This is a genomic window from Mesorhizobium sp. M8A.F.Ca.ET.161.01.1.1, from assembly GCF_004792105.1.
Lineage (GTDB): Bacteria > Pseudomonadota > Alphaproteobacteria > Rhizobiales > Rhizobiaceae > Mesorhizobium.
In genome coordinates, this window is the sequence record NZ_SRTD01000002.1 from 277,367 (window position 1) to 335,037 (window position 57,671).

Annotated in this window: 49 protein-coding genes (2 of these 49 running past the window's edge); 19 read left to right on the forward strand and 30 right to left on the reverse strand. The window is 64.3% G+C overall.

Annotated elements, in window-relative coordinates; all coding sequences use genetic code 11:
• From EN804_RS06395 to EN804_RS06425, 7 genes are all read right to left on the reverse strand, one after another.
• A protein-coding gene (locus EN804_RS06395; RefSeq protein WP_246693396.1) for a YadA-like family protein crosses the window boundary here: on the reverse strand, nt 1–2,118 show its 5' portion. 2,094 nt of this gene lie to the left of the window's left edge; 2,118 of the gene's 4,212 nt are visible here — the first part of the coding sequence; its start codon is at nt 2,116–2,118; its stop codon lies off the left edge, out of view.
• A gap of 339 nt (nt 2,119–2,457) precedes the next feature.
• Nucleotides 2,458–2,871: an AraC family transcriptional regulator gene (locus tag EN804_RS06400; protein ID WP_245511693.1), complete on the reverse strand. Its 414-nt coding sequence runs from the start codon at nt 2,869–2,871 to the stop codon at nt 2,458–2,460.
• A 447-nt stretch (nt 2,872–3,318) separates the two neighbouring features.
• The gene (locus EN804_RS37905; protein WP_246693375.1) at nt 3,319–3,594 is read right to left on the reverse strand and encodes a hypothetical protein; all 276 of its coding nucleotides are present in this window, start codon (nt 3,592–3,594) and stop codon (nt 3,319–3,321) included.
• 565 nt (nt 3,595–4,159) lie between these two features.
• Nucleotides 4,160–4,354, reverse strand: a complete 195-nt coding sequence (locus tag EN804_RS06410; RefSeq protein ID WP_127869838.1) for a hypothetical protein — start codon at nt 4,352–4,354, stop codon at nt 4,160–4,162.
• 389 nt (nt 4,355–4,743) lie between these two features.
• Nucleotides 4,744–5,706, reverse strand: coding sequence for a 3-keto-5-aminohexanoate cleavage protein (locus EN804_RS06415; protein WP_127869839.1), 963 nt, complete (start codon nt 5,704–5,706; stop codon nt 4,744–4,746).
• Complete coding sequence (locus EN804_RS06420; protein WP_135918941.1) at nt 5,703–6,650, reverse strand: 3-hydroxyacyl-CoA dehydrogenase; 948 nt, start codon at nt 6,648–6,650, stop codon at nt 5,703–5,705. Before EN804_RS06420 ends, EN804_RS06415 begins: the two co-directional genes overlap by 4 nt.
• Nucleotides 6,651–6,661: 11 nt before the next feature.
• Nucleotides 6,662–7,468: an SDR family oxidoreductase gene (locus tag EN804_RS06425; RefSeq protein ID WP_135918942.1), complete on the reverse strand. Its 807-nt coding sequence runs from the start codon at nt 7,466–7,468 to the stop codon at nt 6,662–6,664.
• On the opposite strand from EN804_RS06425, the gene EN804_RS06430 reads away from it, so the two are divergent.
• The 13 genes from EN804_RS06430 to EN804_RS06490 all read left to right on the forward strand — a co-directional run bounded on the left by EN804_RS06430 (nt 7,459) and on the right by EN804_RS06490 (nt 22,784).
• Nucleotides 7,459–7,674, forward strand: a complete 216-nt coding sequence (locus EN804_RS06430; protein ID WP_245525020.1) for an FCD domain-containing protein — start codon at nt 7,459–7,461, stop codon at nt 7,672–7,674. The two genes, EN804_RS06425 and EN804_RS06430, sit on opposite strands and share 10 nt — an antisense overlap.
• A gap of 100 nt (nt 7,675–7,774) precedes the next feature.
• A complete protein-coding gene (locus EN804_RS06435; RefSeq protein ID WP_135881273.1) occupies nt 7,775–9,238 on the forward strand; it encodes a phosphatidylserine/phosphatidylglycerophosphate/cardiolipin synthase family protein in 1,464 nt (487 codons plus the stop codon).
• 121 nt (nt 9,239–9,359) lie between these two features.
• Complete coding sequence (locus tag EN804_RS06440; protein ID WP_127869842.1) at nt 9,360–10,160, forward strand: endonuclease/exonuclease/phosphatase family protein; 801 nt, start codon at nt 9,360–9,362, stop codon at nt 10,158–10,160.
• Nucleotides 10,161–10,268: 108 nt separating this feature from the next.
• Nucleotides 10,269–10,589, forward strand: a complete 321-nt coding sequence (locus EN804_RS06445; protein ID WP_127275590.1) for a hypothetical protein — start codon at nt 10,269–10,271, stop codon at nt 10,587–10,589.
• A 144-nt stretch (nt 10,590–10,733) separates the two neighbouring features.
• Nucleotides 10,734–11,333 carry an ANTAR domain-containing response regulator gene (locus EN804_RS06450; protein WP_127275591.1) on the forward strand — a complete coding sequence of 200 codons (600 nt, stop codon included), beginning with the start codon at nt 10,734–10,736 and terminating at the stop codon, nt 11,331–11,333.
• Nucleotides 11,334–11,335: 2 nt separating this feature from the next.
• Complete coding sequence (locus EN804_RS06455) at nt 11,336–12,574, forward strand: CmpA/NrtA family ABC transporter substrate-binding protein (RefSeq protein ID WP_167531304.1); 1,239 nt, start codon at nt 11,336–11,338, stop codon at nt 12,572–12,574.
• Nucleotides 12,575–12,925: 351 nt separating this feature from the next.
• A complete protein-coding gene (locus EN804_RS06460) occupies nt 12,926–14,242 on the forward strand; it encodes a CmpA/NrtA family ABC transporter substrate-binding protein (protein WP_135918943.1) in 1,317 nt (438 codons plus the stop codon).
• A 102-nt stretch (nt 14,243–14,344) separates the two neighbouring features.
• On the forward strand, nt 14,345–15,235 hold the full coding sequence (gene ntrB, locus EN804_RS06465) for a nitrate ABC transporter permease (protein ID WP_135918944.1): 891 nt from the start codon (nt 14,345–14,347) through the stop codon (nt 15,233–15,235).
• A gap of 10 nt (nt 15,236–15,245) precedes the next feature.
• Nucleotides 15,246–16,043: an ABC transporter ATP-binding protein gene (locus tag EN804_RS06470; RefSeq protein WP_135918945.1), complete on the forward strand. Its 798-nt coding sequence runs from the start codon at nt 15,246–15,248 to the stop codon at nt 16,041–16,043.
• Nucleotides 16,044–16,047: 4 nt separating this feature from the next.
• Nucleotides 16,048–18,498 carry a nitrite reductase large subunit NirB gene (gene nirB / locus EN804_RS06475; protein WP_135918946.1) on the forward strand — a complete coding sequence of 817 codons (2,451 nt, stop codon included), beginning with the start codon at nt 16,048–16,050 and terminating at the stop codon, nt 18,496–18,498.
• A 5-nt stretch (nt 18,499–18,503) separates the two neighbouring features.
• The gene (gene nirD / locus EN804_RS06480; RefSeq protein ID WP_127869848.1) at nt 18,504–18,833 is read left to right on the forward strand and encodes a nitrite reductase small subunit NirD; all 330 of its coding nucleotides are present in this window, start codon (nt 18,504–18,506) and stop codon (nt 18,831–18,833) included.
• Between the two features lies 1 nt (nt 18,834).
• Nucleotides 18,835–21,543: a nitrate reductase gene (locus tag EN804_RS06485; protein ID WP_135918947.1), complete on the forward strand. Its 2,709-nt coding sequence runs from the start codon at nt 18,835–18,837 to the stop codon at nt 21,541–21,543.
• Nucleotides 21,544–21,869: 326 nt separating this feature from the next.
• Entirely contained in the window at nt 21,870–22,784 is a 915-nt protein-coding gene (locus EN804_RS06490; RefSeq protein ID WP_135918948.1) for a hypothetical protein, read from the forward strand.
• A 272-nt stretch (nt 22,785–23,056) separates the two neighbouring features.
• Here the strand turns inward: EN804_RS06490 and EN804_RS06495 are convergent, their stop codons facing one another.
• The 9 genes from EN804_RS06495 to EN804_RS06535 all read right to left on the reverse strand — a co-directional run bounded on the left by EN804_RS06495 (nt 23,057) and on the right by EN804_RS06535 (nt 36,897).
• Entirely contained in the window at nt 23,057–24,571 is a 1,515-nt protein-coding gene (locus EN804_RS06495; protein WP_135918949.1) for an aldehyde dehydrogenase family protein, read from the reverse strand.
• 200 nt (nt 24,572–24,771) lie between these two features.
• Nucleotides 24,772–26,046, reverse strand: a complete 1,275-nt coding sequence (locus EN804_RS06500) for an RNA polymerase sigma factor (RefSeq protein WP_127275601.1) — start codon at nt 26,044–26,046, stop codon at nt 24,772–24,774.
• Entirely contained in the window at nt 26,043–26,417 is a 375-nt protein-coding gene (locus tag EN804_RS06505) for a YciI family protein (protein WP_127275602.1), read from the reverse strand. The genes EN804_RS06500 and EN804_RS06505 overlap by 4 nt, the downstream gene beginning before the upstream one ends.
• 107 nt (nt 26,418–26,524) lie before the next feature.
• Nucleotides 26,525–27,616 carry a DNA topoisomerase IB gene (locus tag EN804_RS06510; protein WP_135865523.1) on the reverse strand — a complete coding sequence of 364 codons (1,092 nt, stop codon included), beginning with the start codon at nt 27,614–27,616 and terminating at the stop codon, nt 26,525–26,527.
• Nucleotides 27,617–27,727: 111 nt separating this feature from the next.
• Nucleotides 27,728–28,666 (reverse strand): glycosyltransferase family A protein, encoded by a 939-nt coding sequence (locus EN804_RS06515; RefSeq protein ID WP_135918950.1) that lies wholly within the window; start codon nt 28,664–28,666, stop codon nt 27,728–27,730.
• 245 nt (nt 28,667–28,911) lie between these two features.
• On the reverse strand, nt 28,912–29,796 hold the full coding sequence (locus EN804_RS06520) for a transglutaminase family protein (protein WP_127275605.1): 885 nt from the start codon (nt 29,794–29,796) through the stop codon (nt 28,912–28,914).
• A gap of 12 nt (nt 29,797–29,808) precedes the next feature.
• Entirely contained in the window at nt 29,809–32,220 is a 2,412-nt protein-coding gene (locus tag EN804_RS06525) for a circularly permuted type 2 ATP-grasp protein (protein WP_135918951.1), read from the reverse strand.
• A gap of 6 nt (nt 32,221–32,226) precedes the next feature.
• Nucleotides 32,227–35,586, reverse strand: coding sequence for a transglutaminase family protein (locus EN804_RS06530; protein ID WP_127869856.1), 3,360 nt, complete (start codon nt 35,584–35,586; stop codon nt 32,227–32,229).
• Between the two features lie 114 nt (nt 35,587–35,700).
• A complete protein-coding gene (locus EN804_RS06535; protein ID WP_127279617.1) occupies nt 35,701–36,897 on the reverse strand; it encodes an acyl-CoA dehydrogenase in 1,197 nt (398 codons plus the stop codon).
• A gap of 102 nt (nt 36,898–36,999) precedes the next feature.
• Here EN804_RS06535 and EN804_RS06540 point away from each other — a divergent pair, with 102 nt between their 5' ends.
• On the forward strand, nt 37,000–37,911 hold the full coding sequence (locus EN804_RS06540) for a LysR family transcriptional regulator (protein ID WP_135865527.1): 912 nt from the start codon (nt 37,000–37,002) through the stop codon (nt 37,909–37,911).
• Here the strand turns inward: EN804_RS06540 and EN804_RS06545 are convergent, their stop codons facing one another.
• The 8 genes from EN804_RS06545 to EN804_RS06585 all read right to left on the reverse strand — a co-directional run bounded on the left by EN804_RS06545 (nt 37,912) and on the right by EN804_RS06585 (nt 48,729).
• Nucleotides 37,912–40,236, reverse strand: a complete 2,325-nt coding sequence (locus EN804_RS06545) for a Tex family protein (protein ID WP_127280465.1) — start codon at nt 40,234–40,236, stop codon at nt 37,912–37,914.
• 331 nt (nt 40,237–40,567) lie between these two features.
• The gene (locus EN804_RS06555) at nt 40,568–41,749 is read right to left on the reverse strand and encodes a serine hydrolase (protein WP_135918952.1); all 1,182 of its coding nucleotides are present in this window, start codon (nt 41,747–41,749) and stop codon (nt 40,568–40,570) included.
• 33 nt (nt 41,750–41,782) lie between these two features.
• The gene (locus EN804_RS06560; protein ID WP_135918953.1) at nt 41,783–42,979 is read right to left on the reverse strand and encodes a serine hydrolase; all 1,197 of its coding nucleotides are present in this window, start codon (nt 42,977–42,979) and stop codon (nt 41,783–41,785) included.
• Nucleotides 42,980–43,045: 66 nt separating this feature from the next.
• The gene (locus EN804_RS06565) at nt 43,046–44,080 is read right to left on the reverse strand and encodes an extracellular solute-binding protein (protein ID WP_127275697.1); all 1,035 of its coding nucleotides are present in this window, start codon (nt 44,078–44,080) and stop codon (nt 43,046–43,048) included.
• A gap of 22 nt (nt 44,081–44,102) precedes the next feature.
• On the reverse strand, nt 44,103–44,903 hold the full coding sequence (locus EN804_RS06570; protein ID WP_127275698.1) for an ABC transporter permease: 801 nt from the start codon (nt 44,901–44,903) through the stop codon (nt 44,103–44,105).
• Nucleotides 44,896–45,816 carry an ABC transporter permease gene (locus tag EN804_RS06575; protein ID WP_135918954.1) on the reverse strand — a complete coding sequence of 307 codons (921 nt, stop codon included), beginning with the start codon at nt 45,814–45,816 and terminating at the stop codon, nt 44,896–44,898. The genes EN804_RS06570 and EN804_RS06575 overlap by 8 nt, the downstream gene beginning before the upstream one ends.
• Nucleotides 45,816–46,910, reverse strand: coding sequence for an ABC transporter ATP-binding protein (locus EN804_RS06580; RefSeq protein WP_127869862.1), 1,095 nt, complete (start codon nt 46,908–46,910; stop codon nt 45,816–45,818). The genes EN804_RS06575 and EN804_RS06580 overlap by 1 nt, the downstream gene beginning before the upstream one ends.
• A gap of 139 nt (nt 46,911–47,049) precedes the next feature.
• Complete coding sequence (locus EN804_RS06585; protein WP_135918955.1) at nt 47,050–48,729, reverse strand: amidohydrolase; 1,680 nt, start codon at nt 48,727–48,729, stop codon at nt 47,050–47,052.
• A gap of 261 nt (nt 48,730–48,990) precedes the next feature.
• Here EN804_RS06585 and EN804_RS06590 point away from each other — a divergent pair, with 261 nt between their 5' ends.
• The 4 genes from EN804_RS06590 to EN804_RS06605 all read left to right on the forward strand — a co-directional run bounded on the left by EN804_RS06590 (nt 48,991) and on the right by EN804_RS06605 (nt 52,647).
• Nucleotides 48,991–49,644 carry a TetR/AcrR family transcriptional regulator gene (locus tag EN804_RS06590; RefSeq protein ID WP_127275702.1) on the forward strand — a complete coding sequence of 218 codons (654 nt, stop codon included), beginning with the start codon at nt 48,991–48,993 and terminating at the stop codon, nt 49,642–49,644.
• Between the two features lie 23 nt (nt 49,645–49,667).
• On the forward strand, nt 49,668–50,699 hold the full coding sequence (locus tag EN804_RS06595) for a histone deacetylase family protein (RefSeq protein ID WP_135918956.1): 1,032 nt from the start codon (nt 49,668–49,670) through the stop codon (nt 50,697–50,699).
• Between the two features lie 470 nt (nt 50,700–51,169).
• Entirely contained in the window at nt 51,170–51,880 is a 711-nt protein-coding gene (locus EN804_RS06600) for a helix-turn-helix transcriptional regulator (RefSeq protein ID WP_135865545.1), read from the forward strand.
• On the forward strand, nt 51,877–52,647 hold the full coding sequence (locus EN804_RS06605) for a helix-turn-helix transcriptional regulator (RefSeq protein WP_135918957.1): 771 nt from the start codon (nt 51,877–51,879) through the stop codon (nt 52,645–52,647). The genes EN804_RS06600 and EN804_RS06605 overlap by 4 nt, the downstream gene beginning before the upstream one ends.
• Here EN804_RS06605 and EN804_RS06610 read toward each other — a convergent pair.
• From EN804_RS06610 to motA, 6 genes are read right to left on the reverse strand one after another with little or no spacing between them, the layout of a single operon-like run.
• Nucleotides 52,637–53,071: a hypothetical protein gene (locus tag EN804_RS06610; RefSeq protein ID WP_127275706.1), complete on the reverse strand. Its 435-nt coding sequence runs from the start codon at nt 53,069–53,071 to the stop codon at nt 52,637–52,639. The genes EN804_RS06605 and EN804_RS06610 overlap by 11 nt on opposite strands.
• Nucleotides 53,068–54,150 carry a flagellar biosynthesis protein FlhB gene (gene flhB, locus EN804_RS06615; RefSeq protein ID WP_135918958.1) on the reverse strand — a complete coding sequence of 361 codons (1,083 nt, stop codon included), beginning with the start codon at nt 54,148–54,150 and terminating at the stop codon, nt 53,068–53,070. The genes EN804_RS06610 and flhB overlap by 4 nt, the downstream gene beginning before the upstream one ends.
• Before the next feature lie 3 nt (nt 54,151–54,153).
• Nucleotides 54,154–55,167, reverse strand: a complete 1,014-nt coding sequence (locus tag EN804_RS06620) for a flagellar motor switch protein FliG (RefSeq protein WP_127275708.1) — start codon at nt 55,165–55,167, stop codon at nt 54,154–54,156.
• Nucleotides 55,168–55,210: 43 nt separating this feature from the next.
• Nucleotides 55,211–55,597: a flagellar motor switch protein FliN gene (gene fliN / locus EN804_RS06625; protein ID WP_127275709.1), complete on the reverse strand. Its 387-nt coding sequence runs from the start codon at nt 55,595–55,597 to the stop codon at nt 55,211–55,213.
• Between the two features lie 17 nt (nt 55,598–55,614).
• Nucleotides 55,615–56,562 (reverse strand): FliM/FliN family flagellar motor switch protein, encoded by a 948-nt coding sequence (locus EN804_RS06630; protein ID WP_127275710.1) that lies wholly within the window; start codon nt 56,560–56,562, stop codon nt 55,615–55,617.
• Between the two features lie 32 nt (nt 56,563–56,594).
• Nucleotides 56,595–57,470 carry a flagellar motor stator protein MotA gene (gene motA, locus EN804_RS06635; protein ID WP_015315920.1) on the reverse strand — a complete coding sequence of 292 codons (876 nt, stop codon included), beginning with the start codon at nt 57,468–57,470 and terminating at the stop codon, nt 56,595–56,597.
• A gap of 157 nt (nt 57,471–57,627) precedes the next feature.
• Between motA and EN804_RS06640 the strand changes: the two genes are divergently transcribed.
• Nucleotides 57,628–57,671 carry the start of a DUF1217 domain-containing protein gene (locus EN804_RS06640; protein WP_135918959.1) on the forward strand. The gene runs 1,078 nt beyond the window's last position, so only the first 44 of its 1,122 coding nucleotides appear in the window; the start codon lies at nt 57,628–57,630; its stop codon lies beyond the right edge, outside the window.

Genomic DNA, 57,671 nt, shown 5'->3' on the forward strand with positions numbered 1-57,671 from the left:
GATGGTGCTGAGCGTGGTGCCGATGGCGTCGACGGCCTGGTTGGTGGCGGCGAGCTGCGAACCGTTGATGGCATCGGTCGACGTCGAGCTGATCCGCCCCGCGGCGACATTGGTGATAGTGCGTTCCGCGCCGGGCGCGCCGATGCTGACCGTCGAGGTCGGGTTGGTGCCCTGGAAGGCGTAGGTGGTGCCGTTGATCACCGCGTTGGGCGTGCCGACCGCTACGGCGGTCACCGAACCCGAGCCGAGCGCCACGTCGCCGGAGCTTGCCGCCGCCGCCGCACCGTTGCCGAGCGCGACATTGCCGGCGAGGCCGGCGGCACCCGCAGTGGAGCCGTTGCCCAGCGCGACGGAGCCTTGCCCGATCGCCTTGTTGCTGTTGCCGATGGCGACAGCACCGTTGGCCGTATTGGCCGCGGTGGCGGTTGCCGTGCCGTCGCTGTTGGCGATGTTGTTGGCGCCGCCGGTAAAGGCGCCGGTGCCGCTGGCGAAGCTAGGATCGCCGATGGCCACCGCGCCGTCGCCGTAAGCAACGTTGTCTGCGCCGATTGCGACAGCCTTCCCCCCGGTCGCGATCGCCCTGGTGCCGATGGCGACGGAGTCGGCGGTATCAGCGGAAGACTGGAGACCGACCGCGATGGCGTTGGTTGCAGTCGCCGCGCTTTCACGCCCCATCGCAAGGGCGTCGTCCCCGGATGACGTCACGTCCGTGCCGACGGCGATGGCGCTCTGTCCGCTGGCGCTCGTCGCAAAACTGGTCTGGCCGATATAGACGGAGTTTATCCCGGACGCGCTCGTCCCAGCGCCGACAGCGACGGCATTCACGGCGGTGGTTCGGGCACCACTGCCGAGAGCGGTACTGCCGGCTCCGCTGGCACCGGCGTTGACGCCGGCGGCGAGGGTATTATTTGCCGTCGCGCTGGCCAGGACGCCGAATGAGGAGGCGTTCGCGCCGCTGGCAACGGCCCCATTGCCGACTGCCGTGCTAAAGTCGGCAGTGGCCTGAGTGGCCTGGCCGAGCGCGACGCCGAAGCCGCCGGAAGCAAGCGAATTGGTGCCGATCGCGATGCTGTTGGGCAGGGCCGTGTTGGCCTGAACGCCTGCCTGCGCGTTCACGCCGAATGCGATGGACTGGTTGCCCCAGGCCTTGGCTGCATCACCCATCGCCGTGGCGCTTGTGCCGATCGCGGCGGCCTGACGTCCTACGGCAGTGGAATTGGCACCGCTGGCGACAGATCCCCAGCCTCCGGCGAACGAATTGGCGCCGCTGGCGGTGGAACTGGTGCCGACCGCCGTGGAGTTACCTCCCGAAGCGACTGAGAAGGTACCCAAAGCATTGGCGCCGGCCAAGGTGGCACTGGCCTGAACGCCGATCGCTACCGAATTGGTGCCACTCGAGATCGTGCCCTGGCCCAGCGCCATCGCGCCGCCGGCGCCGGTGGCTTTTGCGCTCAGGCCGAGAGCCACCGAATATTGAGCCGACGCAACGGATGAACGTCCGACCGCGATGGCGTCGACCTGGGATGCTGTAACATCCGTGCCGATACCGATGGCGCTCTGTGCCAGCGCTCCTGTTCCAGCAACGGTGCGCGAACCGAGATAGACCGAATTTAGCTGCGTGGCTTGTGCCTGGAAGCCGAGAGCCACTGCGTTCTGGGCGCCAGCGGCGGCGAAGCTGCCTTGGGCGAGAGAATCCAATCCGGACGCAACGGTGTTTGTGCCGAAAGCGCTCGCGCGCAGCCCGCTCGCAGCAGCGAAGTTGCCTACGGCAGTCGAATTCTGCGCGGTCGCCGCGGATCCTTGACCCATGGCGACAGCCCCGCCGCCTTGGGTTTGCGCATCGACTCCGATCGCAACTGAATTATTCCCGTTGGAAATCGCTCGGCAGCCGATGGCCATGCCTCCCGTCGGCGCTCCGACGGTGGCCGTATATCCTGTGCAACCGATCGCGATGCCGTTGGCACCACTCGCCGTTCCGGCGCCCGCTGTATAGTTACCGCCTGGAATAACTTGGCCAAATGCCTGAGGCGCAATAACCAGCCCCAAGGCGCCGAAAACAGCCCCAATCGCACCGATACCCCGATCTTTACGACGCATGCCTAGAACGCGGGACGCCATGCGCAGTACAGCCGTCAGGCGGCGCCGGGCCGAGCGGGAGCTAGGATCGGCATTCGCGATCCAGTGACTGGCGAAAAGCGCCGCGCGATGCTGGACAAACGAGTGACGTGAGATGCAATTGTCGGTCATGGTCCCTCTCAGCGCGCCAGTCGGCATGAAAATGTCAGACAATTCCCCCAAGCGGCAGAAAGACATGATTCTTGTGCGCGGTATTTCACGATCTTGCTGTGTCGTAAGAAAAAATCGCGGAACAACTCGGCAGAGGTTAACGGCTTATTACTTTAGCCGGAACTTTAATAGGTATCACCTATATTTCCGAGATATGCCGCAGCCTATCCGTCACCTGGTCTTCGAGATAAGCTTGTTCGAGCGCGACCGCAGTGGCGTTACATGCCGGTATTTCTTCATCATGGTGGTGAAATGGCTCTGGCTCGAGAAACCGCTGAGATGGGCAATGTCGGCGATCGCCAGGCTGCTCTCGGCAAGCAGTCTCTCCGCAAAATCCAGCCGCAGATCGAGAATATACTGATGCGGCGGCATCCCGAACGTCCGCGAGAAGGCCCGCACGAAGTGATAGGATGAAAGCCCGCAGACCGCGGCCATCTCGGAAATCGCCAGCTTGCGCGAGAAGTTCTCATCCAGGAAGTCCCGCACCTTGCCCGCACTGCTGGCGGAAAGCCCGCCTTTTACATTCGCCAGCGGCTGTCTCACCACATCCGCAATCCATCTTGGGGGGGCATCATCGCGCCGCACCGTTTCGGCCTCCTGAGGGGTCCCTGCGCAAGCCAAACCTTGGCGGCGTCCACGCGGTTCCCGGAAAAATAAATCGTGATGGACCAGTCTGGACCGCCATTACCGGGGGAATTGTCCGGGCCGGTGGAATTGTTCGAACAAGCCGGACGGACGGTGGTGAGGGCGAGCCGGCAAGAGATATCCCACTCCCCTCGACATCCATGCCGGTGGCAATGCTCGAAGCATCCGGGCGCATCGATCAATTTCTCGCCTCGACCATGGGCGCATTCGCGATGGACGTATTTTGCAGAACACCGATTTCCTTGCAGGAAATCCCGGTCTCCGAGCCCCGGGCACCTGATGGGGCGGCTTTGCCATACTGCGCGGCGCGGCTCTCCCGGCGAAGCCGTCCGGTTTTCTCTTGGACTCCTGGCCGTAATCGTTTCCGGTTGCAGGCGCAGAAGCGCCTCAGTTTCTGGCGGAAGCATAACCAGTTGGTGTCCTTCCCCTGTATTTCTTCATGGTGGAGGCCAAATGACTTTGATCCGAAACCCGGCGAGGATCGCCGATGTCGAACTCATGAGCAGCCAAAGCCGACAGCGCTTCGGGAGAGATGGAGACCAGGGCATTTTCCCTGGTCGCGGACCAGGCAAGATTGCTGTCCACGCCGGCGGGATTGATGACGAGACACCCGACCGGCGCATCGTATTGCTGGAGCTTGTCGCTGCCGAGCGAGGCCCTCAACTTGCGTATGGGCGCAAGCACGAATGCCTACGGAGTGTTCCTTGGCCGGGAATGCCTGCGAGCCTGGCCCGCGAACGGAATAGATCACGCTTCCTTGCGCGGTGGCCCTTCGCGGACCGGCACTTTCAGGAATGATGTCCAGGACGTATCGAGCTGTCCGCTCCCGATCGATGCCTCGGGAAACGCCGCTTTCCCGAGCCTCGTCCGCATTGTTCATTCGCGCTGCCTCAGCCGTATCGACGCTACTTCGAATACCCTTTTCCCGACCCGAACGCAGCGTAACGCACACACCTTGGCTTGGGAAGAACTCCCACGCGCAAAGAAAAATCTTTATTCGAGGAAAGAAAGAAAAAATGGCCAGCGAATAGGAGTTGACGAGCGTTCATTTTCGCCTGGCGCGACGCCTCGTCATCCGGAGTTTCGCCGATCGGTCCCGACACGATCGGTCATGCGATTCTGTATTCTCGTCAACGACTGATTGAGGCCGTTGGCGCAGCCTGCGCGGATCATAACCTGTCCGCGAGATCGACGCCTGCGGTGTGGATCCGGTTATCGGCGGCCGCTGCTACAGATCACCGCGCCGTTTCTCGTACAGATCCCAGGCGAGTTCCACGAAAGCCAGAAGAACGTCGTCCCGATTCCAGCCGGCGGCCACCGCCGCCTGGACGATCTCATTGATGAGAGGCAGCAACTGGTCCTGGCATTCGGCCGACATATCGCCGTCGCCCGCGGGTGGCCCCCGGAAGTTGAAAGTCATCATTCGGCGCCCCCCTCGCCTTCAATCGAAGTGTTACATCGGTAATTTCATTCCCTCTGATATACAATAGATGTGGTACCAAAGAACAGGAAGCCCCAGCGAACCAAGGCAGCACAGGACGATGCCGGATCACCCCGGATCTATGCTTTCCCACGGGTCAGGGTGGGCTTTCCAAAGGGAACTCTGTCGACGCTTGATCGACCAACTGCTGAACGCTCGAATGACCGCCCGCTGTAACGGGAGAGCAATGCTTCGCGGCGGAGACTCTCGCGATCAACGACGCGCTTGCTGCCGCGCGTCGCCTCGTGACGGTCGACGACGCCCAAGGCCGGTGATGGCGAATAGGCTGCCGCGCAGGACGCCGTCCCGGGAAAGCGCGGCAGCGGGCCGCGTCAGAAGGCGACCTGGTCGCCGCCCTTCAATGACAGGATTTCGCGCGCCTCGTCCGGTGTCGCCACTTCCATGCCAAGCCCTTCGATGATCTTGCGCGCCAGCACGACCTGCTCGGCATTCGATTTGGCGAGTTTGCCCTTGCCGGCCCACAGGCTGTCCTCCAGCCCGACGCGGATGTTGCCGCCAAGCGCCGCCGACTGCGCGGCGATGCGCAACTGGCTGGCGCCGGCGCCGAGCACCGACCAGCGAAACTGGTCGCCAAACAAGCGGTCGGCGGTGCGCTTCATATGGGCGACATCCTCCGGATGCGTGCCGATGCCCCCAAGCAGGCCGAACACCGACTGCACGAAGAAGGGCGGCTTCACCAGCCCGCGATCGGCGAAATGGGAAAGGTTGTAGAGATGCGCGATGTCGTAGCACTCGAACTCGAAGCGCGTGCCGTTGTCGTAGCAAGTCGCCAGAATGTATTCGATGTCCTTGAACGAATTGCGGAAGACGAGATCGCGCGTCGCTTCCAAATGCGGCTTTTCCCAGTCGAATTTGAAGGTCTCGTATTTGTCGGCGAGATGGTAGAGCCCGAAATTGATCGAACCCATGTTGAGCGAGGCCACTTCCGGTTTGAACTGAGCGGCCGGCTTCACCCGCTCCTCGACCTTCATGTAGGGACTGCCGCCGGTGGTGATGTTGATGGCGGCATTGGTGCCTTGCTTGACGCGCGGCAGGAAGCGGGCAAAAGCCTCCGGCGTCTGGTCGGGCCTGCCGGTCTCGGGATCGCGGGCATGCAGGTGCAGGATTGCCGCTCCCGCCTCGGCCGCCGCGATCGCTTCCGACGCGATCTGGTCCGGCGTGATAGGCAGATAAGGCGACATGGTCGGCGTGTGGATCGCTCCGGTCACCGCGCAGGTGATGATGACCTTGCCCCTGGCCACCGTGGCGCCGGGCTTGCGGCTGGTTTCTTTCATTGTCCGAACTCCTGATCCGATTTCTTCTTGTGCGCCGCCAGCGCCATCAGCCGGCGATCGCGCCACACTTGCCGCTCGCCTAGTTTTTCCCTCGGCAGGCGTTTGCCGCGCTCGGCCTCAACCGTCTCCATCACCTCGCCCGCCCAGTCGACCCGGCGCAACATCTGCGGGAAGATGTTGGAATAGATGCCCTGGTAACGCTCGACATAGTCGCGCACGCCGCCGGGCGCGTTGAGGTCGATGGTCTCGAACGGTCCCATGAAGGACCAGCGCAGCGCCAGCCCGTCGCGGATGCCGATATCGACGTCCTCGACGCTGGCATAGCCGTCGGCGACGAGCCGGAACGCTTCCTCCAGCAACGCGCCCTGCAGGCGGTTCATGATGAACCCGTCGAGTTCGCGCTTCATCACCAGCGGCGCATGGCCGGCCTCGATGAGGAAGGCGCGTGTTCTTTCGAGCGTCTCGGCCGATGTCCACGGCGCTGGTACGACCTCGGCGGCGGGAATGAGGTAGGGCGGATTGATCGGATGCACGACAAGGCAGCGATGCCGCCCTTGCAAATGGTCGGTGAATTTCGACGGCAACAGCGCCGAGCTGGAACTGGCGATCACCGCTCGCGGATCGGCAGCAGAGTCGATCAGCGAAAACACCTCACGCTTGACCTCGAGATTTTCCGGCGTGTTCTCCTGGACATGGATCGCGCCGGCCAGCGCCTCGCCGAGTTCGGCGGCAACAGTGATGCGATCGAGCATGGTGGCGGCGGACTGTCCCCGCACCAGGTCGTTGGCAGCGAGATCGCCGAGCACACCGGCTATGTAGTCGCGCGCGCCGCCGGTCGCGGCGCGGGACTGGTCCCACATGCGGACGTCATGACCGGCGCGCGCGAAACTGATCGCCCAGGCCCGCCCGATGAATCCGCTGCCGACGATCGCAACCTGTGCCATGGATCTTGCCCTCAAAGTGTTTCGACATTGCCGTCGACGCCGAGCGACTGGCCGGAAATGTTTATCCCCGCATCCGAAAGCAGGAAGGCGACCATCGAGGCGACATCATAAGGGCTGGTCATGCGGCGCAGCGAGATGTTCTGCAGATAGCGCCCGGTCATTTCTTCGTGGCTGATGCCGATCTGCCTGGCGCGCGCCGAGATGACGCCCTCGATGCGGGGACCCTCGATGATGCCGGGCAGGATGGCATTGACCCTGATGCCGTGCGGCCCGAGTTCCTTGGCAAGGCTCTGTGTGAAGCCGATCACGCCGAACTTGGCGGCCGAGTAGGGCGTGCGGAAAGCATAGCCGTGGCGGCCGGCTGCCGACGACATCGAGACGATCGAGCCGCCTCCCGCCGCCTTGATCATCGGCACGGCGCGCCGCGCGCACAGGAACTGGCCGGTCAGGCAGACATCGAGACAGCGCCGCCAGTCGTCCGGCTCGATCTCGTCGACGCCGCCGGTCGGGCCGGCAATGCCGGCATTGTTGATCAGGGCATCGAGCCCGCCGAGCTTTTCGGCGACCGTCTCGAACAGCCGGTCGACGTCGTCTTCGTGTGAGACGTCGGCCTTGACCGCGGCCACCAGATCGATCTTGCCGGGAGCGGCAGCCAGCGCCTCGTCGGACACGTCGCAGACGACGATGCGCGCCCCGAGCCGCGACAGCGTGTCGGCGATGGCGAGACCAATGCCGCCGGCGCCTGCTGTCACCAGCACGCGCTGTCCATTGAGGCCGGCCAGAAATTCCGCCGCCGTTTCAGGTGCCTTTGTGCTCATCGTCCGTCCTTCCCATCGAGAACCTGTGGCTGCAGATCAGCCCCTATTTCAACATGCTGCACGATTCGGGAAACTATTCGACCGCCAACGAACATCATCAGGAGATGTTCGCGGCCCTGTGTGATCGCGACGGCGACGCCGTCAAGGCCGCGGTGCGCGCCGATATCGACGCCGCTTTCAATGTCCTGGTTGGCTTGCTCAAATAACCGTGCGCCGGCCGTTCTCTCACCGGCGGAGCCCAATGGGTGAGTGTGGAAATCGCCGGCTGCATTGCCTTCCGCGGGCGCTCGCTGGATAGTCCTGGCAATGTTCGAGACCCTGGCGATTCACTGGCCCCAAATACTGGCGATCATCTCGGTGGTGATGGCGACCATCGGCATTGCCCATGCCGTCATGACCAAGGAGGACGTCCGCGCCGCCACCGGCTGGGTCGGCATCATGGTGCTCTCGCCGATTCTCGGCGTGCTGATCTATGCCGTGGCCGGCATCAACCGCATCCGCCGCGCCACGATCAGCGCGCAGCGCCCGCTTGCCGAGGGCCTGGTGTCGGCCAAGCATGAGCGCGACGTCGCCGCCGAAGAGGCGCTGATCATCGAGCGCTATGGACAGCGGTTCACCGGCCTCAGAACGCTGGGCGACAGGGTGGCGCGGCGCGCGCTCAACCCGGGAAATGCAATCGACGTGCTGGAAAGCGGCGACGAGGCCTACCCCGCCATGTGCGCGGCGATCGACGGGGCCGAGCGCAGCGTCCTGCTCGAGACCTATATTTTCGACAATGACGCGGTCGGCCTGCTTTTCGTCGAAGCGCTGGCCGGCGCTGTCCAGCGCGGCGTCACCGTGCGTGTGCTGATCGATGCCGTCGGCGCCCGCTACTCCGTCCCCAGCATCCTGGGGCATCTGCGCCGCGCCAACATCACGGCGGATGTTTTCAACGGCAACATCGTCATGGGCCTGCGCTTGCCCTATGCCAATCTGCGGACTCACCGCAAGATCCTGGTGGTCGACGGCACGGTTGCCTTTACCGGCGGCATGAACATCCGCAAGGGTTTTTCAGCGGAGTTCGCCGGGTCGAACAGCGCCAAGGACACGCATTTCCAGGTCACCGGACCCGTTGTCGCCGATCTCTTCTCGGTCGCCGCGGAAGACTGGCGCTTCGCCACCAAGGAGGCGCTGAAGGGCGATGCCTGGCGGATCACACCGGTTTCACCGCCCGCTGGCCAGCCGATGCTGGTGCGTGCGGTTGCATCCGGGCCGGACGCCAGCAACGAAACCAACCACAAACTGATGATCGGCGCCTTCTCGGTCGCGCGCAAGTCGATACGCCTGATGTCGCCCTATTTCCTGCCGGACCGGGAACTGATCAGCGCCCTGGTTACCGCGGCCAGGCGCGGCGTCGAGATCGATGTCGTGGTGCCGGCGGTGAACAACCTCTTCCTCGTCGACCGCGCCATGACCGCCCAATTCGACCAGATCCTGAAGAATTATTGCCGCATATGGCGCACGGAAGGCCCCTTCGATCATTCCAAGCTGCTTTCGATCGACGGCGTATGGGCTTATGTCGGGTCCTCCAACCTCGATGCACGTTCGCTGCGGCTCAACTTCGAGATCGATCTGGAGGTCCTCGACGCGGGTTTTGCCACCGAGATCGAGACCCGGATCGGATCGGCGATCGAAACGGCCGTTCCAGTGACGCTGGCCTCCTTGCGCGCGCGGCCCTTCATCATCCGCCTGTTTGACCGCATCCTCTGGCTGGGATCGCCCTATCTCTGAGAAATCCTGTCTTTAACAAAATGACGTGTTTGCCCGATAGCGTGTCGCCAACCATGGAACATCGGCCGAATGACTCTATTTCTAGGTGCATGATGAGAACGGCAGGGATGATGGGCACGCTATGCGAATGAATGGGCGCAGCCTGCCGGCCAGCATGCTCCTGTCCATTCGCGACAGGCGGATGCGCAAGGCCAACGCCTTTTCGCCGAAGAAGGACGGCGTCACCGGGACGCTGGTCGCCTCCTACAACGTCCACAAATGCATCGGCGTCGACCGCAAGTTCGATCCCGACCGCACCAGCCGCGTCATCCGCGAGATCGCCCCCGACGTCATCGCCCTGCAGGAGGCCGACAATCGCTTCGGCGACCGCGACGGGCTCCTCGACCTGCACCGTCTCGAACTGGAAACCGGCCTCGTGCCGGTGCCCATTTCCGCAACGGGCAAAGGCCATGGCTGGCATGGCAATGTCCTGCTGTTCAAAAGGGGCGTCGTTCGCGACGTGCATCAGATCAGGCTTCCAGGTCTCGAACCCCGCGGTGCCGTGGTGGCCGAGATCGATCTCGACGGGAACCAGTCCTTGCGCATCATCGCGGCCCATCTCGGGTTGCTGCGCCGCTCCCGCTCACAGCAGGCCCAGGTCGTGTTGGATATCATGAACAGCCCCGACGAGAAGCCGACGCTCCTGCTCGGCGACCTGAACGAATGGCGGCTCGGAAACCGCTCCGCGCTGAACACGCTGCACGCGACCTTCGGCCCGCAGCCGCCAGCAGTCCCCACCTTCCCGTCCAACCTGCCGCTGCTGGCACTCGACCGGATCATGGCCAACCGGCACGGCATGATCGCGACCGTCGAAGCGCATGACACGCCGCTGTCGCGCGTGGCCTCCGACCATCTGCCGCTGACCGCCTTCGTTCGCCTGTAGCATGTGGCCGATAACACCTTGATGTCGCCGGCGTCGCAAAGCGTGTGGATTCGGGCGGAACACCCGGTTCTTCAGCGAGTTTATGTGTTGAATATACAGGAGGATGGAATGAAAAAGTTGATTTTGGCCTCGGTGCTGGCATTCGCCGCGACAGCGGCAGCGATGGCGCCGACCCAAGCCGCCAGCCTGACTATCCAGTCCGACGACGGCGGCCAATATTCCTCGGATGACGATTCCGGAATCGTCGTTCGCCGTCATCATATGCGCCACTATGACAACGAGTATGACGGCGACCAGAACGCTCAGTACGATGACTACGACAATGGCGGCTACCGCTGGCGCCACCACCATCACCGCTGCCACACGGAAACGATTGTGCATTGGCGCCACCACCACAGAGTGTTCGAGGACGTTCGCGTCTGCGGCTGAGGTCGCTCCGTCTCCTGATCCAACCGTCTCCTGATCCAACCCTTGGCGGGTTGCCGCCAAGGATAGCCGTTGACAGCCGTCGCCTCCCGCCGACGCCGCCATTGCCGCATTGCACAAATTTCCGAGCATGCCCACAATGCGGGCATGATCCGAACTTCACTCGCCGTCCTGGTGATCGACGAAAACCGCATCCGTGCCTCGATAATCGAGGCTGGCTTGCGCGAGGCGGGCCATCAGCGGGTCACCGTCATCCATGACGTCAGTGGCATTGCGCGCCGCATCGCCGAGATCGAGCCCGACGTCATCGTCATCGATCTGGAAAACCCCAACCGCGACATGCTGGAAAACATGTTCCAGCTGTCACGTGCGGTAAAGCGGCCGATCGCCATGTTCGTCGACCGCTCCGACCAGGCCTCGATCGAGGCCGCGGTCGATGCCGGCGTTTCGGCCTATGTCGTCGACGGGTTGAGGCAGGAGCGCGTCAAGCCGATCCTCGACATGGCGGTGAGCCGCTTCAACGCTTTCTCGCGCATGGCGCGCGAACTGGACGAGGCGCGCAGCGAGCTCGAGAGCCGCAAGGTGATCGACCGCGCCAAGGGCATCCTGATGAAATCGCGCGGCCTGAGCGAAGAGGCCGCCTATATGCTGCTGCGCAAGACGGCGATGAACCAGAACCGCAAGATCAGCGATATCGCCCAGAGCCTGGTGACTGCCGCCGGGCTTCTCGGACCGGGGGACGAATAGACATGGGCGCCGAGCATCAGATCACCGCCGGCTTCATGCCGCTTTTCGATAGCGCCGTCCTGGTGGCAGCCGGCGAACTGGGCTTTGCCGCGCGCGAAGGCATCGATCTGGCGCTGCACCGCGAGACCTCCTGGGCCAACATCCGCGACCGCATCGCCATCGGCCATTTCGACCTTGCGCACATGCTGGGACCGATGCCGCTTGCCTGCAATCTTGGCCTCACCCCCCTCGCCTCCGAGACCATCGTGCCCTTTTCGCTGGGGCTCGGTGGCAACTGCGTCACCATCTCCAACGCCGTCTGGGCCGGCATGGCGGCGCACGGCGCCGTACCCGATCTCGATCCGGCTCGCGCCGGCGCGGCCCTCGGTGCGTTCATCCGCGAGCGGGCGGCCGCCGGCCGCGAGGCGCTGCGCTTTGCCGTCGTGCACCCGCATTCCGGGCACAATTACGAACTGCGCTACTGGCTTGCCGCCTGCGGCATCGATCCAGAGCGGCAGATCGAGATCGTGATTGTGCCGCCGCCCTTCATGGCCGACGCGCTGGCCACTGGGCGCATCGACGGCTATTGCGTCGGCGAACCCTGGAACAGCGCCGCGGTGGCGGCCGGCACCGGCCATATCGTCACCGTGAAGGCGCTGCTCTGGCGCAACAGCCCGGAAAAGGTCATCGGCGCGCGCAAGGCCTGGGCCGAGCAAAATCCCGAGGCCCTGGCTGCACTGCTGCGCGCATTGCATCACTCGGCGCGCTGGTGCCAGGACCCTGCAAATCGCGCCGAACTGGCGGCGCTGATGGCGCAGCCCGGCTTCCTTGGCCAGGAGGCGGCCGTTCAGATGCCGATCCTGACCGGGCATCTGCAGCTCGGCGGCGGCGCACAGCGGGCCGTCGAGGACTTCTTCGTGCCTTTCGACAAGGCCGCCAATTTCCCCTGGAAGAGCCATGCGCTGTGGTTCTACACCCAGATGGTGCGCTGGGGTCATGTCGCGCACACGCCGGAGAATCTCGCCATCGCCCGCGACTGCTACCGGCCCGACCTTTACCGGTCGGCGCTGAAGCCGCTCGGCGTCGCGCTGCCGGGCGCCAATGCCAAGGTCGAGGGTGCGCTGAAGGTGGCGACGCCGGTGGGCTCGGCGGGCGCCAGCCTAGTGCTCGGCCCGGACGGCTTCTTCAACGGCCAGATCTTCGATCCGGACGAGATCGACGCCTATGTCGACAGCCAAAAAACGACCCTCGGAGAAGCCTGATCATTTCTGCGCCATCCTTGTGCATTGCACAAAAATTATGCGCCCCTGTAGGCAAGGTGATCAATGTTTGACCCCAATCGCGGTGGATCGAGTTGCCGCGTGATGCTCCGATCCCACTGAATTCATTTGATGTTTTCTTCCAGAAGGAAACTGGCACGGTTCCTGCATTGAAATGAGCGAGCCCTTCTCGGGCAACGGAACAGGCGTCCAATGGCGGGCGCCACAGGCAAAGCTGCCGCTCAGGCCACTGCGCAATCCCCAGGGATGCGCGAAGGCCTGGACGGCGGCTTTTTTGTTTTTGGCCGAACACGCAATCGACGGCGCTTCCAAGGCGCTCAACCGGAGACGACGATGACGAAACGGATCGGAACTGGCACATCCCTCAAGGATTTCACCCGCCGTGATTTTCTGGCCAGCAGCGCGCTGACGGCGGGACTGTTTATTGCCGCAAGGACATTGTTTCCCGCGGGCGCCCATGCCGAAGGCAAAGGTCCCGAAGTGACCGGCGCCAAGCTCGGCTTCATCGCGCTGACCGATGCCGCGCCTCTGATCATCGCCAAGGAGAAGGGCCTGTTCGCGAAATTCGGCATGCCTGATGTCGAGGTGCTCAAGCAGGCCTCCTGGGGGGCGACGCGAGACAATCTGATGCTCGGCGGCGAAGCCAACGGCATCGACGGCGCCCACATCCTGACGCCCATGCCTTATCTCATGCACACCGGCAAGGTGACGCAGAACAACCAGCCGCTGCCGATGGCAGTCGTCGCTCGCCTCAACTACGATTGCCAGGGCATTTCAGTAGCCCAGGAGTATGCCGCCACCGGCGTCGGCCTCGATGCCTCCAAGCTGAAGGACGCCTTCGCCGCCAAGAAGGCGGCAGGCAAGGAGGTCAAGGCCGCCATGACCTTCCCGGGCGGCACACATGATCTGTGGCTGCGCTACTGGCTGGCCGCCGGCGGCATCAACCCCGACAAGGACGTCTCGACCATCGTCGTGCCGCCGCCGCAGATGGTGGCCAACATGAAGGTCGGCAACATGGACGTGTTCTGCGTCGGCGAACCGTGGAACGAACAGCTCGTCCACCAGGGCGTCGGCTTCACCGCCGCCACGACCGGCGAGATCTGGAAGGGTCATCCGGAAAAGGCGCTCGGCCTGCGCGCCGCCTTCATCGAGAAATACCCGAACGCCACCAAGGCGATCGTCATGGCGGTGATGGCGGCACAGCAATGGTGCGACGCCAAGGAGAACAAGGACGAGATGGCCGCCATCATCGGCAAGCGGCAATGGATGAACGTGCCTGTCGCCGACATCGTCGGCCGCCTCAAGGGCGACATCAACTACGGCAACGGCCGGGTCGCCACCGCCACCGACCTCTACATGAAATTCTGGAAGGGCGGCGTCTCCTACCCATTCAAGAGCCACGACAGCTGGTTCCTCGCCGAGAACATCCGCTGGGGCAAGTTCGCGCCGACCACCGACATCAAGGCGCTGGTCGACCAGGTCAACCGCGAGGATATTTGGCGCGAGGCGGCCAAGGAACTCGGTGTCGCGGCAAGCGACATTCCGGCCTCGTCTTCGCGCGGCGTCGAAACTTTCTTCGATGGCAAGATCTTCGACCCGGCCAACCCCTCGGCTTATCTCGACAGCCTGACGATCAAGGCATCGGCCTAGTCAGGCCAAACGGCATTTCGCCGTTTGTGCCCCCCCAGCGCAAACGGCATTTCACCGTTTCTCGTTCCGTTCGACCAGCACGCCACGGAGTATTTCCAGGACATGTCCATCCAAGCCATCGAGGACACCAAGGTAAAGGCATTCCCGGCCAAGCCGGGCGAGGTGGTCGCCTTCACCGCCAAGACGCAGCGCCGCATCGATCCGGTGGCGATCGCGGGCAAGGTCGCCAGCGCCCTCGTCCCGCCCGCCATCGTCATCGCCCTTCTGCTCGTCGTCTGGCAGATCGCCTGCTCGTCGCCGACGGCAAGCCTGCCTCCGCCGAGCCAGGTATGGAACGAAGCCTATGACCTGATCGCGCATCCGTTCTTCGACAACGGCCCCCAGGACATCGGTCTTGCCTGGCGGGTGCTGATCTCGCTGCAGCGCGTCGCCATCGGCTTCGGCATGGCGGCGGTGGTCGGCGTCGCGCTCGGCGCGCTGGTCGGTCAGTCGGTCTGGGCGATGCGCGGCCTCGATCCGGTGTTCCAGATCCTGCGCACCGTGCCGCCGCTCGCCTGGCTGCCACTGTCGCTCGCCGCCTTCCGCGACTCCAATCCATCGGCGCTGTTCGTGATCTTCATCACCTCGATCTGGCCGGTCATCATCAACACCGCCGTCGGCGTGCGCAACATCCCGCAGGACTACCGCAACGTCGCCCGCATCCTGCGGCTGAACCAGCTCGAATTCTTCGTCAAGATCATGGTGCCGGCCGCGGCGCCTTACATCTTCACCGGCTTGAGGATCGGCATCGGCCTATCCTGGCTTGCCATCGTCGCAGCCGAAATGCTGACCGGCGGCGTCGGCATCGGCTTCTTCATCTGGGACGCGTGGAACTCGTCACGGCTGCCCGACATCATCGTCGCGCTCGCCTATATCGGCGTCACCGGCTTCTGCCTCGACCGCCTGGTCGCGGCGGTCGGCGCCTTTGTCACCCGCGGCACGACGGCAAAGTGAGGACAGCGCCATGACCGCCTATCTCAAACTCGACCACATCGACAAATCCTTCGCGCGTGGCGGCCAGGTCAGCGAGGTGCTGAGGGACATCAGGCTGACCATCCACAAGGGCGAATTCGTCTCCATCATAGGCCATTCGGGTTGCGGCAAGTCGACCTTGCTCAACCTGATCGCCGGCTTGACCAAGGTTTCCGCCGGCGCCGTGCTTTTGGAAGACAAGGAAGTCGACAGCCCCGGCCCCGAACGTGCCGTGGTGTTCCAGAACCATTCGCTGTTGCCGTGGCTGACCGTCTACGAAAACATCAACCTGGCGGTGTCGAAAGTCTTCGGCCGTTCGAAGAGCAAGGCCGAGCGGCATGACTGGATCATGCGCAATCTCGACCTCGTGCAGATGGCGCATGCAACCGACAAGCGCCCGGCCGAAATCTCCGGCGGCATGAAGCAGCGCGTCGGCATCGCACGGGCGTTGGCCATGGAGCCCAAGATCCTGCTGCTCGACGAGCCGTTCGGAGCTCTCGACGCGCTGACGCGCGCCCATCTGCAGGACGCCGTGATGGATATCCATTCCAGACTCGGCTCGACGACGATCATGATCACCCATGACGTCGACGAGGCGGTGCTGCTGTCCGACCGCATCGTCATGATGACCAACGGTCCGGCCGCGACCATCGGCGAAGTGCTTCCCGTGCCGCTGGCGCGGCCACGCCGGCGCATCGAACTTGCTTCCGACCGCACCTTCCTGCGCTGCCGCGAGGCGGTGCTGAAATTCCTCTACGAACGCCACCGCTTCGTCGAAGCCGCGGAGTAACGCCATGACCGAAAAACTCGTCATCATCGGCAACGGCATGGCCCCCGGGCGCATGCTGGAGCATCTGCTGGAGCAGGCGCCGGGCCGCTACGCCGTCACCATCTTCAACGCCGAGCCGCGCGTGAACTACGACCGCATCATGCTGTCGCCGGTTCTCTCAGGCGAGAAGGTCTATGAGGAAATCATCATCCATGGCGACGGCTGGTACATCAAGCACGGCATCACCCTCTACAAAGGCCACAAGATCGTGGCCATCGACCGCACGGCGAAGACGATCACCTCCGACCATGGCGTCACCGAGCCCTACGACAAGCTCGTCATCGCCACCGGCTCGGTGCCGTTCATCATCCCGGTGCCGGGCCACAATCTGCCGGGCGTACTGACCTATCGCGACCTGGACGACGTCCAGGCCATGATGCTCGCCGCCCAGTCGCGGGCCAAGGCCGTGGTCATCGGCGGCGGCCTGCTCGGATTGGAGGCGGCGGCCGGCCTCAACGCGCAAGGCATGGACGTCACCGTGCTGCATGTCATGCCGACGCTGATGGAGCGCCAACTCGATCCGGCCGCCGGCTATCTCCTGCAGCGCGCGGTGGAGGAGCGCGGCATCAAGGTCATCACCAAGGCCAACACCCAGGCGATTACGGGCAATGGCAAGGTCGAGCAGGTGGAACTCGCCGACGGCACCATCATCCCGGCGACGCTGGTGGTGATGGCGGTCGGCATCAGGCCAAACGCCGCGCTGGCCAAGGATGCAGGCGTCGCCGTCAACAGAGGCATCGTCGTCGATGCCGGCATGCGCAGCAACGACCCCGACATCTTCGCGCTCGGCGAATGCGCCGAGGTGGGCGGTATGGTTTATGGGCTGGTGGCGCCGCTCTACGAGATGGCGCGTGTTGCCGCTCATCAGCTTGCCGGCGACGAGACCGCGGCCTTCGTCCACATGGACACGCCGACCAAGCTCAAGGTCACCGGCATCGACCTCTTTTCGCTCGGCGACTTCGCCGACGGCGACGACCGCCAGGAGATCGTGCTGCGCGATGCTTCCGCCGGCGTCTACAAACGCCTGGTGCTGAAGGACGACCGCATCATCGGCACCGTGCTTTATGGCGAGACATCAGACGGCGCCTGGTTCAACGACCTGAAGAAGAAGCAGACCGACATATCGCAAATGCGCGATACGTTGATCTTCGGCCAATCCTACCAGGGGGGTGCCCCGCTGGACCCTATGGCGGCCGTTGCAGCCTTGCCGGATGATGCGGAAATCTGCGGCTGCAACGGCGTTTGCAAGGGCAAGATCACGAGCGCGATCGCGGGCAAGGGCCTGACTTCGCTCGACGACGTGCGCGCCCACACCAAGGCGTCGGCCTCCTGCGGCTCCTGCACCGGGCTGGTCGAAAAGCTGATGGTGCTGACCCTCGGCGACACCTACAACCCGGCCGCCGTACAGCCCATGTGCTCCTGCACCACGTTCGGCCATGACGAGGTGCGCCGGCTGATCAAGGCCAAGGCGCTGAAGACCATTCCGGCGGTCATGCAGGAACTGGAGTGGAAGACCTCCTGCGGCTGCGCCAAATGCCGGCCGGCGCTCAACTACTACCTCGTCTGCGACTGGCCTGACGACTACGCCGACGACTACCAGTCGCGCTTCATCAACGAGCGCGTCCACGCCAACATCCAGAAGGACGGCACCTATTCGGTGGTGCCGCGCATGTGGGGCGGCGTGACCAACGCCGCCGAACTGCGCGCCATCGCCGACGTCGTCGACAAGTTCGAGATCCCGATGGTCAAGGTCACTGGCGGCCAGCGCATCGACATGCTCGGCATCCGCAAGGAGGATTTGCCGGCGGTGTGGGCCGATCTCGGCCAGGCCGGCTTCGTTTCCGGCCATGCTTACGCCAAGGGGCTGCGCACGGTGAAGACCTGCGTCGGCTCGGACTGGTGCCGCTTCGGCACGCAGGATTCGACCGGTCTCGGCATTCGCATCGAGAAATTCATGTGGGGCTCGTGGACCCCCGCCAAGGTCAAGATGGCGGTGTCGGGTTGTCCGCGCAACTGCGCCGAGGCGACGTGCAAGGATGTCGGCGTGATCTGCGTCGACAGCGGCTACGAGATCCACTTCGCCGGTGCCGCCGGTCTCGATATCAAGGGCACGGAAGTGCTCGGCCTGGTGAGGACCGAGGACGAGGCGCTGGAGCACATCGTGGCGCTGACGCAGATGTATCGCGAGCAAGGCCGATACCTCGAGCGCATCTACAAATGGGCCAAGCGCATCGGCATAGCCGAGGTCAAGCGCCAGATCATGGACGATGGCGAGAAGCGTCGAGCCTATTACGAGCGCTTCGTCTTTTCGCAGAAGTTTGCCCAGGTCGATCCGTGGTCCGAGCGCGTCTCCGGCAAGGACAAGCACGAGTTCCGGCCGATGGCTTCGGTCGGGTTTGCGCAGGCGGCGGAGTGACCCCCATGACCTGGACCGCCATCGGCACCCTCTCCGACATCCCGCGCCGTGGCGCGCGTTGCGTCGCCACACCACAAGGCAAGATCGCCGTCTTCCGCACAGCGGACGACGCGGTCTTCGCCATCGAGGACCACTGCCCTCACAAGGGCGGACCGCTGAGCCAGGGCATCATCCATGGCGCGGCCGTGACGTGCCCTCTGCACAATTGGGTCATCTCGCTGGAGACGGGCAAGGCGCTTGGCGCCGACGAAGGCGCCGTGCGCACCATTCCCGTGAAGCGGGAAGGCGAGCGCCTGTTCATCGCGCTGGAAGCGCTGGCCAGCCGCGCCGCCTGACATGGAGATCGTTGAAGCGCGAGAGGTGAGGACCACCTGCCCCTATTGCGGGGTGGGCTGCGGCGTGCTGGCAAAGGTCGCCACGGACGGGCAGGTGTCCGTCCGTGGCGACCCCGATCATCCGGCGAATTTCGGCCGGCTATGCTCGAAGGGCTCCGCGCTCGCCGAGACCATCGGCCTCGACGGCCGGTTGCTCGGTCCGCAAATCCACGGCCGGGGCTCCTCTTGGGACGAGGCGCTCGACCTCGTCGCCTCGACCTTCTCGCAAGTCGTTACCGACCATGGTCCCGACGCGGTCGCCTTCTACGTCTCCGGCCAGTTGCTGACCGAGGATTACTACCTCGCCAACAAGCTGATGAAGGGCTTTGTCGGCTCGGCCAACATCGACACCAATTCGCGGCTCTGCATGGCTTCGTCCGTCGCCGGCCACCGCCGCGCCTTCGGCTCCGACACGGTGCCGGGAAGCTACGAGGATCTGGAACTGGCTGATCTGGTCGTGCTGGTCGGATCCAACCTCGCCTGGTGCCATCCGGTGCTTTATCAGCGCATCGCGGCTGCCCGCGAAAAACGGCCCGAGATGAAGGTGGTGCTGGTCGACCCGCGCCGCACCATGACATCTGATATCGCCGACATGCACCTGGCGATCGCGCCGGATGGCGACGTCGCCCTGTTCACCGGCCTGCTGGCATGGCTCGGTCAGCACAATGCGCTCGACCGTGCCTATATCACGGCGCATACGTCCGGCTTTGGACAGGCACTGTTCGCCGCCTCGGCGCTCGACCTTGCCGGCGTCGCTGCCGCCACGGGGCTCAGCGAAGACGAGATCGGCCGTTTCTACAGCCTGTTTGCCAGGACCGAAAAGACCGTCACCGTCTACAGCCAGGGCGTCAACCAGTCGTCCCAGGGCACCGACAAGGTCAACGCCATCATCAACTGCCATCTTGCCACTGGCCGTATCGGAAAGCCCGGCGCCGGACCGTTCTCGGTCACCGGCCAGCCCAATGCCATGGGCGGCCGCGAGGTCGGCGGCATGGCCAACATGCTCGCCGCCCATATGGAGATCGAAAATCTCGAGCATCGCGAACGCGTGCGTCGCTTCTGGAAGACACCGGAGATTGCAGGCAAGCCCGGCCTCAAGGCGGTCGAGATGTTCAAGGCGGTTGCCGACGGGCGCGTGAAAGCACTGTGGATCATGGCCACCAACCCGGTCGATTCGATGCCGGATGCAGGCGCCGTCGAAGCGGCGATCAAGGCCTGCCCCTTCGTGGTGGTGTCGGACGTGCTGGCCGAGACCGACACGGTCCGCCATGCCCATGTCCGGCTGCCGGCGACGGCCTGGGGCGAGAAGGACGGCACCGTCACCAATTCCGAGCGCTGCATCTCGCGCCAGCGCGCGTTCTTGCCGGCCCCCGGCGAGGCGCGGCCCGACTGGTGGATCATTGCCGAGGTGGCGCGGCGCATGGGCTTTGACGACGCGTTCGCGCATGAGACGCCAGCGGAGATTTTTGCTGAGCACGCCGCGTTGTCAGGATTCGAGAATGACGGCGCGCGGGATTTTGACATCGGGGCCTATGCTGATGTTGACGCCGATGGGTATGAAGCGCTTGCGCCGTTTCAGTGGCCAGCACTTCAGCCAGGCGGAAGTACTCAAGCTGAACCTCCGCCCGACGCGGTCAACTCGACCGGGCACCAGCCCACTCGCTTCTTCGCCAACGGCAACTTCTACACGCCCGACCGCAAGGCGCGCTTCATCGCCATCCGCCCGACCGTCGAAACCCGCACCACCCCCGACTTCCCGCTCATCCTCAACACTGGCCGCATCCGCGACCACTGGCATACCATGACCCGCACCGGCAAAAGCCCGCGCCTGTCCCAGCACATCGCCGAGCCCTTCGTCGAAATCCACCCGGTGGATGCGCAACGCCACGGCGTTGGCGATGCTGACATCGCACGCGTCTCGACTCCGCGCGGCGAAGTGCTGGTCCGCGCGCTGGTGACCACGCGCCAGCGTCAGGGCAGCCTGTTCGCGCCGATGCACTGGACCGATCAATTCGCCGCCAGGGGTCGGCTCGACACGCTCACCACATCGCTTACCGATCCGGTGTCGGGCCAGCCGGCGCTGAAGCATGTCGCGGCCCGCATCGAGAAATTCACCGCTCGGGCATTCGGCTTTGCCGTGACACGCAAAAGGCCCGTGGCGATGGCCGACTATTGGGCGGTAGCCAGATGCCGGGGCGGCTGGCGGGTCGAGCTCGCCTTTGCCCGCGACGATGTCGACTGGACGGCCTTCGCCGGTTCGCTCTTCGATGCTGCGGATGGCGAAATGCTTGCCTATCACGACCGCGAGGCCGGCCAGCACCGCATCGCCGCCTTCGACGGCGAGCATCTGGCGGGTGCCTTGTTCATCGCGCCCGGTCCGGTCGCGGTGTCGCGCGGCTGGGCGGCCGAGCAACTCGATGAGGTCCACGCCAGCCAGCGGCAGCGTTTCAGGATCGTCGCCGGCCGCGCCGGTGCCGAGCGGCCAGATGCCGGCGCGACCGTCTGCTCCTGTTTCAACGTTGGGGTCAACCAGATCACGGCTGCGGTGGCGGCTGGCTGCACCAGCGTCGACGCCATCGGCGCCACGCTGAAGGCGGGCACCAATTGCGGCTCCTGCCGGTCCGAGATCCGGGCGATCATCGCGGCCAATCGGGTCGAGGCCGCCGAGTGAAGCGACTTGACCCCGCCGGGCCGGCCTGACCTCCAGCCGGAAGGTGGGATCGAACCTGTCCAACGGTTAATTCGACTTCGCCCGGGGGATGGGGGTGAAAGATGCCGCCATGGGCCAGCAACTGGAAATGCCCCTGCAGACAATCGTCGCACCACGCCGCTCGCTTGGCTGGATTCCACCGTTCGGCTGACCATAGTTGAGAGGCGTTTTCCAAGCCATAGCAAGCGGTTGGCGAAATGCGCATGTAACCGTGCCGTGATCTGTGGCTCGGCTGGCCCTGTCCTTCGCAATTGGTACGTCTGGACACGCGTGGTGAAGACTGGAAAATGGGGAACGCAACCTCGCCATCCGAGGTGATTCAAAGCATCGGGAGATCAGCGCTGAATCTGGAAGACATAGCCGGCCATCCGGCCTTGCACCGCTACGTTCAGGAACAGTCGCAGTCCCTGATCCGTATCTACGAGGAAAGCCCGCGGCTGGCTTCCATCTTTGCCACCCAGCAGCGTTGGCTGTTGGGTCATGTTGGCCTTGCCATGCACTTCAGGCGCGACCCGAATGACCGCCGCAAGGAACTGACCGTATCGCGTTTCATCGAGGTCGTGCACAAGAATGCGGTGGCCAGCCGCAATACCGCGGACGCCTTCATCAAGGAGATGCTGCACTACAACATCGCCGAGTATGTGGCGGGCGGGGACGGTCGCACGCATCCCCTGCAGCCGACAGCGGCGACCATCGAGCGATTCACCGGCTGGGTAACAGCCCATCTGCGCACGCTTGACCATATCGATGGCGGCGACCGGCTGGCCAGATATTTGGAGCGGCCCGAGATGCTTGCCACGCTGCAGCCCCTGGTGGCTGACGGACTGCTTGCGTCCAAGCCGGTGCGCGAACCCAACCAGACCTTTTCCCTGTTCATCTGGCTCAACAATGGCGGCATCGTCATGGACTGGCTGATGTCGGGCATCGACCCCACCCACGCCGGCCTGGAGCGGATTCCGACCAGCGTGGTTTCGATCGGTGACTTCGCCAAATGGCTCAAGCTGTCGCGGACCCATCTCGGCCGCAAACTGCGCACGGCAGAGGAGCTCGGCAGCATTGGCTGGCTTGGTCAGCGCGGCCATTCGGTGATGTGGGTGTCGCACCGATTTTACGAGGAATACATGACCGTCCAGGCGGCCAAGCTGGCCGTCGTCGACACGGCCTTCAAGGCCTGCTTCCCGCCATCGCAAGGCGACGGCTGAGCAGCGGCGCACGAGAGCCATTTCAGCGGTGAAACGTTTTCCGTCCGGAATTGTGCCAGAACAGGTGGATTGACCGGTTCCGCGTTTGCGTGGCTGCGCGACGCCGACGACCTCGGCAGCGTCGGCAGGCTCTGCCAGCGCCCAGTTACGAAAAAGCCGACGCTGGACAAGTGTCGGAAGCTGTCCAGCGCTACAGCCGCGTGTACACCCTCCACCTGTGTCGATTGATGCTCGCGCAGCTGATCGACCTGACGGGGGCACCCCTGGCATTCTCAATCGATGTCGAACGAGACGCCTTGGGCGAGCGGCAGCGCCTTGGAATAGTTCACCGTGTTGGTGGCGCGGCGCATATAGGCCTTCCACGCATCGGAGCCGCTCTCGCGGCCGCCCCCAGTTTCCTTTTCACCACCGAACGCGCCGCCGATTTCGGCCCCGGAGGTGCCGATGTTGACGTTGGCGATGCCGCAATCCGAGCCGTCCACACCGAGGAAACGCTCGGATTCCTGCAGGTCACGGGTGAAGATCGACGACGACAGGCCGGCGCCGACAGCATTGTGCTCGTCGAGGACGGCATCGAAGTCGGAATACTTCATCACATAGAGGATCGGCGCGAAGGTCTCTTCCGTCACCGGTGCAACCTGTTTCGGCATTTCGACCAGCGCCGGATGGACATAATAGGCATCGGGATGGCCGTTCTCGACACGCGTCCCGCCGGTCACCTTGCCGCCATGGGCGGTCGCTTCGCTCAGGGCCTTCTGCATGGCATCGAACGCGGCCTTGTCGATCAACGGCCCAACCAGCGAGGAGGTCTCCAGCGGATTGCCGACCGAAACGCTCTGATAGGCCTTCTTCAGGCGCGGCACCAAGGCATCGTAGACGCTGTCATGGACGAACAGGCGGCGCAGCGTCGTGCAGCGCTGGCCGGCCGTGCCCATGGCGCCGAAGGCGATGGCGCGCAGCGCCATGTCGAGATCGGCCGTCGGGCAGACGATGCCGGCATTGTTGCCGCCCAGTTCCAGCACTGCGCGTGCAAAACGCTTGGCCAGGCGAGGACCGACATCCCGGCCCATGCGGGTCGAGCCGGTGGCCGAAACCAGCGGCACCTTGGGATGATCGACCAGGATCTCGCCGACCGCGCGGTCGCCGATCAGCACCGGCGCCAGGCCTTGCGGTGCGTCGGGGCCGAAACGCTTGACGGCACGCTTGAAGATCGCTTCGCAGGCAAGCGCCGTCAGCGGCGTCTTCTCGGAAGGTTTCCATACCACGGCATCGCCGCAGACCAGGGCAAGCGCCCCGTTCCACGACCACACCGCGACCGGGAAGTTGAAAGCCGAGATGACACCGACGACGCCCAGCGGATGCCAGGTTTCCATCATACGGTGGCCGGGACGCTCGGTGGCGATGGTCAGCCCGTACAATTGACGGGACAGACCGACGGCGAAATCGCAGATGTCGATCATTTCCTGCACTTCGCCGAGCCCTTCGGAGGGGATCTTGCCGACCTCGATCGACACCAGCCGGCCAAGCTCAGCCTTGTGCGCGCGCAGTTCCTCGCCCAGCAGCCGCACCAGTTCGCCGCGCTTGGGACCTGGCACCAGCCGCCAGGACTGGAATGCCTTGTGCGCTCCGTCGATGGTCTTTGCCGCATCGGCCGGCGAGATCGTCTTCAGCGCCGCGATCTGCTCACCCGTCACCGGGCTGCGCACGATCAGGTCGCCGCCGTCAAGCGCCTCCTTGGCCACGCCCAGTTTCGCCAGAAGCTCGGCCGTTTCCTTCGCTATCGTCATTTTTGTTCCTTTCAGATCCCGCCGCTCATATGGCTGGGGTCAACGCCTTGCGCCATGCCTTCCCGGCGCCGTCGCGGCTGGAAGGGGCTGTCATGGCGTGCCATTACCTGTTTCAGGGGAAAATCGCCACCCCGGCATGGTCCAAGCCCAAGCCGCACGATTGAGCCAGACGATGCCTGGGCTGAACGGGCAGAGGGGGCTCAGTTTGCCTTTGTCGCCGGCGCGCGCACGGCGCCGTCCTTGATCAGGCGGTCGATATGCATGCGGATATGGGCCGCTTCCGCCGCCGTGTTGGCCAGCGCGATGGCGCGGTCGAAGGCAATGCGTGCCTCCTCGCCCCGGTCGAGCTGCATCAGAAGCCCGCCCTTGAGGCCGAAGAAATGGAAATAGCCGGAAAGCCTCGGCTCGAGCGGCTCGATCATCGCCAGTGCCGCTTCCGGTCCACGCACCTTGGCGACCGCGACCGCACGGTTGAGGGTGATGACCGGCGACGGCTGCATCTGTTCGAGCAGGCCGTAAAGCAGGTCGATCTCCACCCAGTCCGTGTCCTCGGCTTTCGCCGCCCGCGCATGGAGTGCGGCGATCGCCGCTTGCACCTGATAAGGACCGGGCTTGCGGTGGCGCAGGGCCTTGTCGACCAGCGCCAGCCCTTCCTCGATCATCTTGCGGCTCCACAGGCGCCGATCCTGGTCCTCGAGCAGCACGATCTCGCCGTCGCCGTCGAAACGGGCCGGTGCGCGCGCGTGCTGCAGCAGAAGCAATGCCGTCAGCCCCATGATCTCCGGCTCGGTCTGGAATAGCCTCAGCAGCAGCCGGGCCAGCCGGATCGCCTCCTCGCACAGCGGCGCGCGGGCCGGCGCTTCGCCGCTGTTGGTCGAGTACCCCTCGTTGAAGATCAGGTAGACCATGGCGGCGACCGCAGCGAGCCGTTCGGAGCGCTCGGCCGCGCCCGGCGTCTCGAACGGCACGCCCGCATCGGCAATGCGCGCCTTGGCGCGGGTGATGCGCTGTTCCATGGCGCTCTCGCCGACCAGGAAGGCACGCGCGATCTGCTTGACGGTGAGGCCGGAGACGATGCGCAGCGCGACCGCGATCTGCTGCGTCGCGGGCAAATCAGGGTGACAGCAGATGAACAGCAGCCGCAATATGTCGTCGCGGTAATGCGCGCCATCGAGCCGCTCGGCGATATCGCTCTCGGCGTCTTCCAGATCGGAAATCTGGTCTTCCTCCGGCATCGGCGCCTGCTTGGCGCGCTTGCGCACCGCGTCGATGCCGCTGTTGCGGCCGACAAAGATCAGCCAGGCCGCTGGATCGCGTGGCGGTCCATTCTGCGGCCAGTTCTTGAGCGCCCTGAGGCAGGCATCCTGGAAAGCTTCTTCCGCGGTGTCGAGGTCGCGGAAATAGCGCAGCAGCGCGCCCATCGCCTGCGGACGGGCGGCACTGATGGCCGAGCTTATCCAGGCAAGTTCGGTCATACGGCAACCCCGGTGGGATTGAAGACGGACACCGGCCGGATCTCATACGAGCCGCCGCTCGGGTTGACCTCGGAGAGTTCGCGGGCGAATTCCACGGCCTCGTCGAGATCGGCGCATTCGAGCGTGTAGAAGCCAAGGAACTGTTCCTTGGTCTCGGCGAACGGCCCGTCGATGACAACGGATTCGCCCTTGACCTTCCGCAGTGTCGTCGCCGCTGTCGTCGGCAAAAGCCGCGCCACCGGGCCGAGCCGGCCGGCCTTGGCATATTTGTCCTGGACGTTGAGGAGATTGGCCATCACTTCGTCGTCCTGCGCCTTGCTCCAGGAGCTGACGACGTCTTCGGAAGCATAGCACAGGATGGCGTAGAGCATGATCGGTCCTTTCTGTATCAAAGGACGAAACAGTAGGACCGATCCCGACACGGCGTCGATAAAAAAATCCGGCAGCTGCGGATTCGGTGTTCGTCAGTCGCGCCGGGTTAGCTTTCGTGTGTTTCCAGCCATCTCAGCACAAGCGCCTCCTCCTCATCGAGACCGTCTATGGACCGCTTGCGCTTGTTGGCTTCCGCCATTTCGGCAAGCAGCCGTCCCTGCGACCAGGCCTCGAAAACCTGCGGATGGATATAGCATTTGCGGCAGACCGCACGAGTGTTGCCCAGCCGCTCGGCCACCTTGTCGATGACGCTGTTCATCACCCGCTTTTGCTGCGCCTGGCTTTCGGGCAGTTCCGTCTGCGCAAACAGCGACGCGGCGTGGATGGTGCCGCCCCACGTGCGGAAATGCTTCGAACTGAACGCGTCGCCGGCCGCTTCGCGTATATAGTGGTTGACGTCGTCGGAGCGCACAGGGCGCCTGTTGCCGGCCTCGTCGAGATATTGGAACAGCTTCTGCCCCGGCAGGTCCTGCGCGCCCCGAACGATCCCGGCGATGCGGCGGTCGACCAGCTTCAATCTCCATTCCTTGCCGGACTTGCCCTTGAAGGCAAAGCGCAGGCTTGATCCCTTGATGTCGACATGCCGGTCCCGCAATGTCGTCAGGCCGAAGCTCTTGTTGTCGCGTGCATAGGCGGCATTGCCGACGCGGATCATCGTGTTGTCGAGCAGCCAGACCACCGCGGCGACGACGCGTTCGAGCGGCAGGCCGCGACGGCGCAGGTCGCTGTCGATCCTGCGCCGAAGGTCCGGCAGGCTTTGGGCGAAAGCGATGAGGCTCGAATATTTGGCGCCGTCGCGCTCCTCGGCCCATTGCGGATGATAGCGATACTGCTTGCGTCCCCGCTGATCCCTCCCGGTCGCCTGGATATGCCCGTTCGGATCGGGCGAAATCCAGACATTCGTCCAGGCCGGCGGAATGACGATCGCAGCGATGCGCGCCCTGGCGGCGTCGGACACCGCTTTCCCCTCCGGTCCTCTGTAAGTAAATCCCTTGCCCGCCTTCAGCCGGCGGATACCGGGCTCGGCATCGCTGACATAGGTCAGCGCGGCATGCTTGGCTGAGCTTTGCGCCCCGTTCCGCGGCGATGCATCTGTCTCCGCCGACGGGCTGAGCGACAGTCCTGATCTCTGCAGCATGTAAGCTCCACGCAAATACGCGTAGATAAGCTGCTGGTTGACTGCTGGTTCCACACGCCGTCTGCAAAGCAGGCGATCCTGCTGGCGTCGGCGCCTGGCGCGGCGCGAGGCCTACAACGCGCCCTGCATCTGGGTCAGCGGAAAGGACAGCCGGCGCCGCACCTTGAGCTTGAGCGTGTAGCGCAGGCAGCGCCAGGCTTCCGAGCGCCGTTTCGGTGCGGCCGCGGCCACCGCCAGGAAGCGCGACGCGGTCTCCAGGTCGCCCCGCGCATAGTGGACGCGGGCGATCTTGAGCGCGACAAGGCCCTCTCTGGCTTTCAGTGCCGAAATCGGGATGCCGCAATCGGTGAGCATCCGCAACTCCCGGCGCCAATCCAGGAAGCGGCGCGCCGGGTTGACCGTGAAGCGATCATCGGAGCGCTCCGCTGAAACTTCGTAAATCATGACGGGACGCTGAACCATGGCCAGCGACGCCTTGCTCATCAGCCGCGCCCAGAACAGCGTGTCCTCATCGAAGGCGAGCCCGACTGGGAACCGGGTCTCGCCGATGAGACGCCGGGAAGCCAGCACGCTGCCCACCGCCACCGAGCGTATATCCCCCTTCACATAGGCGGAGGCATTGGTGAGGCAGGCCGCGGTATATCCGTTTGGCACCTTGATCTGCCGGTCCTCGCCGTTCACCCTGCGCCGGAAGGCGCCGACGATCATGTCGGCCCTGGGCTGGCTTTCCGCTTGCGACAGCAAGGAGCGCAAGCCACCCTGAAGATGCAGGTCGTCTGCATCGATCAGGTAGACCCATGGATGGATCGCCTCATCGAGCGCCAGGTTGCGGGCGCCGCCGGCGTCGCGGCAATTGGCCGGCAGTACACGCAGCGGCAGGGAGGATCGCGCCGCCGCCTGCCGCGCAGCATCGGCCGTGCCATCGGTCGATTGATCGTCGACCAGCAGAATCTCGCCGATAAACCCGGCCTCTCCGCCAAGCGACGCCAGCGTTTTGGCAATCGTTGCCGCCGCATTGTGCGCGGGTATGACGACGCTGACAGTTTTCAATGACAAACCCGCACCTGTACGCAGCCGCTTAAGACTATTCTCCCTCGGAACGAATACAGACTAAAGCAATTCCAGGTAAAGTGCGAAACGGTTTTTCCGTTCGGAATTGCGCCAAATCAAGGGGTTAGAGCGGCTCGCCGTTTCCGTGAAACGGTGAACTGCTCCAATGGCCTCATCGATGTTTGAGAAGTCTACTCCATCTATCGCGGGCACTCGCGGCGCCGGGCAAGTCGGCGCGCCCGTTTTCACGCCTTTTCGAGCACCACCGGGATGACGTCGACAGCCTGCTCCCCGACCTGGCCGCCGGTCGTCTTCAGCACACCGACGATGGGCGCCACATCCGAATAGTCGCGCCCGTAACCGACAGTGATATGGTCGTTGGAAGCCCGCATGCCGTTGGTCGGGTCGAACTCCTGCCAGCCGGCATCACGCCCGCACCAGACCTTGACCCAGGCATGCATGGCATCCGCACCTTCCAGCCGGGGCTTGCCCTTGGGCGGAATGGTACGCAGGAAGCCGCTGACATAGCCGGCCGGAATGCCGAGACCGCGCAGCCCGGCGATCATGATGTGGGAGAAATCCTGGCAGACCCCGCGCTTCAGCCGGAAGGCATCGCTGGCCCGGGTCCGCACCGTGGTCGCTTCGCCATCATAGGTGAAATCGCGATGGATGCGGTTGCATAGGTCCGTCGCCGTCCCAGCGGCCGAGTTTCCGACGCTGTCTTGCGCGAATGCGGTGATCGCCGCATCGATACCCGCATGGCTGCTGGCGGCCAGGAAATGGTGCGGCGAGGCGGGCGCCAGCGACCGCACGGCGGCCAGTTCCCGCCTGAGCCGGCCGATATCAGGCGACACGTCGAGCCCGGGCTCGGGCCGCGACACCGCCACGCGCGCGCTCATCCTTATGTCGAGCGCTTCATGCGCGTCGCGAAACGCGATCGAAGTGACGTTGTTGCCGAAAAAATCGGTGAAGTCGGATCGTTCATTGGGCGCCGGCTCGAAGGAGAGCGAAGCGGCGATGACCCGTTGCACGCCGCTGATGGTCGGCGGCAGCACCCGCACCTGATGCCGGCCGCCGCCGGCAGCGGCGGCGTAGTCGTAATGAAGCAGAAGCCGGATGTCGTACAGCATGGCCATTGCTTTCTAGCCGAAATAGGCTCTGGCGAGGCTGTTGTAGAGGCCGCCGATTTCGCTGGCGAGTTCGTTCAGCGCCTTCGTCGTCATGTCAGCCGGTTCCTTGATGGCGATGGCCGTGTTGAGCTGCAGGATCTCCTTGGCCGCTGCCGACATATGCCCCTCGCCGCCTGTCGTCGGCAACAGCCCGATCTCGGCCTTCAGCCTTTCCAACTGGAACAGGATGGAGCGTGGATTGAGCGGATCGAGCGCCAGGAGATCGATCACCGTGCGCCGGCCGGCCTGCACCGGATATTGCCGGCGATGGGTCATGACGCTGTCGCCGATCTCCAGCATCATATCCAGCGCGCCATCCGGCGCCTTGCTGCCGGTCAGTCGGGCCAGCGTGCCGGCGATCTGGATACCGCGCTCCAGCCGCCGGCCGATCTCGAGGAAGCGCCAGCCCGCGAAACGGTACATGTTCTCATGCAAAAGGCCTGAGAATCCGGCAAGCTTGCGCAGGATGACGGTCATGGCCCGCGTCGCGTCGTCGCCGGGCGCCACGGTGGTAGCGAACTGATGGATGGTCTTCGACAAATCCTTGAGCGCCAGCCAGCCATCCGGCGAGAAACGATCGCGGATCTGGCCGGCGCTGTAGACGGCGCTGTCGAGCGTACCGATCAATCCTGACGGGATCGCCGTCTCGACATCGATGCCGAACGGTTCGAGATAGTCCCTGATGTCGGCCAGCAGCGGCATGTCGGGATCGGATGTTTCGGCGAGCCGCACATGATAGGCGCGCAGGATGCGCACGGTGTCTTCCGAACGTTCGATGTAGCGGCCGAGCCAGGTCAGGTTTTCCGCCGCGCGGCTGGGCAGGCTGCCCGGCCTGGTGCGGTTGAAGCTGTCGCCCTCTTGCGGCAGCAGCGTCTCGCGCTCGACCGGTTTGTCACTGACCACCCAGACATCAGCCGCCTGGCCGCCGCGCTGCATGGCGATCGCCGTCGGGTCGAGCGACAGGCCAACACGGGCAAAACCGCCCGGCATCACCGTCCAGCCCTCGGGCGTGCGCGCCAGATAGACGCGCAAGCTCGCCGGCCGGGGCTCCAGCCAGCCGCCGACATAGACGGGCGTCGTCGAAAGCGTCACCGCTTCCTGGCCAACGAAGGCCTCGCCATCGCGTTCGATGCGCGCCACCAGCTCCGCCCGTTCCCCGACCGACAGCGCCGAGCCGAGCTTTGTCTGTCCGTCATCCTCAAAGGCAAGTCTTGTCGACAGCGCCGGGCCGACCACCATGCGATCGATATTGGCGAGCACATGGGCGCGCTCCGTCTCCTGCCCGCACCACCATGTCGCCACACTGGGCAAAAGCAGCTCCTCGCCCCACAATTCGCGCGCGATCTTGGGCAGGAAGGCAAGCAGCGCACGCGTCTCCATCAGGCCAGAGCCAAGCGCATTGACGGTGGACACCGTGCCTTGCCGGATCGCTTCGACCAGGCCCGGCGTACCGATCTGCGAATCCGGGCGCAGTTCGAGCGGATCGGCGAAGGCGGCGTCGAGCCGCCGCCACAGCACGCTGATCGGCATCAGGCCGGACACGGTGCGCACCATCAGCCTGCCGCCGGAAACGGTCAGATCCTCGCCTTCGAGCAGCATGATGCCGAGGTAGCGGGCGATATAGGCGTGTTCGTAGTAGGTTTCGTTGAGGGGGCCCGGCGTCAGGATGGCGACGCGGCCGTCGCTCTCCTTTGCCATGCCGATCAGCGCATCGCGGAAGCGACGGAAGAAGCCGGCGAGCCGGTGCACATGCATCTCGCCATAGATGTCGGACAAGGCGCGCGTGGTGGCGACGCGGTTCTCCAGCGCGAAACCGGCGCCTGAAGGCGCCTGGGTGCGGTCGCCCAGCACCCACCAGCGGCCGTCAGGGCCCCGGCCGAGTTCGAAGGCGCAGAAGTGCAGGAAATGCCCCCCCGCCGGCGTGGTGCCAACCACGGGTCGCAAATATTCGGGGCTCGCCGCGATCAGCCCTGCCGGCAGGATGCCTTTGTCGATCAGCCGGTTCTGCCCATGGATATCGGCGACAATTTCCTCGAACAGGTCGGCGCGCTGCACCAGGCCGGCGCTGATCGCCTGCCACTCGCTGTCCTCGATGAGCACGGGAATATGCGCCAGCGGCCATTCGCGCTCGTTGGCGCCCGCCTTGTCATAGACGCGGTAGTAAACACCGGCATCACGCAGATACTGGTCGGCGCGGGCGAAGCGCTGACCGAGCTTTTCGGCCCCGAGTTCGTCCAGCGCCTCGACAAAATGCTTCCAGACCGGACGGGGATTGCCCGAAGCGTCAACCATCTCGTCGACGACGCCATCGATCGGCTGGTAGTGCTCCAGCAGGCTGTGGGCCTGCGGCTTGCCGCGTACCCTTTTGTGATTCCCCTTTGCCATGTCAGATCACAGTCTTGGTGGACGCCTGAGGTCAAGGGTCATCGGGAAATCTTCCGCCGGCTGTTCCTCGCGCAACACATAGCCGGACGGCGTATGGCCGCGTGGTTCGAAGCGGGCGAGCCGCCGTGCCTCCGCCTCGTTGCCGTTGACCGGAAACGTGTCGTAGTTGCGCCCACCGGGATGCGCGACATGGTAGACGCAGCCGCCTACCGCCCTGCCGGACCAGCGATCATAGATGTCGAACACCAGCGGCGTGTTGACCGGCAGCGCGGGATGCAGCCCCGAGGCCGGCTGCCAGGCCTTGAAGCGCACGCCCGCCACCGCGACCTCCCTGTCGTCGGTAACCCTCATCGGCACGATGCGGCCGTTGCAGACGATCGCGTGGCGCTCCGGATTGAGACCTTCGGTCTTGACCTGCAGCCGTTCGACCGAGGAATCGACGAAACGCACCGTGCCGCCGATCGCGCCCTGCTCGCCCATCACATGCCACGGCTCCAGCGCCTGCCTAAGCTCCAGCTTGATGCCGGCATGCTGGACTTCGCCGCAGAAGGGAAAGCGGAATTCGAGCTGGGCGTCGAACCATTCGGGCCGAAACTCGAAGCCGTTGAGCTTGAGGTCGTCGAGCACCTCGAGAAAATCCGCCCAGACATAGTGCGGCAGCATGAAGCGGTCATGCAGCGAGGTGCCCCAGCGCACGAAGCGCCCGTCGAGCGGGTTCTTCCAGGCGCGTGCGATGATTGCCCTGACCAGCAACTGCTGCGCCAGAGACATGCGCGCATTGGGTGGCATCTCGAATCCACGGAATTCGACAAGGCCAAGCCGGCCAGTTGGGCCATCGGGGGAAAACAGCTTGTCGATACAGATTTCCGAGCGGTGCGTATTGCCGGTGACGTCGGTCAACAGATTGCGGAACAGGCGGTCGACCAGCCATGGCAGAGGTGGATTACCCTGGTCGGGATGCGGCACCTGCGCCATCGCGATCTCGAGTTCATAGAGCGAATCGTGCCGCGCCTCGTCGAAGCGCGGCGCCTGGCTGGTCGGGCCGATGAACAGGCCGGAGAACAGATAGGACAGCGAGGGACGCCGCTGCCATTGCAGCACCAGGCTTTTCAGCAGATCGGGCCGGCGCAGGAACGGGCTGTCGTTGGGCGTGGCACCGCCGACCACGACATGGTTGCCGCCGCCGGTACCGGTGTGGCGGCCGTCGATCATGAACTTGTCGGCGCCCAGCCGCGTCTGCCGCGCCTCCTCGTAGATCGCCGTCGTGGTCGCCACGCAATCCTGCCAGTTCGAGGCGGGATGGATGTTGACCTCGATGACGCCGGGATCGGGTGCCACGCGGATGACGTTGAGGCGCGGATCGTGCGGCGGGCCGTAGCCCTCGATATGCACGGGAAGGCCTATCGCCTTTGCAGCGTTCTCGGCAGCGGCCACGAGTTCGAGATAGTCTTCCAGCGCCTCGACCGGCGGCATGAAAACGCACAGCCTTCCGTCACGCGGTTCGACCGAAAGTGCCGTGCGCACCGCCCCGCCGATTTCGGTGATCTCCTGCTCGACGCGGTCCTGCTGGCCACTGACAGCGGTGAAGGATACCGCCTGCTGGCGGCGGGCCATTTCGTCGGCGCCTTCCAGTTCGGCCGGAGCGGCCGTCGGCAAGATCGCTTCCCGCACGGGGAGCGGCCCACGCGGCAGCGACGGATCGACAGGCACGATGTAGGGAAATTGCGCCGGCGGCACATAGGGCAGCGTTCCCAACGGCAGACGATAGCCGACCGGCGAATCGCCGGGCACCAGGAACAACCGGCCGCGCCGCGTCGTCCATTTTTCCGACCGCCAGCGCTGGCCGGACGCCTGGCTGTTCCAGCGCTGAACCGGCAGCACATAGCCGGACGGCTTGGTCAGCCCGCGCTCGAACACCTTCGCCATGCGGCTGCGCTCTTCCGGGTCTTCCAGCTTGGAGTTGGACGGGTCGACATTGTCGGGCAGCTTGCCTTCCTTGAGCAGCCATTCGGCTGGGTCCTCATAGGCTTCGCTGACCATGGAGGTGTCGATGCCGAGCTCGCCGGCGATCGCCGTCAGCAGGCTTTCGGCCTGTTTCGGCCCGATATCGGCCGAGCTTTTCTCCCGCGCGATCAGCGACGGGTCGCTCCATACCGGCTCGCCGTCGGCGCGCCAGTAGAGCGAAAACGTCCAGCGCGGCAGGCTTTCGCCGGGATACCATTTGCCCTGGCCGTAGTGCAGAAAGCCTCCCGGCGCGAAGCGCTCGCGCAGCCGGCGGATCAGCGCGTCGGCCTTTTCGCGCTTGGTCGGCCCGACGGCGGCCGTGTTCCACTCGGCGGATTCGAAATCGTCGATCGACACGAAGGTCGGCTCGCCGCCCATCGTCAGCCGCACATCCCCGGCCGCGAGCGCGGCATCGACCTTGTTGCCGAGCGCGTCCAGCGCCTGCCAGCTTTCATCCGAGAACGGCTTGGTGATGCGCGGATGTTCGGCGATGCGATCGACCCGCATGTCGAAGCCGAACTCGACATTGGCAAAGCTCGCCATGCCCGAAATCGGTGCCGCATTGCGGAAATGCGGTGTCGCGGCCAGCGGCACATGGCTCTCGCCGGTGAGCAGGCCGGAGGTCGGGTCGAAGCCGATCCAGCCGGCGCCGGGAAGATAGACCTCGCACCAGGCATGCAGGTCGGTGAAATCGACCGATGTACCTGCGGGCCCATCCAGCGCGACAAGGTCGGGCTTGAGTTGGATCAGGTAGCCCGAGACGAAGCGCGCGGCGATGCCGAGATTGCGCAGGATCTGCACCAGCAGCCAGCTTGAATCGCGGCACGAACCCTTGCCCGCGGCCAGCGTTTCCTCCGGTGAGAAGACGCCGGTCTCCATGCGCACGATATAGGCGATCTCGCGCTGCAGCCTTGCATTGAGGTCGACGAGGAAATTGACCGTGTTGGGCGCGCTGCGGTCGACGGATTCCAGGAAAGCCGAGAGAAGCGGCCCCGCCGGCTCCGGTGTCCGGTAGATGGCCAGATCCTCCCTGATTTCCTCGGGATAATCGAACGGGAACGCCTCCGCCGACGGTTCGACGAAGAAGTCGAACGGATTGTAGACGGTCATGTCGGCGACGAGGTCGACCTCGATCTTCAGCTCCGTCACCGGCTCGGGAAAGACGAACCGGGCGAGGAAATTGCCGTAGGGATCCTGTTGCAGATTGACGAAATGGTTCGCCGGTTCGACCTTCAGCGAATGGCTCAACACCTTGGTGCGGGAATGCGGTGCAGGCTGAAGCCTGATGATTTGAGGGCCGAGCACCACCGGCCGGTCATATTTGTAGTGGGTCAGGTGATAGACGGCTGCCAGAATTGCCATGGGGCCCCGGGATCGGCGTTTAGCTGGCCGAACCCTGCCACATCTGGCCGCCATTCTCCAAGCGGATGTTGCGGCGCACCTAAACTAAAGAACCCGTTGCCGGCTTAAAGTCGCTCAAAAGAACGCCTGTATCCCCGTCTGCGCCCGTCCAAGGATCAGCGCATGCACGTCATGCGTGCCCTCATAGGTGTTGACGGTCTCGAGGTTCTGCGCGTGGCGCATCACGTGGTAGCCGATCTGGATGCCGTTGCCGCCATGCATGTCGCGGGCCTGGCGGGCGATATCGAGCGCCTTGCCGCAATTGTTGCGCTTGACGATCGAGATCATCTCCGGCGCCATCTTGCCCTCGTCGAGCAGCCGCCCGACGCGCAAGGATGCCTGCAGCCCAAGCGCGATCTCGGTTTGCATGTCGGCGAGCTTCTTCTGGTAAAGCTGGGTGCCGGCCAGCGGCTTGCCGAACTGCTTGCGGTCCAGGCCATACTGGCGAGCGCGATGCCAGCAATCTTCCGCCGCTCCCATCGAGCCCCAGGAAATGCCGAAGCGGGCCCGGTTGAGGCAACCGAACGGTCCGCCGAGGCCCTTGGCATTGGGCAGCAGCGCGTCCTCGCCGACCTCGACGCCTTCCATCACCACTTCGCCGGTGATCGAAGCGCGCAGCGAGAGCTTGCCGCCGATCTTGGGGGCCGAAAGCCCCTTCATGCCCTTTTCCAGCACGAAACCGCGGATCTCGTCCTTGCCGTTCTCGCCCTTCACCTTCGCCCAGACGACGAACACGTCGGCGACCGGCGCATTGGAAATCCACATCTTGGAGCCGGTCAGCTTGTAACCGTTGGCGGTCTTTTCGGCGCGGGTCTTCATGCCGCCGGGGTCGGAGCCGGCATCCGGCTCGGTCAGGCCAAAACAGCCGATCCATTCGCCACTGGCGAGCTTCGGCAGGTACTTCTTGCGCTGTTCATCCGAGCCATAGGCGTAAATTGGATACATCACCAGCGACGACTGCACCGACATCATCGAGCGGTAGCCGGAATCGACACGTTCGACTTCCCGCGCCACCAGCCCATAGGTGACATAGTTTGCGCCGAGGCCACCGAACTCCTCCGGGATGTTGATGCCGAGCAGGCCGGCCTCGCCCATCTCGCGGAAGATCGCCGTGTCGAAAGTCTCGTTGAGATACGCTTCCTCGATGCGCGGCGCGAGCTTGTCGGCGGCAAAGGCGGCAGCGCCGTCGCGCACCATACGCTCATCTTCCGAAAGCTGGCCCTCGATCAGGAACGGGTCTTCCCAGACGAATGCATTCTTGTCAGCGGCCATGGCTTTTCGATCCTTCGAAGGGTGAAGCCCGGCTTATCGGCCTGTGCCTTGAAAAAATCAAACGAAATTGCTTCACCGATCAATGAGCGTTAGGAATGGATCATGAGTGTCCAGCGTCGCCTTTTGCCCAACATCAGTGCCCTCGCCGCCTTCGAGGCGGTGGCCCGGCTCGGCTCCTTCACCGCCGCTGCCCAGGAGCTGGATTTGACCCAGGGTGCGGTCAGCCGGCAGATCCGGCTGTTGGAAGATCAGTTCGGCCGCCGATTGTTCGAGCGCGACAGCCGCAACGTCCGCCTGTCCACGGCAGGCGAAATCTATGCCGAGACGGTGCGTTCGGCCCTTGGCCAATTGCGCGACGCGGCGCTCGGATTGATGAGCAATCAGCATAGCGGCATCCTGAACCTCGCCATTCTGCCGACCTTCGGCACGCGCTGGCTGATGCCGATGATCCCCGATTTCGTCGAAAGCAACCCCGACATAACCATCAACTTCGTCACCCGCGTCGGCCGCTTCGACTTCGCCAGGGAGAGGCTGGATGCGGCCATCCACTTCGGCCTGCCGGACTGGCCGGAAGCCGACTCGACGCTTCTGGTGCGCGAAACGGTGGCGCCGGTGGTGTCGCCCGAATTCCTCGCCGGCCGCGCCATCGCCACGCCGGCCGACATCGGCCGTTTGCCGCTGCTGCACATGACGACGCGCCCAGGCGCCTGGACGGAATGGTTCGAGCATCAGGCTCTGAGCGCTCCGACCGGACCCGGAATGCAGTTCGAACAGTTCGGCACCGCCGCCCAGGCCTGCATGGCGGGGCTCGGCGTGGCGCTGTTGCCGCTGCTCCTCATCGAGGGTGAATTACAGCGCGGCCAGCTTGTGCCAGCGCCCGGCCAGCCGATGCAAAGCCGCAGCGCCTATTACCTCGTCGTTCCCCGCGACAAGCGCGGCTATCCACCGGTTGCCAGTTTTCGAGACTGGCTGCTGGGCCGGCTCGAGAAGGAGCCGGCTGTTCTGGCGTGGTAGCTACTTCCGCTTCAGCGCGTCCGCCAGCGCCGCGCCAAACGCACCTTGCTCTGCCGGCCGCTCCGGCTGGCGCTGCGGCGCCGGCGAGCGTGGCGCCGGTCTGCCGCCGCCATTGTCGCGCGGTCCGCCCTTCGATGCGCCGCCCTCGCCGCCATCCCTGCGCATGGACAGCGCGATGCGCTTGCGCTTGATGTCGACATCGACGACGCGCACCTTGACCACGTCGCCGGCCTTGACCACCTCATGCGCGTCCTTGATGAAACGGTCGGCAAGCTGCGAGACATGCACCAGCCCGTCCTGGTGGACGCCGATATCGACGAAGGCGCCAAACGCCGCCACGTTGGTCACCGTCCCTTCCAGCAGCATGCCGGGCTTCAGGTCCTTGATGTCGTCGATGCCGTCGGCGAAGGTCGCGGTCTTGAAGCCGGGGCGCGGGTCGCGGCCGGGCTTCTCCAACTCCGCCAGAATATCGCGCACCGTCGGCAGGCCGAAACGCTCGTCGACGAAGACACGGGGATCGAGCGCCTTGAGCGCCGCGCTGTCGCCCATCAGCGAACGCACGTCGCGGCCGCAGGCCGCCACGATCTTCTTGGCCACGCCATAAGCTTCCGGATGCACCGACGAGGCATCGAGCGGCTCGCTGCCATTGGCAATGCGCAGGAAGCCGGCGGACTGTTCAAAGGCGCGCGGTCCAAGCCGCGCCACCTTGAGCAGTTCCTTGCGGCTGGCGAATGGTCCGGTCGCATCGCGATGTGCGACAATGGCGTCGGCGAGCGACGCGCCGAGGCCCGAGACGCGCGCCAGCAACGGCGCCGAGGCGGTGTTGAGATCAACGCCGACCGCGTTGACGGCGTCCTCCACGACAGCTTCCAGCGAGCGGCCGAGCCGGTACTGGTCGACATCGTGCTGATACTGGCCGACACCGATGGATTTCGGCTCGATCTTGACCAGCTCGGCCAGCGGGTCCTGCAGGCGCCGAGCGATCGACACCGCGCCGCGCAGCGACACGTCGAGGCCGGGAAACTCGGCCGCCGCCGCCGCCGAGGCCGAATAGACCGAGGCACCCGCCTCGCTGACGATCACCTTGAGCGGCTTCGGACCTGCCCCCGCGGGCATATCGGACAGCATGTCGGCCACCAGCTTTTCCGTTTCTCTGCTGCCGGTGCCGTTGCCGATCGAGATCAGTTCCACCTTGTGCTGGCGGATCAGCGCGGCAAGCTCGGCCTGCGTGCCACGCACATCGTTCCTCGGCGGGAACGGATAGACCGTTGTCGTCGCCACCAGCTTGCCGGTGCCATCCACCACCGCCACCTTGACGCCGGTGCGGATGCCGGGATCGAGCCCCATCGTCGGCCGCGAGCCGGCGGGTGCCGCCAGCAGCAGATCCTTCAGGTTGCGGGCAAAGACGTGGATCGCCTCTTCCTCGGCCCGTTCGCGCAGGTCGCGCATCAGATCGAGCGTCAGGTGCAGCGACAGTTTTATCCGCCAGGTCCAGCCGGCGACCTCCATCAGCCAGCGGTCGCCCGGCAGGCTGCCGCCGATGGCATAGGCGTTGGCGATCATCCGCTCGACCGGCTTCACCGGCGAGGTGTCATCCGCGTCGACCTCGATGTCCAGCGACAGCACTTCCTCGTTGCGGCCGCGCAGCATGGCCAGCGCGCGGTGGCTTGGCGCCGTGGACCATCGCTCGACATGGTCGAAATAGTCCGAGAATTTCGCGCCGGCTTCCTGCTTGCCATCGACCACCCTGGCCCGCAGGAAGGCGCGCTCCTTCATGTAGGTCCGCAGCTTGCCGACCAGATCGGCATTTTCCGCGAACTGCTCCGACAGGATGTCGCGCGCGCCCTCGAGCGCCGCCTTGGCGTCGGCCACCTCCTCGGTCACATACGCCAGCGCCACCTCAGCGGGCACCAGCGAGCGGTCTGCGAGGATTGCCTCCGCCAAAGCCCCCAGGCCTCGCTCGCGGGCGATCTCGGCCTTGGTGCGGCGCTTCGGCTTGTAGGGGAGATAGATGTCTTCCAGCTCCGCCTTGGTGACCGCCGCCGCGATCTTGGTTTCAAGCTCTTCGGTCAGCTTGCCCTGTTCGCGGATCGAGCCAAGGATGGTGGCGCGGCGCGCATCGAGCTCGCGCAGATAGGCGAGCCGCTCGGCAAGGTCGCGCAGCTGCGTGTCGTCCAGCCCGCCGGTCACTTCCTTGCGGTAGCGCGCCACGAACGGCACCGTCGCACCCTCATCGAGCAGTCCGATCGCTGCGGCCGCCTGTTCGGGCCGCGCCTTGATTTCGGCCGCGATGATGGCTGCGATGCGCTTGATGTCGGATGCCATGTTATTCCCACTCTTTTCGAAAAGAGCGGCGACCATAGGCGCCGACGTTCACATCGCCAACTGCTGAGCGCTTCGCCGGTGCGCGAGGTCCACAGGAAAGCATGTCTGCTATCGAACGTCAGCGTTGCCCCTCACCTGCCTGCCGGCATCCTCTCCCCGTATAGTGACGGGGAGAGGGGCTGTCTCACTGGCTTCGCCAATCACCAACGTCGCAAGAAGTGAGCCGACATTGCTGCCAGCTCCTTCTCCCCGTCCCTATACGGGGAGAAGTGCCCGGCAGGGCGATGAGGGGCGGCGCTACCGTTTGATAAACCGGCTCACCACCCCCAACTCAAATCATCCGGCTCAGCGCCTCGAAGAACGCGACGATCTCGACATCCAGAGGATCGTCGACCGGCTCCGGCTGCGACGACATCTTGGCGATCACCACTTCGGTCCTGGGATCGACGTAAAGCCACTGGCCATGGATGCCGATGCCGCAATAGGCGCCATTTTCGAAGCCGGTCTGATACCATTTGTTGCGGTAGCGGCCCTGCGGGAACAACGGCAGCATCGCACCGCGCTGCCAGGCTTCCGAGCTGCCGCCGGTGACCGTGGTGTCGCGCACCCAGGCCTCGGGCACGATGCGGCGGCCATTGGCCGTGCCGCCTTGCCGCATCATCTCGCCGATGCGCGCCAGGTCACGCGGCGTCACCGAAATGCCGCCTGCGGTGCGTGCCGTGCCTTCCATGTCGACGCCGATCGAGGCTTCGCTGACGGCGCCGAGCGGCAGCCACAGTTTCTCGCGCATCAGATCGGGGAAGCGCTGTCCCGACGCCCGCTCCAACAGCAGGCCGAGCAGGTCGGAATTGGGCGAGCGGTAGCGGAAGGTCTGGCCATGCGGCTCGGCGAGCCGCTGCAGGGTCAGGATGAATTCGCGCAGGCTTTCGGTGCCGCCGCCGGGATTCCACAGCGTGGCGCGACGATAGCGGGCAAAGGCGCTTTCCGGATCGAGATAGGCCTCCTCGAAATCGAGGCTGACGCTCATGTCGAGCACATGCCGCGCGCTGGCATCACCATAGGCTGAACCGACGGCTTCGGGGACGTATTGCGTCACCGGCGCCTTGGGGTCGAACACCCCCTCGCCTTCCAGTATGCCGGCGATGATGGCGGTCACCGATTTGCTGATCGAGAAGATGATGTGGCGGGCGCCGAAATCCATATGCGGGGCGAACCAGTCGCCTATGACCTTGCCGCCTTTCATCACCGTCAGCGCGTCGGTGCTGGAGCGCAAGAGGAATGCGGCCACCGTCTCTGGCGCACCGGCAATCGAAACCTTTTCGCCGAGCAAGCCGGCCAAGTCGCGCACCGGAGCTTCGACGACGCCCGGTGACGCGGCCACGCGAGCCGTCGGCACCAGTTCGCCGAGATTCTGGAATGACCAGCGGTTGAACGGGTTCTCGCGCCAGTTGCCGAGCAGCACCTCGTTGCGGCGGAAGCCGTAGCGGGTCTCGAACGCGGTCTTGCCGGTCATGGCGTTTCCTCCCAGTCTTTTCTTTCTTGAGGTTCAGGCGAGCGCCGCGGCGATGGCGTGCACGGCCTTCAGCGTTGCCACGGAATAGGCCATGTTGCTGAAATCCGGGTAGGTCGACAGCTTCACCACCACCATTCCGGTGTTCCAGTCGATGTGGATCAACTGCCCGAACACACCCCGGCACATCAGCGCCCGCGACCTGGAATTCTCGATCCAGAACTGGTTGCGGTAGCTGCCATCGGGCAGGCTGACGGAGAAATCCGGACCATGCGTGCCAGTGCGCGTCGCCTCGATCCAGTCGGCCGGCACGATGCCGCCGCCATTGTCGAGGATCAACTGGCCAAAGCGGGCGTAGTCGCGCAGCGTCGCGTTGAAGCCGCCATCGGCCAGCGCATAGCCGGCGCTGTCGACGGTGAAGCAGGCGCTTTCGTCGGCGCCGAGCTTTTGCCAGAGTTCCTCGGAAACCAGCTGCGCCAGCCGCTTGCCGGTCACCCGTTCCATGATGAAGGCGAGCACATCCGTCTCGATCGAGCGGTATTCGAACTGAGCGCCGTGCGGGCGCACCGTCTCTTTCAAGCCCAGGATCAGCTCGAACATGTGTGAGGGCCAGCGGAAATCCGGATCGCTGCCCGGTGGCACCGGCTTCCAGCCGGTGGCGACATCGACCTGACCGATGTCGGAATAGCGGTCGGTATATTCCTCGGAGAACCGCACGCCGGTGGCCATGTCCAGCACATGCTGGACGCTGGCGCCGGCCCAGCCGGTGGCGCCAAGCTCCGGCAAATAATCGGTGACCGGCCTGGCCGGATCGATCAGGCCGCGTCCGGCCAGTATGCCGAACACCGAGCCGGTGACGGACTTGGCCATCGATTGCGACAGATGCAGCGTGCGTTCGTCCATGCCGTTGAAATAACGCTCATAGGCGACCTTGCCGTGCTTGAGCACCAGGAACCCGTCCGTATAGGTCTCGTCGAGCAAGCCGGCGAGCGTCGAAGGCCTGCCCCCGCTGTCCTCGACCGCCAGTCCGTCGAGATCGGCCTCGGCGCGTTCGAGACGACGGCGGTGGCCAGTGCCGCGCCAGACTTCGGCGGTCGGCAGAATTTCCCTGATGTGCTGGAAAGCCCAGCGGTTCCAGGGCGGCCTGTCCCAGTCGAGCTTCGGCGGCACCATTGCGGGCGGCGAGCCCTGCATGATCGGCGGCCGCGGATCGCTGTTGCGGTAGGAGTCCATGAAAGGCCATTCCCGGAAAAGAAAAGGCCCGGCGGCATATGCCGCCGGGCCCCCTGGGGTCTGTGACTACTTCTGCAGTTCGGTCCAGATCTTGGTGTAGAGCTCCTGCGTCTCTGGCGCGCACATCTGCTGCAGTTCACCAAGCGGCTTGGCGTCTGCCGGGATGACGACTTCCGGAGCGTCCTTCATGTCGGCCGGCATATACTTGTCCGAACCGGTGATGGCATTGGCGTAACGGTGGAAGGCCGACAGGCCCGCCGCGTTTTCCGGATCCATGATGAAGTTCTGGAACAGCTTGGCGTTCTCGACGTTCTTGGCTTCCTTCAGGACGACGACGTTGTCGCTCCACAGGCCGTAGCCTTCCTTCGGATAGTTGAAGTGGATGGCCGGATTGGCCAGGCGCTGGCGCAGCGCCGAGCCGTTCCAGTCGCTGGTTGCCTTGAAGTCGCCGGCGCCCATCTTCTCGATGGTGTTGTATTCCATGGCGATCCAGTTCGGCTTGGCCGCCACCAGGAGATCACGCACCTTCTTCAGCACCGCCTTGTCGTTGGTGCACTGCTGGCCGCCGACATACTTGATCGCGGCGAACATCACGTCGCCCATCTCCGGCACGACGTTGGTCTTGCCCTTCAGTTCGTCAGGCGTGTTGAAGATGATGCCCCAGGTGTTGGCCGGGCCCTTGTAGGCATCGGTATTGACGACGACGCCGATCGTGCCCCAGGCCCACGGAACAGTGTATTTACGGCCGGGGTCGAAGTCGGGATTGGCCCATTCGGGCGCGATGTTCTTGGCGTTCTCCATCTGGCCCGGGTCGGTCTCCTGGACGAGGCCCTCCTTGATCCAGATCGGCACGTAGGTCTGCGAAGGCACGGCTATGTCGAAGCCGGTGCCGCCCTGGCGGACCTTGGCCAGCGCCGTATCGTTGGAATCGTAGTCGGTGATCGTGACCTTGACGTTGTATTTAGCTTCGAACTTCTTGATCACGTCGGGACTGGTGTAGTTGCCCCAATTGTAGATGTTGAGCACGCCATCGGCGCGGGCAAGGCCCGTCGAAGCGAGCAGCGCCAACCCCATGGCGCTCGCCGTTGTCTTCCAGTTCATCGTTCTAACTCCCATTTCAGGTTCAGTCTCGTTTCCTGCTGACGAAGAAAAACAACGTGACGATCGCGACCGAAAGCAGCAGGAAGGCGGTCGATATCGCGTTGATCTCGGGTGTGATGCCGCGGCGGATCTGGCCGAGCATGTAGGTGGGCAGCGTGTCCTGGCCGCCCGATTTGACGAATTCGGTGATGACGACGTCGTCGAGCGAGATGACGAAGGCCAGCATCAGCCCGGCCAGGATGCCGGGCCACAAAAGCGGCAGCGTGATGCGGCGGAAGGTCTTCCACGGCGTGGCGTAGAGATCTGCCGCGGCGCGCTCGAGCGTCAGGTCCATGTTCTCCAGCCGCGCCCGGATCGGCAGATAGGCAAAGGGGATGCAGAACGCCGTATGCGCGGCGACCAGATAGCCGATGCCGGAATAGCCGGTGAAGATCTTGATGCGCGAGAAGAAGATCAGCAGCGCCACGCCGGTGACGATCTCGGGCACCATCAGCGGCTGGTTGATCGCCGCGTATTTGAAGGTGAGACCGGGATAGGACGCCGTGCGCGTGGTGGCGAGCGCGGCCATGGTGGCGAAGATGGTCGACAGCACCGCCGCGATGGCGCCGATCTGGAACGAGCGCAGCGTCGCATCGATGACTTGCGTGTTCTGGTATGCCGACTGGAACCATTTCAGCGAAAAGCCGCCCCACTCCGAGGTCGAGCTTGCCGCATTGAAGGCATAGACCACCAGCACGAAAATCGGCAGGTAGAGCACGATGAAGCATGTCGCCGCGATCGCGGTGAAGCCCGGCTGGTGCTTGATGGAGAAGTTGCTAGCCATGCCGCACCCCTGACTTGCCGGCATTGCGCACATAGGCAAGCAGCGCCGCCATGACGATGATCATCACCGTGATCGACAGGGCCGAGCCGAGCGGCCAGTTGCGGCCCTGTCCGAACTGCAATTCGATCAGGTTGGACAGCATCATGTTCTTGCCGCCGCCGAGGACGCTCGGCGTCACATAGGCGCCGAGCGCCGGAATGAAGACCAGGATGGAGCCGGCAATGACACCAGGTTTGACCAGCGGGAAAATGATCTTGCGCAAAACCTTGAAGCGCGTCGCGTAGAGATCGTAGCCCGCCTCGACCAGCCGGAAGTCGAGCTTCTCCATGCTGGCATAGATCGGCAGCACCATCAGCGGCAGGTAGACATAGGCCATGCCAATGAGGATCGCCGTGTCGGTGTAGAGGATCTGGACCGGCGCCGAGACGATGCCTAGCTTGAGCAGGATCGTGTTGACGATGCCTTCGTTGCGGATGATCTGCAGCACGGCGAAGGTGCGGATCAGGAGATTGGTCCAGAACGGGATGGTGATCAGGAACAGCCAGAGATCGCGTGTTTTCTCACTACGCGTGGCCATGAAATAGGCGGTCGGGAAACCGAGTGCCAAGGTGGCGAGCGTCGTCACCACCGCAAGCTTGATCGAGCGCCAGAAGATGGTGACATGCGCCGCCGCGAGCGACAGCGTATCGTCGAAAATATCACGTTCCAGGAATACCGACGTCCAGGCATCGGCCGAGAATTGCCATTTCACGTCGCCATAGGCGCCGGGGGTCAGGAACGAATAGACCAGCACGATCAGCAACGGGCCGGTCGCGGCAAACAGAATGACCAGCAGCGCCGGCGCTGACAAAAGCCAGCGGTCACGGACATCGCGCCGTTCCGCTGCCTTGGCGACTTCTTCCGCGGTGGCCATCAGTCCCTCAGCACTTGCGCGGCGTCGTTGCCGACGATGATGCCGACCTTGTCGCCGCGCTCGAAACCGCAGCCCGCGCTGCGCGTGTTCTGCTGGCGCACGGTGAAGGCCTCGCCGCTGTCGAGATGGACATGGATATGCGTGTCGGTGCCGAAATAGACGATGTTCTCGACCGTGCCCGACAGGTCGCCCTTGTCCTTGGTCAGCTTGGCATGCTCGGGCCTCACCACCACGGTGGCGTTGTCCTTCGGCTGAAAGCCTTCGGCAACGGTCGCCTCGATGGTGGTACCGGATTTGAGCGTCGCGCGCGCCTTGCCACTGCCGACGCCCGAGATGGCGGCGGTGAGGAAATTGGTTTCGCCGATGAAGTCGGCCACGAAGCGTTCCGCCGGCTTGTCGTAGATGTCCCAAGGCGAGCCGACCTGCAGGATCTTGCCCGACGACATCACCGCGATGCGGTCCGACATGGTCAACGCTTCTTCCTGGTCGTGGGTGACGAAGATGAAGGTGATGCCGGTCTCGTGCTGTAGCCGCTTCAGCTCGATCTGCATCTCCTTGCGCAGCTTGTAGTCGAGCGCCGAGAGCGGTTCGTCGAGCAACAGCACCTTCGGCTGCGGCGCCAGCGCCCGGGCCAGCGCCACGCGCTGCTGCTGGCCGCCGGAAATTTGGCCGGTGCGACGACCGGCCAGAGCTTCCATCTTGACCAGCTTCAACATCTCGGCGACGCGCGCCTTGATCTCGGCCCTCGGCTTGCCCAGCATTTCAAGGCCAAAGCCGATATTGTCGGCGACCGTCATGTGCGGGAACAGCGCGTAGGACTGGAAGACGGTGTTGACCGGCCGCTTGAAGGGCGGCAATGGCGCGATGTCCTGGCCGTAGAGCAGGATCTCGCCGGCTGTTGGAAAGTCGAAGCCGGCGATCAATCGCAGCAAGGTGGTCTTGCCGCAGCCGGACGGTCCCAGCAGCGTGAAGAACTCGTTTTCGCGGATGGACACCGAGACCTTGTCGAGGGCAGCGACCTGCCCTTCACCCGATCCGAAAATTTTGCTGACGTTTACTACTTCAATCGCATTCCGATCCGGTTTGTCCGGCACGATTACGCCTCACTGTTGACCCCGCTCTTGCTGGCGGAGTTTGTCCCCTGTTGGATGTGACCACATGGCCGGTAGGATGGCAAGCCCGGCATTGAATCACAGTTCAGTCAGTCCTTAGACAGCAAGCCTCATGCCATTGTCAGGCCTGATAGGTGATCTTGCCGCCGCAGATCGTCGTCACCGGCCGCAGCTTGTGCAGATCGGCCGGCGCCGTCTTCTCGATATCGGCCGACAGCACCACCAGATCCGCCATGTAGCCTGATTTCAGCATGCCCTTGCGGTGCTCGGCGAATTCCGCGTAGGCGCCCTCGACCGTGTAGGCGGCGATCGATTCATGCAGCGAGAAGCTCTGGTCCGGGTCGCTTTCTGCCCACGGTTTGCGCAGCACTGCCGCCTTGATGCCCAGGATCGGATCGATCGGCGATACCGGCCAGTCCGACGCGAACACGACATGGGCGCCGGCATCCTTCAACGTCCGCCAGGCATAGCTGAGCGGCCAGCGGGCCGGCCCGATGCGCGACACTGTCGGCTCCAGCGGAAAATCCATGGCGCCGGGCGGATGCGGCGGCTGCATGGAAGCGATGACGCCGAGTTCGGCAAAACGTGGTACGTCCGCGGTGGTGGTAACCTCGATATGTTCGACGCGATGCCGGCTGTCACGCTTGCCATTGGCCTTCTGCGCCGCCTCGTAGCCGTCGAGCACGGCGCGCACCGCGCCGTCACCGATCGAGTGCACCGCGATCTGCAGCCCGCGCCTGTCGATGGCGACTGCCAGATCGATGAACTGCTGCGGCGTGAACAATGGCTCGCCGACCCAGTCGGGCCGATCGGCATAAGGCTCGATCATGACCGCCGTCCAGGAATCGAGCACTCCGTCGTAGAACACCTTGACCATGCCCGATGACAGCCACTCGCTGTCGTAGCGTTCGGCCATGACGGAGGCCTTGCCGAGCATGTCGAGCGTCATGAAATTCTTGTAGTGGAAAGGCATCCGCACGCGGCATGGCAGGCCTTCCTCGGCCTCGATCTCGGCCAGCAGTTCGAGCTGGTAGAGGTTGCCGTCCATGTTCTGGATCGAGGTGATGCCGTGGCGCGCGCACCAGGCAAGCCCGCGCCGCATGATGTCGCGGTCGAAAGCCCGTTCTTCCGCCGACGGCATCGGGTCGGGCTCGCCGCCAGTCGCCAGGCCCAGCCGCACGCGGCCTTCGCCGGCAAGGTCGAGAACCGGGCCGAAGGCCTCGCCTTCGCGCAATTCGCCCGCTGCCAGGCCATCGTCGCCCATGACGATCTCATTGCCCGGCCCAAGCGTGCGCCCATTGAGGATGCCGGCCAGTTCAAGCGCCTTGGTGTTGGCCCACATCGTATGGTGGTCGGGGGCGGCCATGACGAAAGGCCGGTCCGGCAGGATCGCATCGAGATGGTGACGCGTCACCCGCTCGTCGTCGAGCACGGTGTAGTCGACGCTCTGGCCAACCAGCATCCGCGCGTCGGGGTGCGTCGCTGCATAGTCGCGGATCGCCTTCTGCAGCGCCTCGAACCCATGCACGCCAGCCAGTTGCAGATGGGCGAGCTCGGCGGCGCCGGAAAACAGATGCATGTGGGCTTCGATGAAGCCGGGCAGGACTGATCCGCCAAGCGCATCGATGACCTTGGTAGCCGGTCCCTTGAACTCTTCGATAGAGGTGCTGCTGCCGATGGCGATGATGGCGCCGTCCTTGACGGCAACGGCTTCGGCGGCGGGATTGTCATTGTCCATGGTCAGCACACGACCGTTGAGGACAATCAGATCCGCACTATGACCCGCACCCGTGACCGACATCGCGACTCCGCGCTTTTGACGACTGACTGAGACCGGCAAAGCTCGTGCCCAACGACCCGCCACACCACGGAGCGTGGGCTATCGGACAACGAATGATGCCGGCGCGCTGTCTTCGAGATTCCCCTTGTTATCCCGAGAGACAGTGTGGATAAAAGAATGCGACTGATTATTCGCGTTTGTCAACATGCCGGATTTAGAATGTATTGTGGACAGCACGCTCCGCCTGTGTTGGGACCAGGCGGGGAACGAGGGCATCAAGCAGTGAAGCGCAGTCTCGACCGCAAAACCAGGATAGCGCTTGAACCGCGCAAGCAGCCGCGGCAACAACGGTCCAGCAAGGTGGTCGACAGGATTCTCGACGCCGCGCTGATCCTGACGCGGGAGCAAGGAACCAAGACGCCGACGACGCTCGCCATCGCGCAGCGCGCCGGCCTGTCGGTCGGTTCGGTCTACCAGTACTTTCCCAACAAGGAAGCCATTCTTCTGGACCTCGCCAGGCGCTGGCTGTCATCCTTTCCCGAAGTGATCGCGCGGCGCATCAAGGTCGCCCCGCCGACCAACCGGGAAGAGTTTCGGCGTGAAGTGCGCAAGCTCTTCATCGACACCTCGAAGCTCTACCTCGAAAACGCCACCCTGATGCCGGTGATCGAGGCCATTTCGGGCAACGCCGACCTGCGGCCGATCCAGAACGAATATGACGACCAGATCATCGCCCTCTACGCCGCATGGCTGCGGCATGTGAACCCGGCCCTTGAAGACAAGATCGCCAGCCGGCTCGGCGTGCTGATGATGGAGGTCGGGCACGTCTGCCGCCTTGTGGGGCTGAAAAAAGATCGCAGGACGTTCGACCTCATCGAGGACGATGTGGAAGTCATGTGGCTCGCCTTGGTGACCCCCTATCTCAATCTTGATTAATTTCGCATTTCGAGAGGAACCTTATGAAGACTGTCTATTCGCCGCTTCACGCCGGCCATGCCGGCCAGATGGAACTGGTTACCTCAGCCATCGTGCCCGGCTTCGAAAAGCCCTCGCGGGCGGAGTTCATCAAGGCGCGGGTCGAAAGCGAGAAGCTCGGCGCGATCATCGCACCGGTCGAGCACGACCTTGCCGCGGCCAAGCGCGTCCACAGGTCAGACTATATCGACTTCCTGCCGACCGTCTGGCCGCAATGGATCGCCGAGGGCCACACGGGTACGGCGATGCCCTTCACCTGGCCGACGCGCGGCCTGCGTGGCGACGTGCCGCCCAAGCGCATCGACGCCCTGCTCGGCTATTATTCCTTCGACGGCGGCGCCACCTTCGTCGAGGGCACCTGGGCCGCGATCAAATCATCCTATGACGTGGCGCGGACCGCCGCCGGCCTGGTCAAGGACGGCGAGAGAGCGGCCTTTGCGCTCTGCCGACCGCCCGGCCACCATGCCGGGGCCGGCTTCATGGGCGGCTACTGCTACATCAACAACGCGGCGGTCGCCGCGCAATGGTTCCGCGACCAGGGCGCCAAACGCGTCTCGATCCTCGACGTCGACTATCACCACGGCAACGGGACGCAGGAGATCTTCTATGACCGCGCCGACGTGCAGGTGATCAACCTGCACGGCGATCCGATGGTCGAGTACCCGTTCTTCCTCGGCCATGCCGACGAGCGTGGCGCCGGCGCCGGCGAAGGCTTCAATATCAACTATCCCATGCCGTTCGGCACCGGCTGGGACGCCTGGAACGCCTCACTGGAAGACGCCTGCGCCAGGCTCGCCGCCTACGCGCCCGACATCGTCGTCGTCTCGCTCGGCGTCGACACTTTCGAGAAGGACCCGATCAGCCAGTTCAAGCTGAAAAGCCCGGACTATCCCAAGATCGGCCGGCGCATCGCCAAGCTCGGCCTGCCGACGCTGTTCGTCCAGGAAGGCGGCTATGCCGTCGAGGAGATCGGCATCAATGCCGTCGGCGTGCTGACCGGCTTCGAGGACCGGTAGACCGTCGTCCAGGGAACGCAGCCGGCTGCGCGGAAGACGGACAAAGGAAGGGTGGCGTCAGCCGCCCTTTTTTGCATCCACCGGCACCCCATGAGGCCATCGCAAACGCCATGGCCGGCCCGTGCGGCTCGAGGTTCCCGCCATGGAAAGGCACGGAAACCGGCCGCTGAGTCGCAGGCAGAGTCCCCCAGATTCGATTTTGTCAAATCGCGTTTGATGTCAGATTCATCTGCGGGTAGATTAGACCCGAATCAGCCGGTCCTCGGGGGGCGCGGCGACCACCCAAAGTCTCACGTTCCGGATTTTTCCGGCGCCAGACGCGGACGTCTTCGCGTTCCCTGAATGGATTCCGTCTGGTTGGGCGCGGCCCCGCGCCTCGTGTGTGTCTCGTAAAAGTAACGCGTTTTCGAGTTCGGCGGCTGGCTCTCCAGCAACCGGACATCAGAACCGATTCCGGCCAAAAGCAGCAGATGAGCAGTCCCGCCGCGCCTCTTCAATCCGACACATTAGGCTCGCGCCTGACGTCGCGCGGTGATCTCACCAGCTTCTTCATGGAGCTGACCGCCGAGATCGGCGCCGACAGCTACATGCTAGTCGCCATCGTCCATGACCAGGACCGCAACGATGCGCGTATTGTCTCCTCGAACTGGATCTTCGACGTCATCGAGCTGATCGGCAAGCGGCTGATCGCCGGCCTTGCCCAGGGACCGCTCACCGCGGCACCCGGTATCCGTCCGACACCGCTGGTGGCGGCCCAGGCGCCGGAGGCCGACGGGCTGGTCTCGGGCGAAGAAGCCCGGCTCCTCGACGTGCTCGGCCATGCCGAGATCTATTCACTGCGGCTGAATGTCGGCCGTCAGCGCCTGTTCGCCTTGTTCTCGGCGGCGGCCGCCGGCCGGATCGACCAGCCGGCGCTGATGAGGGCGCAGCTGAAATGCTGCTACGCGCTCTCGCATATTCCGCAGTTGATCGCCGCCGCCGCCATGCAGGATCCGCTGTCGGACCGCGAGCGCGAATGCCTGTTCTGGGTTTCGGAAGGCAAGACCACCGACGAGGTGGCGGTCATCCTTGGCGTCTCCTCCAACACTGTCAACAGCTACATCACCCACGCCATCCAGAAATTCGCGGCCTCGAACCGTGCGATGGCCATCGCCACGGCGATCAGGAGTGGCATCATTTGAAACACGCCGACATCAAGGACACCGCGGAAGCCCTTTTCAACGAGCAGCGCAGCCCTTTCGGCGCCTTTTCGCTTGGCTCCGAAACGCATCACGCCGTCACCATTCCCGATGCGGTGCGCCGCTGCCGCTGGATATCAGTCGACATCAACGCCTCGGCCTTCGGCCTGTTCTTCGTCAGCCCGTCGCCCGAGCGCGCCCGGCTGGTCCCGTGCTTTGATTCCGATTATCCCGGCACCGCGGTGGCGACGAAGTTCATTTCGGGCGCCAATGGCGAGGAGATCGTGCGCCATAGCCGGATTTCGACCGAGCCGCGCTGGTGGACGGATGATGGCGTGGCGGCCATGGCCGGCATGTTCGGCAGTCTCGCCTGGACCGGACAGATGGCGCCGCTGACACCCGGATCGAGCGGCATTGCCTTTCCCGTCCATGCCGATCGCGGCCAATGCGGGCTCGTCGTCTTCCTGGGATCGGAGATCGCGCTGCCGTCGGATGCGCTCTACGAAATCCACGCTCGCTGCTTCTCGCTGTTCGCCGCCGTCGCGCGCATGCGTCCGGGCGATGCCGGCAGAATGCGCTCGATCTCCAAGCGCGAGCTCGAATGCCTGAAGCTGACCGCCAACGGCAACACCAGCGAGGAGATCGCGCGGCTGCTGAAACTATCGGTGCATACCGCCAACCAATACCTCACCCAGTCGACCCAGAAGCTCAATGCCGTCAACCGCAACCAGGCGGTCGCCAAGGCGCTGCGGCTGGGGCTTATCGAGTAAGAGCTTCGACCTTGCGGATGCGGGCCTGTTCAATCACAGCCTCCAGCAGCGCCGTATTATGCTGGGGGTCTTCGCCCGGTTTTTCAAACGACACGTAGTTGACCACGACCGTGTTGCCGGTCTCGCTCAGCGTCAGCTGGAAATAGACGGTCACGCCGGGTGGCCTGAGCTCCAGGTCGAGCACGATGCGCGGGCTGCCGCTCCAGTCGACATGCGCTTCGCCGCCATGGCCGAGCCTCAGCGTACCCGGCATGAAGAACAGCTCCGCCGCTGAATCGACCAGATCCGACAGGCAGGCGAAATGCTCCAGCCGGATGAAGGCGATATAGTCGGCGACGTCGATCAGTCTGAGTTCCACCACCACCTGTTCGATGGCGCTGGCGACGATGATCTCGCGGGATTTTGCGTGCGGTTGGCGGTTCATGAAATCTGTCTGCGCTCAGCCTTTTTCGAGTAGACGATCCGCACCAGTTCGGCGACGGCCTGGTAGAATTGTGACGGGATCACATTATCGACCGAAACTTGCTTGTACATGGAGCGGGCGAGCGCCACGTCCTCGAAGATCGGGATGTTATGTTCCTTGGCGATTTCGCGAATTTTGAGCGCCACGAGATCCTGCCCCTTCGCCACCACCAGCGGCGCCCAATCCTCGTCGCGCACATATTTCAGCGCGATCGAGAAGTGGGTCGGGTTGGCGATGACAAGCGTCGCGCGCGGCACCGCCGTCATCATCCGCTTGCGCGCCCGGTCGCGGGCCAATGAACGCAGCCGCGACTTGACGATCGGGTCGCCCTCTGACTGCTTGAACTCGTCCTTGACCTCCTGCTTGCTCATGCGCAGGTCCTGCCTCCAGTGGAAGCGCGACCAGACGATGTCGACCGCTGCGATCAGTCCCATGACGAAGACGATCGCCACCAGTATGTCGACGGCGATGCCGCGGATGACGAGGCCGAAAGCGACCGGATTGGTGATCATCCCGGCAAGCAGCTTGCGGTGGTCCTCCGACAGCGTGAAGGCGAGCACGGCGATGGCAAAACCGACTTTTGCAAGGGACTTCAGGAATTCGACCCAGCCCTGGGCGCCGAACATCCGGTTCCAGCCCTTGACGATCGAGATGCGTGACATCTGCGGCCTGATCCGCTCGCCGACGAATTGCGGCATGTTCTGCAGCACCGAGGCGCCGATCCCGGCAACGGTCAGCAGCACCAGCAGGCTGAGCACGGCGCGGCCGACTTCCAGCATGACGATCTTGTAGAGGTCGATGACATCGGTCTCGGTGTCCATCGGCCAGGCCTCGGGCTTCTCGAGAAACATCGACAGGAACATGCCGAGCTCGACGATGGCGTCCTTGGCATAGAAGACGGTAAACACCAGTATGGCGACAAAGGAGGCCAGGATCGCGGTTTCCCTCGAATGGGGCAACTTGCCCTGTTCGATGGTGTCGCGGATCTTCTTTTCCGTCGCCTCTTCGGTTTTCGAATCCTTGTCGACGGCGTCGGACATGCCTTAGGCGGCGTTCTGCGTCGAGGGAAGTTCGAATGCGCCTTCGCGCGACAGCCGGATGGTGGTGGTCACGATCGTCTTGCGTGCCGCCATGATGTCGGCGGCGGGGACACCCTCCGACCCTTGCCCGAGTTCGGCCTCGATCATGCGCCGGGAGCGGGCGCCGATCGCCGACAGCACCGCTTCGGCCAGTGCCGCCGACGTGCCGCGCAGCGCCAGCGTGACAAGCTCGGTCGACAGCCCGTCGAACAAAAGCACGCGCGCCTTCTGGGTGAGCAGCGGCAGGTCGTCGAAAGCGAACAGCCGGGCCCGAACACCGTCGAGGTCGGGCGTGCCGGCGGCTTCGAGATCCTGCATGACCTCGTCGAGCAGGGGCTTTTCCAACTCGTTGAGCACGCTGGCGACGCGCGCCTGCCCGGCCGACGTGTCCTTGGTCGAGGTGTCCGACAGCACGCTGGCGCGCAGCCTGTTCTCGACGATCCTGGTGGCGGCGGCCGGAACGTTGGCCATCGTCACCATGCGCTTGATGATTTCGCCGCGCATTGGCTTCGTCAGCGTCAAAAGCACGCTTGCCGCCGCCTGCGGCGCCAGTTTCGACAGCACCATGGCCGCCGTCTGCGGATGTTCGCCCGCGAGGAAGGCGCCGAGCCGCGCGGGTTCGAGCTTTTCGAGATCGGGCCAGATCGGCGGCGGCCCTTCGGGCGCAGCCTCCGGTTTCTTGTTGCCCATGATGGCGCTCATCTCTTCGGGCGAGAGCGACTCGTTGAGGATGGTGTCCATCCTGTCGGCGGAATCGAGCAGGCCCGCGCCTTCGGTGAATTCGGCCTCGAATTCGGCGACGATACGCTCGAGATCGCTCTGTGGAATGGTCCTGAGCAGCCGGGCGCCCTCGATCAGCGCCTTCAGCTCTTCCTGCTTGAAGAATTTCAGCAGGCGGCTGGCGGACGGTTTGCCCATCGCCACCAGTATGGCGGCCGCCTTCTGTGCGCGTGTCAGGGTCGTCAGCGGCGTTGTCATGCCTTTCGCCTCCGCTGCCATCGGCAAGCCCTGCCAGCCATGTCTAGGCGCCCTTCGTGCCGGCGATGATTTCGGTCAGCCTGATGCCGAAGCGCGAAGGGTCGCTTTCGAGCACGGTGATCTCGCCGCGCGCTATCTTGCGGCCATTCACCACGACATCGACCGGTTCGCCGATGCGGCGGTTGAGCGCGACCGTCGAACCCTTCTGCAGCGCCATCAGATCGGCAACCGCCATCTCGGTGCTGCCGAGGATGATCTGGACATCGACGGGGATATTCATGATGACGCTGGAATTGGCCGATGCCGCGGCCCTGGCTGCCATCTCGGGGCGCTGCTCTTCCTCATGCAGGACCCCGCGCAATTCCTCGATGGCGCGATCGAGTTGCTCGTCCGGCTGATCGAGCTCTGGTTCTACCTTGGTCTTGGCCATGCGTCGTCTCCAAAAGCTCAGGCGCGCCCGGCACCGGCCGGCATGAGCCCATCGATGAAATCCTGCCCGGCATCGAAAGGATGCCTGATTCGGACGGTGTAATTCTGCCCCAGTTTGCCGAACTCGCATACGAACAGCGTCTGGCCGCGCGCGCCGAGGCGAGCCCGTGATTGCGCCGTCTCATCGAAATCGATGACCTGGCCCACTTCGAGATTGGCGAGGTCCCCAAGCGTCAGCCGCGTCAGCGGCATGGTGGCTTCGAGCGCCACGGTCGAGCGCATCACCTCTTCCGAAAAGCGAGCCCGCCAGCTGGTGCCGTGATCGTCTTCGCTGACGCCGGCCGTACCGTCGCGGCCGGCCAGCACGATACGCTGCGGCATCATCACCGTGATCGAGCCGCTGTCGACCGGCGTCGAGATGCCGAGGACGATGCGGATCGCGGCGCCGTCGCGCAACACGTGCCGCCTGGCCTCGAGGCCCGACATTGCGCGCGGCGCAGGCAGCCGCAGTTCGAGCGAGCGCTGCCCCGATCCGTTCAGCGCCTGCGCAACCTCCTGGAACACCATGGACGAGACATCGGCTTCGATCTGCGACAGGTCGCGCTCGATCGGCGACACCGGCATGTCCGGGTCGCCGCCGAACAGCGTCGAGACGATGATCGCGATCGCGGCAGCGTCGATGACGAGGGTCATCGCATCGGAGGATGCCGGTGAGCCGACAACGGTCATGGCGAACGTCTCGCCGGCGCGCGAACGCGCCTCGGGGACACGGCTGATTTCCACGGTCCTGAGGTCGACGCTCACGGGAGTTCCAAGCTCGCTCGAGAGCGCCTTCTGCAGCAGCGGTACGGCCCGTTCGGCCATGGCGCGGCCGGCGTCGATGACCTGGTCGGCCTCGCCGCTGTCGCCGACCAGGCGCTCGATGATCAGCGAACGCGCTTGCGAGGGGCTGCCCGGACTCGTCATGACAGTTTTGGCACCGGTCTGTCGCGCATCGCTCAGGCGGCCTTCTTCTCGGCGCTGCCGGTGTTCATCGTGCTCTGCTCGACGGCGTCGATGGTCGGCCGCTCATAGGAGGAGATGGTCTTGCGGCCGAACTCGATCGCCACCTGCGGCAGCGCGCCGTTCATGTAGGCGAGCAGCGTCTGCTTGACGATGATGTAGAGGCGGTTCTTCTTCTCGCGCACCGTCTTGATCTTGGTGGCGACAGGCCCGACCACCGCATAGGACAGGAAGATGCCGAGGAAGGTGCCGACCAGCGCGGCGCCGATCAGGCCGCCGAGGATTTCCGGCGACTGGTCGAGCGCTCCCATCGCCTTGACCACGCCGAGCACAGCGGCGACGATGCCGAGCGCCGGCAGGCCGTCGCCCACCGCGACCAGCGCGTGATAGGCCTTCATCTTGTCGGACTTGATGGTCTGGATTTCCTCGTCCATCAGCGCCTCGATCTCGTGCGAGCGGGCATTGCCGATGATGATGATGCGGCAGTAGTCGCAGATGAAATTCATCAGGTCGTGATTCTTGAGCACGGTCGGAAAGGCCTGGAAGATCGCCGACTCCTCCGGATTGTCGATATGTGCCTCGACCTCGCTGCGCGACTTGGAGCGCAGCTCGCGCATCAGGCTGTGCAGCACGCCAAGCGTTTCCAGATAGTCCTGCTCCTTCGGCACAGCCTGCTTGAAAGCTTCGAGAATGCCCTTGCCGGTATCCTTGACCGTCTTCATCGGATTGGCGACCAGGAAGGTGCCGAGCGCGGCGCCGCAGATGACCACGGCTTCCCATGGCTGCACCAGCACGTGCAGATGCCCGCCCATGGCCATGAAGCCGCCAAGGACGCAGCCGAGCGTCACCACAAGTCCAATCAGAATGCCCACGACCGGTCCTTCCGCATTTCACGTCGGACAAGGGATAGCCCCCGTGCCTTGTGTGAGGCTTGAATCGGAGCCGCCATGGGGCCGAATGTTGGCGATTCAGTTTCGCGCAAGGAAGTGCGCTTATTGTGCTGGCATAGCTTCGGCCGGAGGCGCGTCCTTGCTCAGTACCTATACCAGCTACCAGTTGATCACCAAAGACAT

What these genes read in the sequence shown, in the direction of transcription:
- EN804_RS06410 (WP_127869838.1), bottom strand. Translation starts at nt 4,354, where the DNA reads ATGATGACTTTCAACTTCCGGGGGCCACCCGCGGGCGACGGCGATATG.
- EN804_RS06415 (WP_127869839.1), bottom strand. Translation starts at nt 5,706, where the DNA reads ATGAAAGAAACCAGCCGCAAGCCCGGCGCCACGGTGGCCAGGGGCAAG.
- EN804_RS06420 (WP_135918941.1), bottom strand. Translation starts at nt 6,650, where the DNA reads ATGGCACAGGTTGCGATCGTCGGCAGCGGATTCATCGGGCGGGCCTGG.
- EN804_RS06425 (WP_135918942.1), bottom strand. Translation starts at nt 7,468, where the DNA reads ATGAGCACAAAGGCACCTGAAACGGCGGCGGAATTTCTGGCCGGCCTC.
- EN804_RS06435 (WP_135881273.1), top strand. Translation starts at nt 7,775, where the DNA reads ATGTTCGAGACCCTGGCGATTCACTGGCCCCAAATACTGGCGATCATC.
- EN804_RS06440 (WP_127869842.1), top strand. Translation starts at nt 9,360, where the DNA reads ATGCGAATGAATGGGCGCAGCCTGCCGGCCAGCATGCTCCTGTCCATT.
- EN804_RS06445 (WP_127275590.1), top strand. Translation starts at nt 10,269, where the DNA reads ATGAAAAAGTTGATTTTGGCCTCGGTGCTGGCATTCGCCGCGACAGCG.
- EN804_RS06450 (WP_127275591.1), top strand. Translation starts at nt 10,734, where the DNA reads ATGATCCGAACTTCACTCGCCGTCCTGGTGATCGACGAAAACCGCATC.
- EN804_RS06455 (WP_167531304.1), top strand. Translation starts at nt 11,336, where the DNA reads ATGGGCGCCGAGCATCAGATCACCGCCGGCTTCATGCCGCTTTTCGAT.
- EN804_RS06460 (WP_135918943.1), top strand. Translation starts at nt 12,926, where the DNA reads ATGACGAAACGGATCGGAACTGGCACATCCCTCAAGGATTTCACCCGC.
- ntrB (WP_135918944.1), top strand. Translation starts at nt 14,345, where the DNA reads ATGTCCATCCAAGCCATCGAGGACACCAAGGTAAAGGCATTCCCGGCC.
- EN804_RS06470 (WP_135918945.1), top strand. Translation starts at nt 15,246, where the DNA reads ATGACCGCCTATCTCAAACTCGACCACATCGACAAATCCTTCGCGCGT.
- nirB (WP_135918946.1), top strand. Translation starts at nt 16,048, where the DNA reads ATGACCGAAAAACTCGTCATCATCGGCAACGGCATGGCCCCCGGGCGC.
- nirD (WP_127869848.1), top strand. Translation starts at nt 18,504, where the DNA reads ATGACCTGGACCGCCATCGGCACCCTCTCCGACATCCCGCGCCGTGGC.
- EN804_RS06485 (WP_135918947.1), top strand. Translation starts at nt 18,835, where the DNA reads ATGGAGATCGTTGAAGCGCGAGAGGTGAGGACCACCTGCCCCTATTGC.
- EN804_RS06490 (WP_135918948.1), top strand. Translation starts at nt 21,870, where the DNA reads ATGGGGAACGCAACCTCGCCATCCGAGGTGATTCAAAGCATCGGGAGA.
- EN804_RS06495 (WP_135918949.1), bottom strand. Translation starts at nt 24,571, where the DNA reads ATGACGATAGCGAAGGAAACGGCCGAGCTTCTGGCGAAACTGGGCGTG.
- EN804_RS06500 (WP_127275601.1), bottom strand. Translation starts at nt 26,046, where the DNA reads ATGACCGAACTTGCCTGGATAAGCTCGGCCATCAGTGCCGCCCGTCCG.
- EN804_RS06505 (WP_127275602.1), bottom strand. Translation starts at nt 26,417, where the DNA reads ATGCTCTACGCCATCCTGTGCTATGCTTCCGAAGACGTCGTCAGCTCC.
- EN804_RS06510 (WP_135865523.1), bottom strand. Translation starts at nt 27,616, where the DNA reads ATGCTGCAGAGATCAGGACTGTCGCTCAGCCCGTCGGCGGAGACAGAT.
- EN804_RS06520 (WP_127275605.1), bottom strand. Translation starts at nt 29,796, where the DNA reads ATGCTGTACGACATCCGGCTTCTGCTTCATTACGACTACGCCGCCGCT.
- EN804_RS06525 (WP_135918951.1), bottom strand. Translation starts at nt 32,220, where the DNA reads ATGGCAAAGGGGAATCACAAAAGGGTACGCGGCAAGCCGCAGGCCCAC.
- EN804_RS06530 (WP_127869856.1), bottom strand. Translation starts at nt 35,586, where the DNA reads ATGGCAATTCTGGCAGCCGTCTATCACCTGACCCACTACAAATATGAC.
- EN804_RS06535 (WP_127279617.1), bottom strand. Translation starts at nt 36,897, where the DNA reads ATGGCCGCTGACAAGAATGCATTCGTCTGGGAAGACCCGTTCCTGATC.
- EN804_RS06540 (WP_135865527.1), top strand. Translation starts at nt 37,000, where the DNA reads ATGAGTGTCCAGCGTCGCCTTTTGCCCAACATCAGTGCCCTCGCCGCC.
- EN804_RS06545 (WP_127280465.1), bottom strand. Translation starts at nt 40,236, where the DNA reads ATGGCATCCGACATCAAGCGCATCGCAGCCATCATCGCGGCCGAAATC.
- EN804_RS06555 (WP_135918952.1), bottom strand. Translation starts at nt 41,749, where the DNA reads ATGACCGGCAAGACCGCGTTCGAGACCCGCTACGGCTTCCGCCGCAAC.
- EN804_RS06560 (WP_135918953.1), bottom strand. Translation starts at nt 42,979, where the DNA reads ATGGACTCCTACCGCAACAGCGATCCGCGGCCGCCGATCATGCAGGGC.
- EN804_RS06565 (WP_127275697.1), bottom strand. Translation starts at nt 44,080, where the DNA reads ATGAACTGGAAGACAACGGCGAGCGCCATGGGGTTGGCGCTGCTCGCT.
- EN804_RS06570 (WP_127275698.1), bottom strand. Translation starts at nt 44,903, where the DNA reads ATGGCTAGCAACTTCTCCATCAAGCACCAGCCGGGCTTCACCGCGATC.
- EN804_RS06575 (WP_135918954.1), bottom strand. Translation starts at nt 45,816, where the DNA reads ATGGCCACCGCGGAAGAAGTCGCCAAGGCAGCGGAACGGCGCGATGTC.
- EN804_RS06585 (WP_135918955.1), bottom strand. Translation starts at nt 48,729, where the DNA reads ATGTCGGTCACGGGTGCGGGTCATAGTGCGGATCTGATTGTCCTCAAC.
- EN804_RS06595 (WP_135918956.1), top strand. Translation starts at nt 49,668, where the DNA reads ATGAAGACTGTCTATTCGCCGCTTCACGCCGGCCATGCCGGCCAGATG.
- EN804_RS06600 (WP_135865545.1), top strand. Translation starts at nt 51,170, where the DNA reads ATGAGCAGTCCCGCCGCGCCTCTTCAATCCGACACATTAGGCTCGCGC.
- EN804_RS06610 (WP_127275706.1), bottom strand. Translation starts at nt 53,071, where the DNA reads ATGAACCGCCAACCGCACGCAAAATCCCGCGAGATCATCGTCGCCAGC.
- flhB (WP_135918958.1), bottom strand. Translation starts at nt 54,150, where the DNA reads ATGTCCGACGCCGTCGACAAGGATTCGAAAACCGAAGAGGCGACGGAA.
- EN804_RS06620 (WP_127275708.1), bottom strand. Translation starts at nt 55,167, where the DNA reads ATGACAACGCCGCTGACGACCCTGACACGCGCACAGAAGGCGGCCGCC.
- fliN (WP_127275709.1), bottom strand. Translation starts at nt 55,597, where the DNA reads ATGGCCAAGACCAAGGTAGAACCAGAGCTCGATCAGCCGGACGAGCAA.
- EN804_RS06630 (WP_127275710.1), bottom strand. Translation starts at nt 56,562, where the DNA reads ATGACGAGTCCGGGCAGCCCCTCGCAAGCGCGTTCGCTGATCATCGAG.